The organism is Bacillus sp. V3B (assembly GCF_024494465.1).
GTDB lineage: Bacteria > Bacillota > Bacilli > Bacillales > Cytobacillaceae > Bacillus_BD.
Window position 1 is genome coordinate 57,672 of the sequence record NZ_JAETXM010000004.1, and the last position, 57,671, is coordinate 115,342.

The following is a 57,671-nucleotide window of genomic DNA, read 5'->3' on the forward strand; positions in this document are numbered from 1 at the left end:
TGAAGCAAAGCGACAACTTCAAAAAAGAAGAGAAGCAGAAAGACTGGAGAGATTTCGTGAAAGGACGAAATTAGAAGAACGACAACTGAAAAGAGAACAGAAGAAAGTAATTCGTGAAATTGAAAATGTTTTTGAAAGCCTTCGTCGTGAATATCGCTCCTTATTAAGAAGTCTTGATGCATTGAAATTAGCGCAACAAGGGATTGAAAGCTATATTCAAGAAAAAGATGTTGAATTGAATGTTAAGTTAAAAGACCTTGAGTCTAAGGGGAAATTACTGGATGAAAATGCGCAAAAGCAAGAAAGTTATAGGGTAAATGCAGAAACGATTTATGCAAAAGTCGGAAAAGAAAATGAATCCATTACGAACTTTTTATTGGAATGCTATTAAGCTGGGGGAATGATCATGGAGGAATTACGAGTCAGTTTAGACAAAATAAAATTATCATCTGATGAGCAAGGGATTGTAGAGAAACTAATCGCACAGTCAGAATTAGAACAGGTTGTCATTGGATTATTTGGTTCCTTTAGTGTCGGGAAATCCGAACTATTGAATAAAATGATTGGACGAGAAGGGTTACTGCCAACCCATACGAATGAAACGACCGCTATTGTTACTTCAATTACCTATGGGGATGAAGACAAGATTGAATTAATTTACAGTGACGGACGTGTGACGACTACTTCAAGAGAGAATTTGCATGCGTTGGTTGCTGGAGAAAATGTCGCTGAAATTGAAAAAATTGCGATTGCACTATTGGAACCGGAATGGTTAAAGCAAGTTGAATTCATTGATACACCAGGAAGAAATACAAAATTCACTGCCCATGTTGAGGCGTCAAAGCAAGCAATTATTGATGCGGATGTGGCTGTATATGTCTTGCCATGGCAAGGTTTAACTGCAGAGGATATTGTTTATCTAAAGGATTTAATGATTTATCAGCCAAACTTGTATTTTATTTTAAATAAGGTTGATCGAATTGAGGAGGGACAAGGACAAACGATTGAAGAGGTTCGCTTAAATGTGGAAAAAGAGTTAACTGACCAATTAGGAAAGGGATTTCCTGTTTATGCTATATCTGCGAAAACAGGCTTTAATTTATCTGTTTTTCAAGATGAATTTATTCCGCAAGTAACAGCCAATATTAAGCAATTCAAGCAGCAACGCTTCACACATGCAATCGAGGAATTAATCACAAGGCATGCACGTTCAATTGAACATGAAATCAACCTGTTAGAACTTGCGAACTCACAGGATAGACAAGCATTTCAGGATCAAAAGCGAAAAGTTGAAGTGGAACAAACGAAACTGAATGGTCATGTGAGTAAGGAATTAGCTATTTTAAATGAAATGCTCGCAGGTGTACAAACAGATACTAGTAGTTTTATAGAAGCGACGTTACGTCAAACAATGCAACAAATTAAGCCAAAGTTGCTTGCTAAATATGCACAGAGGCATGAGTCGGAAGCATTAAATACGATCGTTGAAAGTAACTTATTAACGGCTAGAAACAAAATCTATCAACGGTTTGAGGCGAAAATTGATGAAGCCATAATGGATAAAAAGCATTACAAACTATCAGAATTAGAGAGTTCGGGTGCGAACATCGAATTCCAAGAGCCTAGCTTCGAAGATTTACAGGAAAGATATCAAGAAAGGTTGCAGGAACTTGCGGAGCAATATGATAGTAAGAAGAATCGACTGGAACAGGTGTTAAACGATCCAAATGAAAATGTTCTGGATACAGAAATTGAGGAATTACAACAAGCAATGGTTCAATTAGAAGAACAGATGCGTGAAGAATATGTACCAGAGTATATTGTCGATGAAAACTTTGATCCGAATAAATCGACAAAGATCTTAAAGTTTATTGGTGTAGCAGGTGATATAGGGGTTAGTATTGCTCTAGCCGTTGCAACAGCGGGGATTTCAGCTGGGGCTCAAGTTGCTGGGAAAGCGGGAGCCGAAGTAGCAAAACAAACAGGGAAAGAGGCAACTAAACAACTGACTAAACAAGTGGGAAAAGAAGCAGGGAAGCAGGCTACTAAACAACTAACAAAACAGGTAGTAAAGGAAACAGGAGAAGCTATCGGTAAAGAGGTAATAGAACAGACTGTAAAAAAAGTAGGCAAGGAAACCTTAAAACAAGCAGGGAAAGAAACGTTAAAACAGGGTGGAAAGGAAACCTTAAAAAAAGTAGGATTAGAATCATTGAAGGTTATTGGAAATTTAGCTAGTCCGGTTGAAACAGCGGCAACGGCAATCGGCCAGGCTATTGATAGTACGAGAAAGATAGATACGGTATTAAATGTCGAGCATCGCCAGAAATTTTTCATGAAAAAACAGCAAATTAAAAGTCAATTCCAACTCAAGAAAAATGAGTTGAATCAACTGAAAGAACAACAAAAGTCAAATGTAACCATTGTAAGAAATATTGAAATAAAGATGGAACAAATTGAGCGCAATAAAGAAGAAGAATTTAAAAAGCTAGAACAAGCCATGAAACATGACCAAGAGCAATTAAACAAGGTCAAGTTTGAAGAAAGCATACATGAACAATTAGATGTACTGAGTAGTAGTGAACAAGATAAATACAAAATGTGGGTGAAACTAGAGTTAGATAAAGTATCTCTCATGTTGGAAAATACGATTCCATCTTATTATCATAATGAATTTTCAAAACTGATGCAGCAAATAGAATCCGTTGAAGCTGATTCAAAGTTAAATCAAGGTACAATTACGGAACGTCTAGCTGAACTGCAACAAGAGTTGAGCATCTGCCATAAGATGAAACAGAGGATTACATATGGTTAAGGAAATAATACCGGTCATTGAATGGATTTCAAACTGTATAGAGCTAGAGAGAAAGAGTAAGAATACGACTCTTTCTCTGTGGGAAGAGCTGTATGACTTTGGTCAGACAGGTGATCAAGCTAGGCGGAATCTACCAATACTACCAGAAGGTGCAGCATCGGTAGTGATGTATGTAACAGGGACTCTTGATGAAATTAGGCAAACAAGGGGTCCGTTTCAATATATGAAAGAACCAAATGATCTTGTTTTTTTGATATATGGGGAAGAGGAACAAAGACACGAAAATGGTTTTACCTGGAAACGACCGGACCCACTACTACATTATTTGACAATCTGTTATATCCCACAAAATATGGTTAGATTTTATCAGGATGAATTGGACCGATTTATTATTTTGACACGAGGTAAGCCTGAAATATGGATGCGTAGTTTATTAAAAAAGAATAAAGTGGCAGGGCTTGTTGGATGGGCGCACAAATTAGATCCAACTTGGCATGTCAGTTGGTCGGTATCCTATTTGGATTTTTCATATGGACTGTTCTTGAAAGATGATTTCGATGGTTCTAGACAGGTACAAAAGTCGGTCCATCGTTGTCCGAACATGCCCCATGGCTTGAAACTCGGTCTACAGCGTGCACTAAAAGAAGGAGATACCCAGAAAAAAGAACAATTATGGAGACAAACGATGGATCAAGCTGCCATGCAAATGCTAGACGAATATTGGTTATTAAATGGCGTCGCTATTAAGGAATTTATGCCGCAACTTGTGAGAAAAGTAAATGATTACTATCATCATATTCGGAGTATTCCTTCAGAAGAAGCGAACGTCAATCGTGTAGAAGATTTTTTTCAATGGTGGTTACAAAAAAGGGGTCATGCAAATGCTCACTAAACTTGAGGCAAATTGGATTTATTTAGAAAGACAATTAATGAACTATGTGAACATCCATCAACCTACCTTAAAATTAAATGTAGAAGCATGGCTTGAGTTGATTCGTCCTTTGCCAATTGTGGAAAAAACATTATATTTAGCGCAATTGTCTGAACCGCTTTTTTCCGAGTTAACCACTGCCAAGGAAAAAACAGACTGGCAGGATGTAAAAAAATTACTTATAAAAGAAAATCAAGTGAGAGATGTCCATGTATTAAATATTTTTGAAAAAACGATAGATGATTGGATTCACATCGTTAGGAAAGAGGCTGAATGAATTTGAACTCTATAGAAAGTGTTTTATTTGCAATCGCAATGATTTGCTTCGGCATTTTGTTTACCCCACTTTTTGAGAGCATGGTATGGGCCAATTATATTATGGTCGCCGGAGCAGGTATTCTTGTTGGGGCAGGTATTTATTGTAGAGAAAAACGAATGAGTATAGGACAAAATGAGATTGTCGCTACTTTAAAGGCAATGTCAAATCAACAGAAAGAGTTATTATCAGATGTTATTAATTCTAATAATATAAATCATACAAGTCTCAAAGGATTAGCAGATTCTGTTGTAAACGTTAATCGTTCTATAAATGGGGGCATGAAAGAGATTCAAGTTACACTGGATGGCATCATAAATGAGAGCATAAAAGAAATCCAAGTTACAGTCGATAGAAATCATAGTAAAATGTATGGTTTGCTTGACCAAAAATCAAGGGATGTTTTGGAAGAGATGAAATCATTGAAAGTCGTAATAGAAAAGCAACTGAATGATATCAATGGTACGATCACAAAGTCCAACGAGCAAGTATCACATGATATGGTTTCAATTATTAAACAGGGAAACAATGCGGCTATCGACTTTCATGACAGTCTATTACTAGAGTCTAGGAAGTTAACTGATTCCATAAACGACCTTGAAAGTAAGTCAGAACAGCTAATCAAACATGTAATAGACGAGATAGAAAATGGGCACGATACACAAGCCGATTTCTATGATAAATATACAGAATATGCACAAGGATTAAAACAACAGTATGAAGATTTTAATGAAAATATAATTAGTTACCAAATCAATGTAAAGCGTGCTTCAGAAGATATCAGGGAATACCGAGACAATACAGAACAAGATATCCTTGAACGAACAGAAACACTGAAGAACTTAGTTGCACAACTATCCGAAATGGTCGACCAGTTAGCCGACTCCAAACATTATGAAAGAGAAAAGGCCTTAGAAGTCCAACAGCAATTAGCAACACAATTTGATCGACTGAAAGTTAGGGGGTAACTCTTGCTGTTTTTTCATCAATAAAACGGTTGCCGTGAAGTGTACCCTAAGTAGATGTGTTTTTTCGAAGGATTTAGAACCTATTTTATTATAAAAAAGCAGGAGGATCAGTTAGATAAAGATGATCTGCCTTGCTTTTTTATATTTTATAAAATATAGTTTCTCTCCCTAACCAATGGGTATTACTTCTGTTTGTTGATAACCTTTTTTTCCAGAATCCCAATCCCATTGTCTATTTTATTTTATAGGTGTTTCTCTTGTGCTTCATGCAAATGACACTTTAAAGGAAGAAGAAATAAAAGCATTTACTCGTTTTTGTCGTTCACTGGAAATTCCAGAGGAGAAAGAAGATGAAATATTTACCAGTTCTCTTAATATTCGTTCGGATATATTAAAAGAAATTCTTGATCATTTAAAAACGAAACTTCAAAAACATTACTTAGCTGCTATCACTCAAAATAGAAAAGAAGAACAGCAAGAGATTATTTCATTTTTTGTCGATGAATTAAGGATAACAGAAGACGAGAGGGTTAGGTTAGAAGTACTTTCGAAAAAGGGATATAGAAGAAATTAAAGAAACAATGAAGCAACTAATAGCGAGAATGGTGGTATGTGGATAGTAGAACATCCATTTAAGGGAAGCATGGTAATGTATCCGCTTCCCATTCGGCGTCAATTTCAATAAACTTTATCAGTAACCATTCATGTGATCAAGATTTTATTTTTTGAAACTCTTAAATTCGTTGACCAATTGCTTTACTCCGTTATAAAGGATCGCACCGTCAATACCACCTAAGAGAAATTTGAACCCCATATTTAGATGTTGCTCCATTCCCTCTGCCCAAGTCATTATACCCGGTATCACATTGTGTTTCTCACAAGCATCTATCACCTTTTGATAGCTCTTTTGAACTTCTGGATGATCCAGTTGCCCTTGAAGCCCCATGGACGTGCTTAAATCATAAGGACCTACAAAAGCAATGTCAATATTAGGAACTGAGAGAATTTCCTCAATGTTTTCGACTGCGGTATAATGTTCGATTTGAACAATGACCAATACTTCATCGTTCGCCTTTTCATAATAATCCTCGAATTCTTCTGCGTCAGCTCCAAATAAGACTGCTCTACCAGCCCCAATACCACGAACGCCAACAGGTGGATATTTACAAGACTGAACTGCCTGATCGGCCTCCTCCTTTGTGTTAACCATTGGAATCATCACACCGGTAGCTCCAGTATCGAGTCCTCTTTTGATGATGGATACTTCATTTTCAGCAACCCTAATGAGGGGTTCTGCTTGTGTACCTCTAATAATAGACACCATTCTTCCGGCTGTTTCAATATCCATTGAACCATGTTCAGCGTCAATCATGATAAAATCTGTCCCTGTGTGAGCAAGAATTTCCGCGTTATCCAAACTATTGGTCATAATCCATGTTCCAAAGACCTCTTTTTTCTGATCCAATTTTTCTTTTACATTATTTTTTCTCATGGTAGTCACCCCTACTATAGAAAATATGTATCTAATAATAGTATAAAGCTTTATTGAGTTATTTCCAATTGTTCATCCAATCCTTGACGATTTTCACCATTTCAAAGTGAACTTCTTTTTCATTTGATATAATATAAATTGAGAAAAAGTAACTGTAACACTGTGCTTTTAATGTGAATAGGCATCCTAGCAAGGGGTGAATGATAGTAAATGATGGAATACTCATCGGGGTTTACAAGTGAAGGATGGTTTCAAACTGAAATAAGTATCGTTCTTTCATTAAAGGTGGAAGGATTAACTCGTCATGAAATACTTACAAAAATATTGGAAAATAATTTATTTCAATTGAGAAGTGAGGCAAGCATCAAAAAAAGATTCCAAAAAGTTTATCGCCGTTCAGAAACATTTAGTCCGGAACTAACAAAACTTTTTATTCATGGTTCTCGTTTAGACCAAAAAGCATTGCTCCTATACAGTTTTTTAAAATGTTATCGATTACCATATGAATTTTTGAATGAGGTCATTTTATATAAGTACCGTCATAATAAGTCGACTATTCAAAACATAGATATTGAGTTTTTCCTTGAACGCAAAGAAGGAGAATCAGTAAAAGTAGCCGGGTGGCGGTCTGAAACGAAAGAAAGATTACGCAGTTCCATTTTACTGTTTTTTAGAGAAAGCGGGTTACTTCAGGCAAAAGGTTCTGATGCATACGAAATAACCCCTTTACATATGAGCAGTAAATTAAAAGCGTATGCTTCAGAAAATGATCCATTGCTTCAATTATTAAGTGAATTAAGGTAGGTGAGACAGAATTGAGTCAAACATACGAACGCTTGAAACAAATGGAAAGAAGAATAAATGAGGAGGGATTTACAACGCCTACCGGAATAGGTAGTGAAATTCCCCATTACGTGTTTGATTATCCTGCAGAGGATGAGTTGATCGTTCGGACTTATTTAGAAGGAGTCTCGAAACGAACATCCATAGCTATTAAAGAAATTCATTTGTTTCAATTCTTATTAAGTCTCTTTGAAGAGGACTTAGAGGAACTAATTGAGATCAGTGAGGAAGAGGGCTACGAGGAGTTAGTCCATGCCTTGCAAACGGTACTAGAAGATCAAGACGTCGTTGTGGAAACCTTTGTAGATCAAGCAGGCGAAGCAGAGCTTGTATTTATTACAGGAGTAGGTAATGCTCATCCACTCTTACGTTCGAGTCAATTACTCAAAAAATTATCTAATCACGCTTTTCGAAAACCCATTGTTTTGTTTTATCCTGGTCATTTTACTGGCTTAGAACTTAGATTATTTGGCATTTTACATAATGAAGATCAGTACCAATTATCTAGAATTTCATAAAGGGGAAGTCTAAATGCATGTGAAAGAGATCTTTAAAAAAGATATATTTCGAAACATCAACGGCGTTGTCCAAGCCGGTCAGCTTGATCATGATACCATCAAAAATGAACTTGAAGAGTATGTGATGACAGAGGAGGTAACCGAGTATTTTCAGAAGTTCTATGAAAACTATACGGCCGTATACAAAAATCCAACAAAGGATGTCGGGGTATGGCTCTCTGGTTTTTTTGGTTCCGGTAAATCTCACTTCTTAAAAATCTTATCTTACTTACTTGATGGAAAAGAAATTGATGGCAGAAAGCCGTATGAGTATTTTATAGAAAAAACAAATAATCAACAATTACGATCGATGATGCAAGAAGTAGATGGCAAAGACTCAGATGCTCTTCTTTTTAATATTGATTCGATGAGTTCATCGGGTTCTGCTAATAAAGAGCGTGTTGTTGAAGTATTTCTTCGTGTCTTTAATCGCCACTTAGGTTATTCTGATACGTTATGGCTGGCTGATATGGAACGACAATTAGATGAAGAAAGAAAATACGAACCATTCAAAGAGACGATACAACACCTTTTTCATACAAACTGGGAAGAGTTCCGATTAAAGGCCGTTATACGTCGGAAGAAGATTGTTCAAGCACTTGTAGAAACAGGTTATGACGAAGAAACGGCAAATAGCTTTTTTGAAATTAGCAAAAACAATTTCAGTATGAATTCAGAACAGCTCTCTAAGTTAATCGCTGACTATTGTCGCAATCGTGGTCCAGAGTACCGTCTTATCTTTTTAGTCGATGAAGTAGGCCAATACATCGGAACAGATGTCAATTTAATGCTTAATTTACAGACAGTAGTGGAAGATGTAGGTGGCGCTACAAAAGGGCAAGCATGGATCATTGTTACATCACAAGAAAAAATAAAAGCAGTAGCAAATATTCATAGCACGAATGACTTCTCCAAAATTCAAGGTCGCTTCGCTACTCGCATCAATTTATCTAGTGCCAATACAGATGAAGTCATCAAGCGCCGTATCCTTGAGAAAACAGAACCAGCGGAAAAAACATTGAAAACGACATATGAGCCGATTGAACAACTCGTACGAAACCGCTTATCTTTTGACCAAAATACGACACAGCTTCGTTCTGGATATCGCACGGCAGAAGAGTTTGCCTCTCTTTATCCATTTATTCCGTACCAAGTAGACTTGCTGCAAAAGGTCTTTAATAAAATTAGGATTCATGGTGAAGGTGGTACAAGTTTAGCACACGGTGAACGATCCTTGCTAAAAGCGTTCCAAGAAGCGGCGAAGATGAATGCAGAAGAACAAGTCGGAAATCTAGTGACATTAGCAGAATTTTTCCCATCGATTCGAAACTTTTTAGAGACATCGATTACAAGAACCATTAGCCGCGCTGAAGATCGAGCACGTAATAATGAAGCGATTAAAACAGAAGATATTGCTGTATTAAAAGTTCTGTACCTCATTAAAGGGATTGATGAAATTAAAGCAACATCCAATAACATTGCAACGCTATTATTAGAAACGATACATGACGATCAAAATGATACCCCTATTAAAGAATCATTAAACCGTTTAGAACAAGCAATGTTCATTGAGAAACATGCAGATGGAACTTATTCTTTCTTGTCTGATGAAGAACAAGAGATTAACAAAGAAATTAGAAGTGTTGAAGTAAATCCAGCGAAGGTAAAAGAACAGCTAGGGGATCTATTTTTCACAAAAATGTATCCAAAAGCCAAATATGATTATAAAAAAGATACACCTCCATTTGATTATAACAAGCGTTTTGATAATTATAATAAAAGTAATATGACTCATCCATTAACAATGCAGATTTTTTCAGTCTTCATGTCTGATATGGAAGCAGCTCTAAAAGCAAATTCTGGACAGTTAGTCATTTGTCTTGATGAAGAACTTGTTGCTGAAGCGGAGGATGCGATTAAGTATTCCGAGCAAGTCCAGCGTTATGTCAATTTCAAGCGTAACAATAGTACAACGCAAGCACAGAACCGTATTTATGATGCAAAGCTCGCTGCTGTTGATGAATTTGAACAAAAAGCGGAAGAATTACTGAAAAAAGCTTGTGGCAAAGCTCGTTTCTTTATACAAGGTCAAGAACGTACATTTAAAGGATCTTTTGAGAATCAAATAAACAGTGCCTTTGATATGTTAATTTCAAACACCTATAAATATTTGGATTATATCGATACTCCAATCGCGTTTAAAAACCATAAAGAAGAATGGAAGCGTCTTGCTGAACAAGGAATAGATAATGACTTGTTACAAATGACGGGTAATCGCAAAGCTTTTGAAGAGCTAAAAGAATACCTTGAAGATGTTGTCCGAATGCATGAAAAACCATCAGTAAAAGCGGTTATTGAGAAATATCATACTGTTCCATATGGGTGGAGTGAATATGATGTCATTGGAATATTATTGGCACTTATGAATGATGGAAAGGTGAATCTTCATGTAGGAGAAGATCGATTTACGCCAACGCATCCGCAATTTTATGATCGATTATCAAAGGTATCTGAGCGGGATAAAATACGTGTTGTACCGGAAATTGAAGTAGATCCGAAAATACGCAAAGAGTTTATTTCTCTTATACGGGAGTTCTTTGGTCGTTCTGATGCAGGAGACACGTACCAAGAATTTGCAAATGTCATTGAGACGGAGCTGAAGGAACGTTTCCAGTTACCGCTTGATGAAATTCGTTCAAAACGTCGTAACGCACGTTCTCACCACTATCCATATCCAGGAGAAAGAGAAATTAATACACTTTCAATGGGACTGCAAAAGCTTCTACAAATTCGGGATGCAGAACAAATGGTGACAGAATTTATCAATATGCAAGATGACATTGATGAATGGTTAGAAGTTTTAGATAAACTGGCAGGGTTCTATAATAAAACACAGATTGTAGTATTTGATGAAACGGTTGAAATACTAGAAAAATACCAAAGAGATTTGGCTCTTATTCAAAATTCAGATGTACAGTTGATAAAAAAGCAAATGACAGACATTTTGACAGGTTTTGAACCGTACCGTGATATTCCTAGGCTACCACAATTAACGGAAAAACTAGAAGACAACATCAAAGAAGAAGTGAACGAGCAGAGACAAGCAATTCAAGTGCAAGTACAACAGCTTGATACGAAACTAAATGAACTGAAAGATTATTATCAAAACATGCCGTCCATTGTGGATTATATCGAGACAGAATACGAATCTATTAAACAGATTAAATCGCGAATTGAAACGGAAATGAGTATCGTAACCATACGTGCTCTATTACAACAATTAAATGAACATGCTACACGTATGGAAAAAAGAGCAAAAGAGTTGGAAGAAGAATTAAGAAAGCCACCCGTTATTATTGACCTAGATTCTGATGATCCACCTGTGGTAGTGAGAGAGAAGAAGAGTAAAGTGATTAAGGCAAATGATTTACATCGTTTATTCTTCAATGGTCGGGATAAAATTGAAACTCAACAAGATTTAGATGTTGCTCTAAATCAATTACGTTTTGCTTTACTAAAAGAACTAAAAGACCACACATTGAAAATCGACTAAACAAAAGCGGGTCTTTATTAGCCCGCTTCTTGTTTATACAGAAGGAGTAAGAGAATGAACAAAACAGAGTTAAAAATCTTCGCCGTTTCTGCTCGGAGAGATTTGCTCGAAAAAGTGGCCTTACGGGCGAAGATCTTTGGTATTGATGCGAAAAGCGATTTAACTATAGAAGAACAGTTTGGTCAGCTTGTCATTAACGGAAATACATATCCTCTACAAATGAAGAGCAGGTTTCAATCATTAGCAAATCAATTGAAAACAAAGGGCTATGAGCAACTGATAGAGGAAGTAGCTTATACATGGTTTAACCGTATTATTGCGATTCGTTATATGGAAGTAACTGACTATCTCCCAGAGCGGGTGAATGTTTTATCAAGTAGTACAGGAAAAGTAGAACCAGACATTCTATCAGAGTTTGAAATGACGGATTTAAATATTGATGTAGTTACTATTAAGGATCTAATTAAACAAGGTGAGACAGAAGAGGCATACCGAAAACTATTCATCGCTCAATGTAACGCATTAAACTCGATATTTCCTTTTATGTTTGAACAGATTCAAGACTATACAGAATGGTTACTCCCAGACTTCTTGTTAGATAGTGAGTCAGTTATTAATCAGTTAGTTTCAAATGAATCTTTAACGGAAAGCTTTACAGAAGTCGAAGTGATTGGCTGGCTATATCAATTTTATAATTCAGAGCCAAAAGATAAAGTATTTGCTAACTTAAAGAAAAGCAAAAAGATAGAGAAATACGATATTCCAGCAGCAACACAGCTTTTTACCCCTAAGTGGATTGTTCAGTATATGGTTGAAAATTCACTTGGCCAGCTTTGGTTGGAAGCAAATCCAGAATCATCTCTCAAACAATCCATGCATTATTACATAGAGCCTGCTGAACAAGATGAAGAAGTAAAACAGAAATTAGAAGAAATTCGATATCAAAATGTGAACTTAGAAGAAATTACGATTATGGATCCATGTGTTGGGTCTGGTCATATACTTGTTTATGCATTTGATTTATTGTATCAAATGTATGAAGAAGCAGGATATCCGAGTGGTGACATTCCACAATTGATTTTAGAGAAGAATTTATATGGGTTGGATATTGATGATCGTGCTGCACAATTAGCATCATTTGCTTTAATGATGAAAGCTAGGGAGAAGTCACGCCGGATTTTTCGTAAAAAAATCACACTAAATATTCTTTCTATAAAAGAATCTAACTCGTTTAATCGGAAAGGGATAATACAACTTCTTTGTGAGAGCGAAAAAGATAAACAAGAACTAAGTTCAATTTTTGAAGATTTTATAGATGCAAAAACCTTTGGCTCAATACTTCAACCTTCTAAAATAGATACCGATAAATATTTGAAACGTATTGATCATTTAGAGGAAACACAGTTAACTCTTGATACATATGAGAGTTATGAACAAATTAATGATTTTCGATATTTAATGAAACAGTTAGATGTTTTGACAACTCAATATGATGTTATAGTAACAAATCCTCCTTATATGGGTTTTGGAAATATGAATAGTGAGTTGAAAAATAGAGTAAACAAGATGTATTCTACATCTAAAAACGATTTATTTTCTGTTTTTATGGCTAGGGGTTTTTCTTTCCTTAAGGACTGTGGATTTAACACTTTGGTAACGATGCAATCTTGGATGTCCTTGTCTTCTTATGAGCGTTTTAGAAAGGAAATCCTATTAAAACATCATATTTCAAGTTTATTACATATGGAGAGCATGGTTATGGGTATTGCTTTCGGGACATCTGCAACAGTCTTTAGAAAGCTTACTAGTATGGATTATAAAGGTGCATACACTCGTATTAATTTAGAGGATTTGAGTGAAAAAAATATTCCTAGAGTTTTTCCAATTGAGGATCGCTTATTTAATAAAACATTAAAACAATTTTTGGATATACCTAACTTTCCAATTATTTATTCGTTGTCTGATAATGCATCAGCAATATTTAAAAAATATCCGACTCTCAATAATTATGGGTTACCAAGAGAGGGAATGGCAACAGCAAATAATGATTTATTTTTAAGACTATGGCATGAAGTGCCGATTGATAAAATAGGATTTAACTTCAAAAGCAGGGAAGAGAGTAACCAATCTAAGCTTAAATGGTTTCCTTATAATAAGGGAGGGGATTTTAAACGTTGGTATGGTAATAATTATTTTGTTGTGAATTGGGAGAATGATGGATTTGATATAAAAAACTTTAAAGATGAGAATGGTCGAGTCAGGTCTCATAACTATAACTTAGATTATATTTTTAAAGAAGGAATTACATGGACTGCTTTAAGTTCAGGTAATACCAGTTTTAGATACTCTAGTAAAGGATTTTTGTTTGACTCAAAAGGATCAACATTATTTCCGACTAATAGGGAGTGTATATGGTATATTTTGGGTTTTCTTAATTCAGCGGTTTCGAGATATTTTTTGAATTATATTTCACCGACAATGGACTTTAAACCGGGACACATCGGTTCAATACCTTTTGTTTATAAGAATAACCCTAATGTAGAAAGGATATCGAAAGAGATTGTAAATAGTTATACTGAGAACTGGGATTTTTCTGAAATATCATGGGATTTCCGACGTCACCCCATACTGACATATGGAAGTGATCATGTACTGTTATCAAAAGCATTTCAAAGCTGGGTGAGTTATAGCGATTTACAATTTGAAAACTTAAAAGTCCATGAAGAAGAACTAAACCGTATATTCATTTATATGTATGATTTACAAGAAGAACTTACTGAGGAAATACCTAACGAAGATATAACAATTCATAGAGCAAATCGCAGCTCTGACGCTAGGACGTTTATTTCATACTTTATCGGTTGTTTAATGGGACGTTATTCCCTAGATGCTGAGGGACTTACATTCGCTGGTGGAGAGTGGAATAATTCAAAGTATCAAGTGTTTATTCCAGGTCAGTATGGGTTAATTCAACTAACAGACGAGTATTATTTCGAGAATGACATCATTGCTCGCTTACGTGAGTTTTTATCCGTAACATTCGGTACGGAAGCAGTCGAGGAAAACGTACAATGGTTAGCAGAGTCTCTTAAATTAAAGCGTAACGAAACAGCGGAAGAACGTTTACGCCGCTATTTCTTAGACGAGTTCTTCAAAGATCATTGTCAATTGTATCAAAAGAGGCCGATTTATTGGCTCGTTGATTCTGGAAAACAAAAAGGATTACGTACACTTATTTACATGCACCGTTACCAACCAGATACAATGGCGATAATTCGTTTTGAACATCTACAGGAAATCCAAGCGAAGTATAACAATGAAATTGCGGCAGTAGATTTACGGGTCGTAAACTCTAATTTAAGTGCAACGGAAAAACGTGATTTGGAAAAGCGAAAAATAATTTATCAAAAACGGTTGGAAGAACTGCTTGAATTTGATAAAAAGCTAGCTGAATACGCCAATGCACAGATAGCCATTGACTTGGATGATGGAGTAAAGGTAAATTACGCTAAATTTCATAAAGTACTCGCCAAAATCAAGTAAAGGATAACAAGATATAGATGATCTTTTTAATTAATTGCGTTTTGGATGACTACGAGAGTGAAAAATAGTAGAAATGGATTAAACAAAAGCGAGTCTTTATTAGCTCGCTTCTTGTTTATATAGAAGGAGTAAAGGAAATGAACAAAACAGAGTTAAAAAACTTTGCCGTTTCCGCTCGTAGAGACTTGCTCGAAAAAGTGGCCTTGCGAGCGAAGACCTTTGGTATTGATGCGAAAAACGATTTAATAATAGAAGAACAGTTTGGCCAGCTTGTCATTAACGGAAATACATATCCAATGCAAATGAAAACAGGATTTCAATCATTAGCAAATCAATTGAAAACAAAAGGCTATGAACAACTGGTTGAGGAAGTAGCTTATACATGGTTTAACCGTATTATTGCGATTCGTTATATGGAAGTAAACGACTATCTGCCTGAGCGGGTAAATGTACTATCAAGTAGTACAGGGAAAGTAGAACCCGATATTTTATTGCAGTTTGAAACAATGGACTTAGATGTTGATGAGGTCGCTATTAAAGATCTTATTAGACAAGGTAACACTGAACAAGCTTTCCGTAAGTTGTTTAGCGCTCAATGTAATGTATTAAATCTAATACTACCTTTTATGTTTGAAGAGATTCGGGATTATACTGAACTATTGCTTCCAGATTTCTTGTTGGATGATGAATCAGTAATAAAGAAGTTAGTTATGAGTGAGGTACTTACAGAAAGTTTTTCAGAAGTGGAAGTAATCGGATGGTTATATCAGTTTTATAACTCTGAACCAAAAGATAAAGTATTTGCTAACTTAAAGAAAAGCAAAAAGATAGAGAAGTACGATATTCCAGCAGCAACACAGCTTTTTACCCCTAAGTGGATTGTTCAGTATATGGTTGAAAATTCACTTGGCCAGCTTTGGTTGGAAGCAAATCCAGAATCATCTCTCAAACAATCCATGCGTTATTACATAGAGCCTGCTGAACAAGATGAAGAAGTAAAACATAAATTAGAAGAAATTCGATATCAAAACGTGAACTTAGAAGAAATTACGATTATGGATCCATGTGTTGGGTCTGGTCATATACTTGTTTATGCATTTGATTTATTGTATCAAATGTATGAAGAAGCAGGATATCCGAGTGGTGACATTCCACAATTGATTTTAGAGAAGAATTTATATGGGTTGGACATTGATGATCGTGCTGCACAATTAGCATCATTTGCTTTAATGATGAAAGCGAGAGAGAAATCGCGGCGCATTTTTCGTAAAAAAGTCGAATTAAACGTTTACTCTATTCAAGAATCAAATCATTTGGATAAGGAAGGAATGGCACAATTACTTGGTGAAAATGATAAAGAAAAAGAAGAAATCTTCTCGCTAATTGAGACCTTTATTGATGCTAAGAACTTTGGTTCATTACTTCACCCTAACACGATTAACTATGATCATTATCTAAATCGTATTGAGCAACTAGGAGAGATTCAATTAAGTGTGGATACATACCTAGCCCATAGTCAGATGAACAAATTTAAACATTTACTAGAACAAGCCAAAATTTTGTCTTCTCATTATGATGTTATGGTTACGAATCCACCCTATATGAACTCAAAAGGGATGAACAAGAATCTCACTGAATATGCCCAAAAAAATTATTTCGACTATAGAAGTGACTTGTTCGCTATGTATATAAAGCGCTATTTCTTATCTACTAAGGTAGGTGGCTTTAATGCCTATATGACTCCAATGGTATGGTTATTTATAAAATCTTATACACAACTACGTGAATATATTATTTCAGAAAAAAGTATCCAGTCCCTAATTCAATTACATTATGATGCATTTACTGCAGCTTCAGTTCCCATTTGTACGTTTACTTTTAGAAATGTTGATGTGGATTTTAAAGGTGAGTATATTAAACTGACTGATTTTTACGGGGAGCATGTTCAGCCTCTAAAAGTACAAAAAGCATTATTAAATAAGGAAGTAGATTACAGATTCACCTGTAATCAGAATAAATTTAAGAGCATCCCCTCTTCGCCTATTGCCTATTGGACAAGTGACCATGTAAGAGAATTGTATCGGACAAATAAGAAGTTAGGAGATGTAGCTTACCCTAGAAAAGGAAATTCCACTTCTAATAATGCACGTTTTCTAAGGTTATGGTTTGAAGTAGAGAGGGGTCATATTAATTTCGGTGCAAAAAAAATAATAAAAGAACAAACATTAGTTAAGAGATGGTTTCCGTACAACAAAGGGGGGGACTACAGAAAGTGGTATGGAAATAATGAGTATATCATTGACTGGAAAAATGATGCCGAAGAAATCAGAAAAATTCCTACAGCTGTAATTGCTAACTATCAGTATTTCATGTCACCGGGGTTAACTTGGTCTACCGTTTCAAGTAGAAATTTTAGTTTGAGAAAATTCGAGTATGGATTTATATTTGATAACGGTGGTTGTTGCCTATTCTTTGAAGAAGACAATAGGGATGGTTATCGGAATTATATCCTTGGCTTGCTTAACTCGATTGTATTCAAACACCTTTTTGCTCAGATAAGTCCAACTTTAAATTTTCAATCAGGAGATGTAGCTCAATTTCCTATTATTTCTCCTTCTCAAGAAATTATTGATTCTGTAGGCAAATTGTCATCAGATTGTGTGGATATATCTAAAAATGATTGGGATTCCTTTGAGACGTCTTGGGACTTTAAGGAGCATCCGTTTATCACTAACCGTAATAGTAGCACATTATTATTAGATATATTTGATCACTGGACGAGTTATTTAGTTGACGTTCAATTTAAAAAAGTGAAAGCAAATGAAGAAGAAATAAACCAAATTCTGATTCATTTATATGGCTTGCAGAATGAGCTAACATCTGAAGTTAGGGATGTGGAAATTAAAATCCGTAGACCAGATCGTGTGCGTGATACTAAATCATTCTTATCTTACTTCATTGGCTGTACGACGGGGCGATATTCATTAGATATAGAAGGTCTAGCTTGTGCCGGCGGAGATGGAGATCATTTAAAGTACCAATCATTTATTCCTAATAAGTATGGTTTAATTCAACTAACAGACGAGCATTATTTCAAAGATGATATCATTGCTCGCTTACGTGAATTTTTATCCGTAACATTTGATGCGGAGACAGTTGAGGAAAACATACAATGGTTAGCAGAATCTCTTGAATTAAAACGTAACGAGACAGCAGAAGAACGGTTGCGTCGTTACTTCTTAGATGAGTTCTTTAAAGACCATTGCCAAGTATATCAAAAACGTCCGATTTATTGGCTCGTTGATTCAGGGAAACAAAAAGGCTTACGAACGCTTATTTACATGCACCGTTATCAACCAGACACAATGGCAACGATTCGTTTTGAACATTTACAAGAGATTCAAGCGAAGTATAACAATGAAATATCAGCGGTGGATTTACGAGTTGTAAATCCTAATTTAAGTGCAACGGAAAAACGTGATTTGGAAAAGCGAAAAACGATTTACCAAAAACGGTTGGAAGAACTGCTTGAGTTTGATAAGAAGTTGGCTGAATACGCGAATGCTCAGATCTCCATTGATTTGGATGATGGAGTAAAAGTAAATTATGCTAAATTTGATAAAGTACTCGCCAAAATTAAGTAAGGTAAACCAGTAAATTATTTATTGTTCACATACTAAATGGTTATGATGGTAATAACAGTTCCCACCACGCCTCTTTATAATGCGAACCACGGTGGGTCTTTTTATGTTTAGTCTACAAATAAGGGAAATTTTGATAATATAAAGGAATACATAATCGATTAAATTTGCAAGAGTAATAATAAGGACATTACCCAATGAGGTGAAACAATGGATGTAATCGAAATGCTGCGTGAGCGGATTCTTGAAGAAAAAAATAAAAAAGAACGTGCCATGGTATTTTGGTATGATTCTTCTGCGCAAGAAACAGAAGAGTCACTACAAGAATCATTGGCAAATGAACAAGTCATTGTGCGTGAGTTAACGGAGAATAATTTTTTTAAGTTAAAAATTGAAATAGAAATTGAACATCCTAAACAGTCGTATTTACTATACGCTCCATTTTCACGACCTTCAGATGAAGAAAACCTTTTATTAGATATTCTTTTATACAGTTCTGAATTTAAGGCTGATCAGATCGCCATATGGGCAGAACAATTAGAAGTAAAAGATGTTATTCTACGCTCAGTAGTCAATAGCTATGCCAATTTCTTCAACAGTAAGGAGCGAAGAGAAAAATTAAAGAAAGTAATCTCTCTATCACCAAAGGAAGAAGAACTTGAATATGGAATTCTTGCCGTACTAACAGGTGCACCGGTAGCGCGTGTATCTCTTATTACGAAGCACTTATTGCTTGCAGGTCTAGAAGAAAACCACAATGAGATCTATAAAAAGATCCATAAATCGTTCTCAATTGATCGCATGTGGGAGCTACTGGAGCAGTATTTTGGATTGCGTTTTTCAGAAGAACAGCAGACATTACGCTATCTAATGGAACAGCTCTTATATTCTCATTTTTCTAGGGATATAGCAGTTGAAATGAAACCTTTAGATGACAAGTACCCGACTGTTCGTGCTAATATTTGTGCCTTATTTATTGATGACTGGTTGCGTAGTAAGATGGATGAAGTTGAAGTACTAGAAGCATACATAAAAGAAATGGAAAGTAGTTTTGGTCTACGCCATTATTTGGAAGACAAGTCTGCAGAACAGTTTGATAAAGTGATGACATTCCCACTAATTGACGTACTCCTTATCGAAAAAGTGGCTAATGAATTGAAGCATCAAACAATAGATGTGGAAGCTTGGAAAGACCGGATTTCCTACCGGTTAGGGATTCACTGGGGACGTAAATCTAAAATAGCTGGACTCTATCAGACCTTATTTGAGGCAGTTCGCTTAACGAATTACAAGACATACTTAAACCAATACGATACACGTCAGGAATTATATGGGCAATATGCTAGAAAACTTCATGCAATTGATCAAGCCCATCGTCGTTTTATGCAATCCTATACAGGTCTTCAACAAAGGGAGTTTGTAGAACCTTTAGTAGAAATCCTTACCAATTGGTATGAGAACGTTTATTTACGAAAACTGGCTGATGAAACAAATTATCTCCTAGCTAATAAGCAAGATTCGAAAGTTCCTATGCAAAAGGGCTTCTTTAAGAAAAATATTCAACCGATCTTAGAGAAAGAGTCCACTAGAGTATTTGTTATTATTTCAGATGCCCTCCGCTATGAGGTGGGGCATGAACTGTGTGAGCGATTAAACGGACGGGTGAATGGGGAAGCAAGTGTATCCCCTATGTTAGCCAGTTTACCAACATATACACAGTTAGGGATGGCCTCTTTGCTTCCAAATCGCACATTGACGATAGAAGAAAACAAAACAGTCTTTGCGGACGGAGAACCCACTAATGGTACAGCAAATCGCACGAAGATATTACAAAAGACTCATCCTGATGCCATAGCATACCGTCTAAATGAGCTTTCTGACTGGTCACGTTCAGAGGCTGAAGATAAATTTAGAGGAAAACGTCTTGTTTATCTCTATCATGATGTGATCGATGAAACTGGAGACTCAAAGAAATCAGAACGTGAAACATATGTCGCTGCGGATAAAGCAATAAAAGACTTAGAATTAGCTGTTGATCGTCTGTCACGACTACAGGCAAAAAGAATTTTCATTACAGCTGATCATGGATTCTTATTCCAATATCCAAAAGTAGAGGCTGATGTGAAAATTGAAGCAGTACAAGGAACAGTTTTTGATAGTAATCGCCGGTTCGCAATTGGACAAGGACTTCATGTTCCAGAAGGTGCAGTCAAGTTAAATGAAGGTCAATCACCTTTAACAGACACAGAGATTGTCATAGCTAAAGGGTTAAATCGTTTTATTAGCGGGGGTGGATTGCAATTTGTCCACGGCGGAGCCATGCCACAGGAAGTTATAATCCCGCTCATTGATTATCGTCGTACAGAGCGTGCTGAATTAGTAGAAATTAGTGTGGCCATGTTAGATAAGATCATTACAAATTATCGTGTTCCCGTTACTTTCTATCAAGAAGAGAGTATTTCGAGTCATTATTTACCACGCAAAATCAAAGCCGCTTTTTATATAGAAAATGAACGTGTTTCGAACGAAGTGATCTTTACGTTCAACTTAACTGGTGAAAATCATCAACGGACCGAGCAACTCGTCTTTACCCTTGCTGAGACCTATTATCCAATGGGACAAGTATGTACGTTAAAAATTGAAACCGTATCAGACAAGGAAAATGAATTTTATAAAGAAGAAACCTTTATGATTCGTATGTATGAAGCACTGTACTAATGGGTTAAAACCTGCCTTGTAAACGAGCTTGGCAGGTTTTTCAGGATAGAGGAGGCATTAGAGATTAAAGACTGGTGAAATCATTAAAGGTCCATTTTGGCCTGAAATTGTTGAAATAAAAAACTGTGAGCTCATCGACGATGGTCTTTATGTAGTGGAGTCTATCGGCAGGCAAACGAATAAGTATTATGATCGTTATTTAGAGCAGTATCAATTAGAGCAGTTAGAGAAAATTCAACAAGAAGATGAACATTTTGATCCTGAGCGTTTGCAGCATTATTTGCAGTATCATGTGTTAAAGACAGAAGAACGTTATTCACAATCAAGAGCTAGAGGAAACAAAAAGATTATCCCGTTGCCACATCAAATTGAAGCGGTGTATAGCCGTATGCTTCAATCTCCACAAGTTCGCTATTTGTTGGCAGATGATCCTGGAGCGGGTAAAACCATTATGTCAGGGATGCTGATTCGTGAACTATTGGCTAGAAAAAGTGCAGAGCGAATTCTTATTCTTGTTCCACCGCTTGTACTTAAACAATGGCAAGAAGAATTAAAAGAAAAGTTTGGCGAGGATTTTACGATTGTCACTCGGACTCTTTTAAATAGTTCCGATGAAGTAAACCCATTTGAAGCCTACGACAAGGTGATTGCTTCTGTTTATTGGGCATCGAGAGAAGAAATCAAGTCTTTAATCTTGAAATCTCAATTTGATTTTGTCATTGTGGATGAGGCTCATAAGATGGCTGCCTACACGCATGGAGTAAAAAAGAAAAAGATTCAACGGACGAAGATGTATCAATTGGGGGAAGCTCTATTACGGCATACGGAGCATTGTTTATTTGGATTACTGTACTGTGTTGCCAAAACTATAAATTAGTTATTTGCCAGTCAATTTTTTCGCTTCCAATTTTTCGTAAGAAAGCATTTGTTTGAGAAAAGGGCTTGCTACCAAAGAACCCTTTATTAGCGGAAAAAGGGCTTGGATGGGGTGACTTAATAATCAGGTGCTTAGATGAGGTAACTAGTTGTTGCTTTTGTTGGGCAAAACGTCCCCAAAGGATAAATACAACAGGCGTCTCCCTTTGATTTAATGTCTCTATGACTTTGTCAGTAAATATTTCCCAACCGAGAGCTTTATGTGAGTTTGGGGTACCAGCCTGGACAGTTAATACCGCATTAAGCAGTAATACCCCTTGCTTAGTCCATTCCACCAAGTAACCATGATTCGGAATATCACATCCCAAGTCAGCCTGCAGTTCCTTGTAAATGTTTTTTAAAGACGGAGGAATTCGTACCTCTGGTTTAACAGAAAAACTTAATCCATGAGCTTGTCCAGGACCATGATAGGGATCTTGTCCAATAATGACTACTTTTGTGTCTTTAAAAGCAGTAAAGTTCAGTGCGTTATAAATATCATGTTGATCCGGATAAATAACTTTTGTTTGGTACTCGTCCCGCAAAACTTTGCTTAATTGTTGATAATATGGTTTCTCGAATTCCCCTTTAAGTAGAGAAGCCCAGTCATTTTTTAAAATAGTCATTGTTATGTACACTCGCTTCCATTTTTGCTATACAATTTCTAGTATACAAGTGAATTAAATAAGTATCAATAAAGAGGAAAAGAGGAGCCCATTAAAACGAAAAAGGCCTCCATTACAAGATCATTAGCCCATAAATTAATGTGGAATTTTAGTTATATCCCATATTATTCCCAAATCTAGGGATATTATTTACTAAAGTAAATATGACTCTGTTCCTTATATCCATCTTCATACTTTAATTTTTCTCTCTAGAAACATAAAGGACTGGTTAGGAGAAAGAACTAATTACAAAATTTACTATCGGGAGAATAGAGAGAATTCTTACTAGAGGGTCATAATAAGGATGATCACATTGAAAGGTGGGGATTTGCATGGACTTAGAATGGTTTGACAGGGTCTGTGGTGAGTTACAGGATAGTCTTGATTCCATTTGTAGTAAATATGACGAGAACGGTGGAATGTCAATAGAACGTGGGGCAAAGCATCCGAGAATAGACTTTTTTACAGAAGGTGAAGGTGTGGAAAGAGAGTATTTTTGCACACTTTTTTTTGATCCGCATAATGAAGAATTCTATATCGAGTCTTTTGAGCCAGATCTTGGCTATACTAGTAAGGTCGTGCTAGCTGATATAGAGGATATTATTGACGCTGTTCACGAAAGTTTCCATCTTTATATGGATGACAATCTTTTCGAAGAAGAAATACTTGAGGATGGAGCAGATTTTCATGATTTGGATGGGGTTGAAGACGAATCTTTATTAGAGGAAATCGATGTAGAATGGGAAACTCCTGAGGTGACTGCTTATTACCAAGAAGATGAAGTGGAAGTAACTTATCAGTTCGGGCTTGTCCAGGAGACGGGGGATGGGGTATTAAAACGAATCAACCGTATATGGACAGATGATGATGATTTGTTAAAAGATGAAACACACTTTATTTTTAGTAAGGAAGAAGCAAGCACAATTATAGCCATGATAGCGAGTCACATGGACTCTCTAAGTACTATGGATTATGTGCAATAAATCATAAAAGAAGTGCCAGGCGCCATCCAGATAATTGGATGGTGCCTGGCACCTTTTATGATTTAGTCTAATAAATCTGTCACAGCACCTTTGGACGCTGAGGATACGAGTCGGGCATATTTATTCAATACACCACGCGAATGACGAATTGGAGGTTGTTTCCATGTTTTTCTCCGTTCTTCTAATTCGTCATTCGTGACGTCAAATGTAAGTTCTTGCGTGTCACTGTCAATGGTGATGATATCACCGTCTTGAAGTAGAGCAATAGGTCCGCCGACTTGAGCTTCTGGTGCAATATGGCCAACGACAAAACCGTGTGTTCCTCCAGAAAATCTCCCATCTGTAAGGAGTGCTACTTTTTCATTTAATCCTTTTCCAATGACAATAGCGGTAATCGCAAGCATTTCAGACATACCTGGTCCACCTTTAGGTCCTGAATAACGAATCACAATGACATCTCCATCTTGAATACGGTCCTGTAACAGAGCTTCTGTTGCATCTTCTTCAGAATCAAACACCCTTGCTGGACCCGTAAATTTGGAAAGTTTTAATCCGCTCATTTTGGCTACAGAGCCCTCAGGAGCAAGATTTCCTCGTAACACAACAAGTGGACCTGTTTTACGTATTGGATCTGACAACGGTAGGATAACATCTTGATCGTCTTGTATATCAGGAAATTCCGCAAGATTTTCAGCTACTGTTTTTCCTGTGACGGTGAGACAGTCTCCATGTAGCAGACCGGCATTAAGTAGTATTTTCATAACAGCCGGTATACCGCCAACTTCATGAAGATTTTGCATCACATATTTTCCACTCGGTTTTAAGTTGGCGATATGTGGAACTTTAACACGGATTCTTTCAAAGTCCTCTAATTCGAGAGGGACGTCTACAGAATGAGCCATCGCAAGTAAGTGAAGAATAGCATTCGTTGATCCTCCAAGAGCCATGACAAGGGTAATGGCATTTTCAAACGCTTTTTTCGTCATAATATCTCTAGGATAAATACCTTTTTTCAATAATTCCATCACTGCTTCACCAGCTTTATGGCAATCAACAAGCTTTAATTTCGTAATGGCAGGATTCGATGAACTACTAGGAAGGCTCATGCCGAGTGCTTCAATTGCAGAAGCCATTGTGTTGGCAGTGTACATTCCTCCACATGATCCAGGACCAGGGCATGCATGACATTCTACCATTTTTAATTGTTCTTCATCGATTCCATGTTTATTATATTCTCCAACTGCTTCAAACGCAGAAACGATATCAATATCTTTTCCGTCTAAGTTTCCAGGTGCGATAGTTCCACCGTATACAAAGACAGAAGGAACGTTCAAACGACCAATGGCGATCATGCAGCCTGGCATATTTTTATCACATCCACCAATCGCTACCAATCCGTCTAAACGTTCGGCTCCAACAACCGTTTCGATCGAATCAGCAATAACCTCGCGGCTTGGCAGAGAATACTGCATGCCAACATGACCCATTGAAATTCCGTCAGAAACCGTAATCGTATTAAAAATAAGTGGGGCACCACCTTCATCTTTCGCACCCTTTTTTGCCTCAATCGCTAACTTGTCAATATGTATATTACAAGGGGTAACCTCACTCCATGTACTTGCAATACCGATCATTGGCTTTTGGAAGTCTTCATCCGAGAAACCAACAGCTCTTAACATGGCTCTGTTTGGTGTGCGATTTTCCCCTTCGCTAATAACGTGGCTACGAATTCTCAAATCTTTGTCTGATTGTGTCAAATGTGTATTCTCCTTTCGTTTGTGAATATTGTAGATGAAGCCAAGTAGATCCCATCATTCTTTTAATGAATGGTGTTGCCGAGAAGGGCGCAGAACTATAGATTGTTAACAAATTTTAAAAAAACACTATTTTTTAGAATAACCATCTAGAATAAATTCATTCAACTGAGAGTGACTAATAAACTGGTTTCTCTTTAAAATTAGGCTTTGTTAAACAATATTATTGATGCTTTAAATGCCTTTGGTATACGCATTCATTACGTTATTTCATGGAATCAAACACATGGACGCATACACCAAAGGTAAATTTTCAACCTTCATCATTAACATAGCCTAAAATTAAAAAGAGGCTGACTCAAAATTAAGTAACAGTCTCTTGAACATTGATGATGTCTATTATTTTTTATGAAAGAAATCAGCCTTTTATTCTATTTTAATAAAACTACTGTTTTGTTTGGAAGTAAAATATCTTTTTTATATTTAATTTGTAATTTATTGGAATTACACGTAACAAAAAGTTAATGACTCCAATAGGCTCTTCTGTTATTGAAAAAGGGGATACTTTATTTGTACTGTGCGATAAAGAACATAGGAAAGAAGCGAAATTAACTTTATTAGGAAATACTGAGAGACCAGTAAAGGCTACGTAAATGGAGAGACTACTCCAAAAATTACGTTGGAAATTTCCGATTCGCACGTTCAGACGAAAAAATATAAAAATACGAAAGCTAGAATTGTTCAATAGGAGCAACAGCTTCTTTTGTTAATGGGGAACTTAGTTAGGAAAGTAAAGGAAAACAAAATGATAGCACCATAAGATACGAGAGACACTGTATATCGGCACCAGTGTCTCTCGTATCTTTATAAGGTTCTCCCTAGATCTTGTTCAAACATAGCGAAATGATTTATGTATTTCTTAAGTTTATGTATTGTATCTATATAAATCCAACTTGTTAAATCGACGTAAGAAACGGTTGGTTAACCTGCTTGAACAAGCCTTTATGTACGTAGTAATAACAGCAAAGTGAGAGGAGGTTGGCCGACCATTTTTATACTATGTCGAAAAATTAAGCTGGATTTATATATAAAGGTGTTCCTTCTTACTGGACAACTTTCTCAAGGGTATCATGCTGGCTTTATGGTACTTGACAAAGATATCTTGGAAGTTGATCTTGAGAAAATTGATAAAATCTATGTTGAAGAAACCTATATGAACGGTAACTTAGTTTACCGAAAATAATAAATTAAGGTGCCGGACACCATCCAGATAATTGGATGGTGCCTAGCATCTTAGTGCATTCTATTTTTATCTAACTAAATTATATTACTTCAAGTACAATTTAGTTGGATACGCACCATTAAAGCAGGCTATACAGTGACTGCTCGTTTCTGCAAGATCAATATCAACCGCTTCCAATAATCCTTCGGTGCTTAAAAAAGCTAATGAATCCGCATCAATAACTTTTCCCATGGCTCTTTCATGTTCATGCATATTAGCAAAAAGTTCCTCTTTTGTTGGCATATCGATTCCATAAAAACAGGGGTTTTTTACCATGGGTGAACTGATTCTTACATGGACCTCCTTGGCACCTGCTTGTCGAATTAATTGGACAATTCTCTTGCTTGTTGTTCCACGAACAATCGAATCATCAATCAATACGACTCTTTTTCCTTCTAGAATTTCTTGTACAGCGCTTAATTTTAGACGAACGGCCAAATCCCGTAATTCTTGAGTAGGTTCAATGAATGAACGACTAGCATATGGGTTTTTGATGATCCCCATTTCATAAGGAATTCCTGACTGTTGTGAAAAACCAATAGCGGCAGGTACGCTTGATTCGGGAACGGCAACAACAACATCAGCTTCTGTTGGATGTTCCCTTGCCAAAATTTGGCCTAATTCCTTTCGAATGGATAAAACACTTCTTCCTTTGATCACACTATCAGCACGAGCAAAATAAACAAGTTCAAAAGAACAAAGGGAAACGTCCCCTTTATCAGCAAACCGACCACTTTGAATGCCATTTTCGTCAACCAAAAGCCATTCACCGGGTTCAACATCTCTCCAGAACGTTGCATCAACTGCATTTAAAGCACATGTTTCTGATGCAACGACAATAGATTCTCCTATTTTACCAAGACTTAGTGGACGTAACCCATTACGGTCTAAGGCAATGAGCATTTGTTTTTCAGTCATAATAACTAAAGCAAATGAACCGTCGATACGTTTAAGAACATCAGGTGCCGCTTCTGCAAAATATTTTTTATGGGAGCGAGCAATTAGATGGGCAATAACTTCTGTATCAGTCGTCGTTTGAAATATACTTCCTTGCTGCTGCAAGACATTGCGTTCTATCCTTGCATTTACGAGGTTACCATTATGGGCAACAGCTAAATTTCCCTCACTGTATTGAAAAATGAGGGGTTGTGCGTTTTGCAATAAACTTGCACCAGAAGTAGAATAGCGTACATGTCCAATCGCCATATTACCTTTTAATTCGTTAAGGGTATCACGTGAAAATACTTGAGTGACTAATCCCATTCCCCTATGATACCTGAATGTTTTCCCGTCACTTGCGACAATTCCTGCACTCTCTTGACCACGATGCTGAAGTGCATGGAGTCCATAGTAAGTTAAATTAGCTGCATTTGGATGGTTAAAGATACCAAATACTCCGCATTTCTCCTTCATATCTAAATCCATTGTTATTTTCCTCCTGCTCATATATCTCATTTTATTAGCTTTTGCGGAAGAACGATTTCTATCCTTTGAGTTTGGTTGCAATGTCGAATTTCAATATAGTACAAATAGTTAGTTCAATGATTGATACTAAGTAGTATTTCATATGTAACAGTCTGTTTACCTTTAAAAAATTACCAATATAAAAAATGTGTTTTTTTGTATCTTGTTTGATATAAAATTCAATTTCTGCGTAGCCTAGTATTTGTTAATAAATATTTTTTAGGATTATGAACATGAAGATAACTACAGATTGGTAAAGGAGATTTTAAATTGACAGATTTTGTAACAGATAATTCAGTAACAGCAAGTCCAAAAGTAGAGCCTCAGGTAGTCATGAATTCAGAGAGTACAGTAACAGCAAGTTCAAAAGTAAAGCCTCAAGTAGTTATAAATCCAGAATTCCAAGTCCAAACCGAACAACACAATACCAATGTTAATGATCTTAACCATGTTGCTAAAGCACAAAAACAGATATCATCGCAAGAAACGGTCGGTGTACTGCCACAAGAATAGCTTTCCTTGTAGGGCATTAGTTTCATTTCAGTATATTATTTGAATACGAGGTCGTAATTCAGTAAGGAACAATTCGAAAATAAATATGCAATATAAGAATAGATTCTTTAACAATGGGGCGCATTTCTCGAAATTAGAATGCGCTCTATCTTTGTGTATAGAGCCAAATTATTGGAACTTCTATCAGATGCAAAAACTGCTATAACTAGCTAGTAATTTAAAATTATCTTAAAAATCCAATTTGTCATTGACATTAGACATGAAGGTTAGTAAAATAAAAATATATTAATTGATAACAATTATCACTATCAACTAAAGACTATAGAAGAGGTGTATACAAATTATGAATTTATCAAAATTAGTTAAGTTTAAGCCTTTATTGGCTAGTGCAGTGCTGACGATTGGACTAGCTGGTTGTGGTACAAATCAAAGTGACACAGAAGGAGAGCAAGAAGCTTCAAAGCCTGAAACAACTGAAAATCAAGAAGTAAATATCTATACGGCAAGACATTATGAAGTAGATGATGAGATTTATAACAACTTTACAGAAGAAACAGGCATTAAAGTGAATGTTGTAAAAGGGAAAGCGGAAGAACTTATTGAGAGATTAAAGCGTGAGGGAGAAAGTACAAAAGCCGATTTATTTGTTACAGTAGATGGGGGAGTCCTTGCTAACGCAAAGCAAAATGATATCCTACAACCAGTTACTTCAGATGTTATTAATGAAAACGTACCCGAAAACCTTCGTGATGTTGATAATAACTGGATTGGATTGGCAACAAGAGCGCGTATCATCGCCTATTCGAAAGATAGAGTAAATCCTGAGGAATTATCTACATATGAGGATTTAACAAGCGAGAAATGGGAAGGGAAATTGTTAGTCCGTTCTTCAACAAGTTTATATAACCAATCACTACTTGCCTCTTTTATCGAATTAAATGGTGAAGAAAAAGCAGAACAATGGGCACAAGGGATCGTAAACAACTTTGCTCGCCAGCCAGATGGCGGTGACCGTGATCAAGCGAAAGCAATTGCTGCAGGTACTGGTGATGTTGCTATTATGAACAGCTATTACGTTGGCCTGCTTGCAAATGCTGAAGACCCTGAAGAAGTAAAAGTTGCTGATAGTATTGGAGTCTTTTTCCCGAACCAAGAAACAAATGGTACTCATGTGAATATCAGTGGAATTGGTTTGACAAAGCATAGTAAGAATCAAGAAAATGCGATTAAGCTTATTGAGTATATAACAAGTGTTGAAGCCCAAGAATTATTATCAGCTACTAATTATGAGTTCCCAGTAAACCCGAATGCAGCTAAGTCAGAATTGCTAGAGAGCTGGGGCGACTTTAAAATGCAAGAACTTAATTTTGATACTTTAGGGGAGCATAATAAAAAAGCAATCGAAATTTTTAATAAAATAGGCTGGAAGTAATATGAAAGCAGAACTGATTAAACGTAACATAAAAAAAGAGTTTAACGGTTGGTGGATAATTAGTTTAGTTGGGGCAGTAGTGATTCTACTGCCTATCCTTTTTATTTTCTCTTCTATATTTCAAGAACCGAATGAAAACTGGTTTCATATTCGTCAGTACTTATTGAAGAATTATGTTGCAAATACTGTCATACTTGTGGCTGTAACGGGGATTCTTACGGCTTTTTTAGGTGTAACATTGGCATGGCTAGTTGCAGCCTATGATTTTCCGCTAAAAAGATTTTTCCGTTGGGGGTTAATTTTGCCTCTTGCGATTCCACCTTATATTGCAGCATATACCTATAAAACGATGCTAGGCTATACCGGAGTGATTCAAACCACGTTTCGAAATCATTTTGATTATCAAATCGAACCTGAGCTATTATCGGTTTCATCCTTACGTGGAGCCATTTTTATTTTTACGATATTTCTTTTTCCATATGTGTACATTATCACAAGAGCATTTTTAGAAAATCAAAGTACTTCTTATATTGAAAATGCAAGACTATTGGGAAGAAAGCCGTTAGCTGTATTCACTAAAGTAGTTCTTCCTCTTTCCAGACCTGCTATTGTTGGAGGTACCATATTGGTCATTTATGAAGTGCTGAGTGACTATGGACTTACCAGCTATTTAGGCATTCATACGATTTCAACGGCTATTTTTCAAACATGGTTCGGGATGTACGATGTGAATTCTGCTATGAGGCTTGCTGCTTGGTTGATGGTGATTATTGTTGGAATGTTTTTTTTAGAAAGACTGCTTAGACAGCGGCGGCGTTACCATGTAAGTAATAAATCGAGGCCATTAGTACCTGTGAAGCTGAAAGGAATTGCTGGAATAGCTGCGTTTATGTATTGTGGAGTCGTGTTTCTAATAGGATTTCTCATTCCGGTCATTCAGTTGATTGCTTGGGCAAGGATGACGTTTCATAAAGTTTGGGATTCTTCCTTTTTTACATTGTTTTATCAAACCGTCTATGTTGCAGCTTTATCTACATTGATCATCCTTATTCTTTCTATTATTGTTGCAAATGTTTGCCGATCTCATTCTTCCTTTTCATTCATATTATCAAAAAGTGTAACGACAGGTTATTCGATTCCGGGTCCAATTATTGCCATTGGTGTACTAGCGATGTTTATCTCACTTGATAAATGGCTCGCACCGATCTACGCTAATATGGGGCTTGGTGAAGCGCCGCTCATCTTAAGTCTATCTTTAGTCATGTTAATCGTTGGTTATTCCATTCGTTTTATGGCTACCGGATTTAATGCTATTGAAGTGGGCTTTGAAAAAGTGGGCACGAAATATATGGAAGCCTCAAGACTGCTTGGACTTGGTGTAACAAAAACCTTCTTTAAAGTGGATCTTCCTTTAATTAAAGGAGCTCTATTTAGTGGATTTATTTTAACATTTGTTGAAATTTGCAAGGAATTGCCATTGGCCTTGTTGTTGAGACCTTTTAATTTTGAAACGCTAGCAACAAAGACTTATCAATATGCAAACGATGAGCAAATATACGAGGCATCTATTTCCTCGCTTTTAATCATTTTAATTAGTATGTTATCTGTAATCATTTTTCAAATGATAGGTAAGAAGGTGAAATAATGAGCATTGTTGAAATTGAAGGTCTTACTTTTTCATTTTCTCGGAAGGAGAAACCAGTTATTAATGATTTTTCATTTTCGATGGAAAAGGGACAAATTGTGGGTATTCTAGGTCAAAGTGGAAGTGGAAAAAGTACGTTACTCCGCTTAATATCAGGATTAGAAATGCCGATGAAAGGAACCATTGTAATTGCTGGTACGGCTGTTGTAAGTGAAGGTGTATTTATTCATCCAGAGGAAAGAGGAGTGGGGATGGTTTTTCAAGACTATGCTTTATTTCCCCATATGACGGTGAAGGATAATATTCTTTTTGGATTATCCCGCATGCCTCGAAAGGATCGGAAGCAACGTGTAGATGAGATGTTGGAACTTGTCCAAATGGAGAGTTTTGAGAAACGGTATCCACATGAATTAAGTGGGGGACAGCAGCAAAGGGTTGCTCTGGCTAGAGCGCTTGCCCCAAAGCCGAATTTGTTGTTAATGGATGAACCATTTAGTAACTTAGATGCAGATTTAAAAGAGTCGATTCGGGAGGAACTTGGGATCATTTTGAAAAAAGCCAACATGACTTGTATTATGGTTACACATGATCGAAATGATGTTGAAGCGATATGTGATCATAGTATCGTACTCGGTCAATCGAATGTTACGAACGATCTCCACAGAAAAAAGTTCCAGAATATAAAATAGGTTGTAGGATTAAATGAGCATAACGTTGTCTAAACGGCAAGGTTATGCTTTTTTGTATGTTATAAATGAATTAGTTACAAACTAAGTAAAAAAGGGGGCGACAATATGAATCAAACAAAACTTGACCTTAACGTTCTTTCTGTTTTAGAAGATAAAATTCAATTAATTAAAACAAATAAAGGGGCAATTTATTTAGTGGGACCTATACGTCTTCCCATTAATTTGTATGGAGAAACGGTTGTCTTCAAATGGTATTGTTGGTTGAATTGTGATGAAGTTACAGAGGACTATGAGAGGATTATTGACAAGCTATCTTCTTCCAATTTAGCCGAATATCAACAATCCAGTGTATTAGTATATGGAAACTTTGAATATGCTGAGGATGCCATCATGAGAATGCATTCTATCTGCCATACAGGAGATATTTTTGGAAGTAAAAGATGTGATTGTGGTTTTCAGCTGAAACAATCCATGAAAATGATCACCGAACACGGTAATGGGGCATTATTTTATTTAGCTAATCATGAAGGTAGAGGCATTGGACTATTTAGTAAAGCGATGGCGTATGTCCTTCAGGAGAATGGTTATGACACAGTGGAAGCGAATATAAGTCTTGGTTTTGTAGATGATGCCAGAAACTATGGGGATGCTATTTTAGTCTTAAAAGCGTTACGCTCTAAACCGATAACACTAATGACAAATAACCCTAAGAAATTGGAAGCATTAAAAAGAGCTGGTTTAGAGATATCAGGAAGAGAACCTTTATGGGGGGATCTTTCTCAATTTAACGAAAAATATTTACAAACAAAGATTAAAAAGTCTGGTCACCTAGAAGATGAAGGGACTTACTCGAAAGACCAATGAATTGGAGACCGAGTAATTCAAAAGAGGGATAGTAATATGAATTTGGTTTCAATAAGAAATTTAGTTAAAACGAAAAGCTGCGGACTTATATCATATGAAGAAATATGAGAGAATTATGGCGGTGATTCGCTGGGAAAGAAGTTTAACTCTATAGGCAAAATTTGACTAGTAAACTAGTGGAATAAAAAAGAGTGTGGGAGGTAACCTACGCTTATTTTCGTCTCTAGTAAAAGCTCTCTTAATATAGAGAGTTACAGTTATAAAACAAATAAAAGTACCGGGCATCTTTATTTGTTTTATATGATTAGTCTTTTGATAATAGGTGAAAATAAAATATTGGATAAACGGTTTTGACAGCTAAAAAAGATTTAAGGTGATCATTTGAATGTTATTTCTCAATCTTTATTACTGCTTTATTTCATAAATATATTTAGTCATAATTTTTTCGAATTTTTATTCTATTATGAAGGTGGAATAGTTGATATAAACATGAGGAGCTATTATAGATGATACTTCAAGGTATAATTAAAGAAGCAGTAGTAAGGATTACGTCAAAAGGTAATCTTGATCATATAAATATTACTGGTATAACAGATAACTCTAAAGATGTTAAAGAGGGATATCTTTTTGTGGCCGTTAGTGGATATAGCTTTGATGGCCACGACTATATAACAGAGGCTATCCGTTTAGGAGCATCCGCGGTCATCGGTGAGCAAGACATAATGGATCTAGAAATTCCTTATATACAAGTCAAGAACAGCCGCAAAGTGTTAGGTATAGTAGCGAAGAAGTTTTATGGTAACCCAAGTAGTAAAAAAATTATGATAGGTATTACTGGAACAAACGGAAAAACGACAATAAGCTTTATGTTAAAACATATTTTAGAAAAGAATGGGATTTCATGCTCTGTTATTGGAACGCTTTCCTATATTATAAATGGTAAAACGATTGAATCCCAAAATACAACCCCAGGTACCATTAAACTAAACTCCTTATTGGCTGAGAGCAGGGATGAGGTGGTTATTATGGAGGTGTCTTCACATGGATTAGCCCAATACCGATTAGAGGGAATTGAATTTGATTATTGCGTATTCACGAATCTTTATCATGATCACCTTGATTTTCATGGAACAATGGAAGAATATTTTCAGGTGAAATCATTGCTTTTTGAAAAATTAAAGCCGAATGGTTTAGCGGTTATAAATGTAGATAATGATTGGGGAGAAAATCTGTATAAAAACCTGCACCACAAGAAAGTCAATACCTATTTAGTGGGTAAATCGAATGACTGTGATTTGTCCATTATTGATTATCATACAGCAACCAATCCTTTTATCTTATTGAAAGAAAAGGAAGAAACGGTGAAAATTCATCTACCTTTGCCCGGACAGCATAATTTATATAATGCAGCTTTTGCCTATGCTATTGCTAGAAAATTGCCTATAAAACGCGAAGAACTTATTTTGGGATTGAATCAATTTCCTGGTGTTCCAGGGAGATTTGAAACATACAGGAGTGAAGAAGGGATAACGATCGTCATTGATTATGCTCATACGGCTGATGCTATTTTTCATACCCTGCAAACTGCGAAAGAATGTGGAGCAAAAAGAATTTTTCATATTTTTGGATTCCGAGGAGGCCGTGATAAAACGAAAAGAGAAGAAATGGTCAAGGTATCTACAGAATTTAGCGATGAATTAATTCTAACTCTGGATGACTTGAATACAGAAAAGTATGACCAGATGGTAACTGAACTGAATAGACTACATAGCGAATACCCCTCTGGAAAAGGGTCAGTGATACCAGATAGGACTTTAGCTATTCAGACTGCTATTCAAAAGGGAACGAAAGATGATTGGCTTATCATTACAGGAAAAGGCCCTGAGCGTTATAAGCAATCTTTTGATTTACCAACGATGTCTGATAAAGAAACGATTCTATATTTACAAGAGAATAAAAATGAATGATGTAATGAGTGCTAATAAAGGTAGTAAAGGTGCCTGGCACCTTTACTTTTGGTTCAACTATAAAGTACCGATCAAACCGCCATCTATATTCACTGATGTACCCGTAACATAAGAAGCTGCATCTGAAACGAGAAATGCAATGACTTTAGCTGCCTCATCCGTATTTCCAATACGTCCTAGAGGGATTTGACGATTCTTACTTGAGAATTCTTCCCATGAAAGCTCTGGGTCTCCAACTTTCCACATCTTTTCTATTTGTTCACTTCGAATCCAACCAATACACACAGTGTTTACGCGAATATTGTCTGGACCAAGATCTTTACTCATTGCTTTTGTGAGAGCCATACCTGCAGCTCTACTTACTGAAGTAGGTAAAGAAGATGCAGGGGGGGTTTTTCCAATTGCCGCGGTTACGTTTAAGATGGCACCACCGCCTACTTCACGCATATATGGAATAGCATAGCGAGAACAATGAATGGCACCAAATAATTTTAAATCAAGGTCTTGTTGCCAAAGTTCCGTTTCTACTTTTTCAAATGGTTGGGCTTGAGAAGTCCCAGCGTTATTGACTAAAATATCTAAACGGCCATATTTCTCGACGGTTGCAGTAACAACCTTTTGACAATCATCTTCCTTTGTGACATCTGCTTCTATATAGAATACCTTTACTTCTGTGTTTTCAAATATGTAAGTAGCTGCCTCTTTTAATCTCTTTTTATTTCTTGCACAAATAGTTACCTCTGCTCCCTCTTTCACTAAATAAAGAGCCGTTTCCAATCCAATTCCTTTACTGGATCCTGTGATTAGTGCAACTTTTCCTTTTAACTGTAAGTCCATATTGAACTCCTTTCTTAATGATTTTATGAAGTAATATTACGGATACTTGAAAAGAGGATATCATTCTTTATTAGGATACAGCATACAGGTGTGAAGGTAAATGCAGTGATATTGAGGTTACCGATAATATCTATCATGATAATGGTTTAAAGGTATATTAACTGTTACAATAAAATTAAGTTGAAAAAATTGAAGTTTATAACAAAATAGGATTTTTATGGTAAAATGGAAATGATTATTTATGTGATGGGAAGACGTTATGCTTAGGAAAATATTTAATTTTAACAGCTATCCGAAAGAATTCCCCTTCCTCAAGCCTGTGAAGGGCGCAGTCCAAGGGTAGGGAGGAGATGAATTTTGGTTGGCTTTAGCCAAATGGAACAACTGGACTGTCCTAGTCAGTCCTTTTTCTTTTATGTTAGCTTAGCTAAAGGTTTGATTTAGTTGAGCAACATAGATTTTTGGCAGACAAAGGAATTGGTTTTTAATAATGAATTGATCAAAATACATAGTAATTCCTTCTGAATAAAAAGTAATAAAACTGTAACCAAACTGTAAGGGAATTACAGATATATTATAATATTATTAAAACGGTCAAAAACTACTTACAACCTCCCGAAATTTATAGAAGAATAGAAGTCAGATTAGGGTAGTCTATAAAAATTGTTGGGAGGTTAAATATGAAAACGAGAGATGCTTATTATGACAATGCAAAATTTTTCCTTATTTTTTTCGTTGTATTTGGTCATTTCATACAATCATTTATTCACGAAGAGAAATGGATTTATACGTTATACACTACGATTTATACGTTCCATATGCCAGCGTTTATTTTAATATCAGGATTTTTTGCGAAAGGGTTTCATAAAAAAGGATATCTAAAAAAAATCGCGAAAAAATTGATCATTCCTTATTTAATTTTTCAAGGAATATACTCACTCTATTACTTTTTTATCAATGAACAAAGAGCAATTGAATTAGATCCTTTAAATCCACAGTGGTCATTATGGTTTTTAATTAGTTTATTTTGCTGGAATGTGATGCTCCTTCTATTTACAAAGTGGAAAGCAAGCTTTGCCCTTTTTTTATCGGTAGCTTTAGGAGTATTCGTTGGTTATTTTGATGAGATCAACAACTATTTAAGCTTGTCAAGAACCTTTGTCTTCTTTCCATTTTTTCTACTTGGATATTATTTAAAGAAGGAACATTTTGAACGACTTCTTGATTTTAAGTTCAGGTATATCTCGTTATTCATTTTCATTTTACTATTTGTCGCATTTTATCTGCTGCCTGATTTTGACTATAAATGGCTGTTTGGTTCCAAGCCATATAATGCCCTTGATCACTCATACCTAAATGGAGGAATCGTTCGTTTAGCCGTTTATGGTTTAACTTTAATGGCGATACTCAGCTTCTTAGCGTGGGTTCCTAGACAAAGGTATTTCTTTACAAAATGGGGCACGAGTTCAATCTATGTCTATCTCTTACATGGTTTCTTTATCAAATATTTTAGAAACAGTGAATTAGTAGGAGTTATAAATGATTCTGAACAAATAGTTGTATTAGTCACCTTGTCCATTTTGTTAATTGCTTTCTTATCAAGCAAAATGATTAGAAAAATTACTCAGCCTTTGATTGAATTGAAACCTTCATTTTTTAAAAAATATACAATGGACTTAAGTCACGAACGGCAATGAGGTAGAATAATCTTAACAAATACTTTGCTGCTTGTCGGGAAAGAAATTTTTATTATAAATGCTACATGAAGGCAAGAGTCACTGGGAAAACTCCTAATAAGTACTTATTAGGAGTTTTCTTATGAAAAAGTATTTCTTTTTATTTTGTATTGTTTTGATCCTATTTGGGAATCATGCTTGGCCCCCTTCTTCCTCTGCGAGTACAAAGGTGATTAACCTGGTAGCTCTTGGTGATTCAATCACACATGGCTCAGGTGATCCTTCTAAGAAGGGGTATATAGAAAGAATGAAAGTTAAATTGGAAGAAAAAAAGAGCATGCCTGTTCAAGTGAGCAACTTTGGAATACCGAAATATACGACCGAAAATATTTTGGCACAGTTGAAAGATGGAAAAATAAAGAAGCAAATCAAAAAAGCTAATTATATTCTTCTTTACATCGGTACGAATGATTTTAGAAAGAGTGCAGGATACAAATTCAATCAACTGGATGTAAAAAAAATAAATCAAGGAAAATTAACATTCTCAGCAAATCTTCATCAAATTTTAGATAACATGAGAAATGAGAATTCTACTGCACCCATCATCGTTTTAGGGTTATATCATCCCTATGTGGAATATCAGAATCATCAGGAAATTCTTAAGGTGATTGAACACTGGAACAACGAGATTGTTGATGTTATTGGTGATTTTGATCAGACATTCTTTGTTCCTACTCTCGACTTATTTCAAAATAAACCGAAAAAAATATACTTTAGTGATTCCCTGCATCCTAATCCTGCTGGTTATCAACTAATTGCCGAGAGACTGTTAAAAAAAGCAATCCTATTGGAAGGACATTCGGATCATTAACTAGAAAAATTCACCTTCTTTATTTTGTTAGAGTGATGTAATTTAATGATGCTCTTAAGAACGTATTTTTACAGTAAAGTCGTCAATATAAGGTTCGCTCTCAGCTTTGTTAGTAACTGCATATGTATTAAACTATACATTGTATGCCCTGCATTCTGCATACAATGTATAGTTTAATGTTATAAAAAGTTGATCTTCTTTCATATTTTATTTATTTTATTTCGTTCCATTTTCATTTTTTTTTCATAAGCATAGTAATGAGGAGTGAATGTTATGAAAAAGGCACAGGAACAGTTTGAGATAGAAACTCTGAAGCATATTAGAAATAGACTTGATTATATTCACTCTATTTCTAAAAGTTACAATAATGATAACCCTGAATTAATGGACACGATTGAAAGTTTAGCTGCAGTGGCAAACATGTTTGCAAAGATTAAATTAGAAGAGTTAAACGGTAATGTAGAAACATCAAGCCCTCAAGGATTCATTGTGAGTAAACTAGGAAACTCATACTCAAGAATGAAAGACTATGAAAAACAAAAAGACATAGAATTTCCGACTTGGAAGCTCTGATATTTATTTTGTGATTTTCAATAGAGGTCTTAATGTATCAAAATAACATTAAGACCTCTATATAAAAGGAAGGCTTATTAGACAGCCCTTTATATGTTTTACTGTCTGTAATGGTTTAAAACTCTTCATATATAGCAGGGTCTTGATTGTTAATTCTACCATCAGGGAAAGTTAATCCTGAAATCATGCCCATTTCTGTTTCGTCTAGAGAAAAATCAAAGATGGATATATTTTCAAGTTGTCGTGTAGGGGATGAAGATTTAGGAATAGAGATGGCTCCAAGTTGGTAATGCCAACGTAAAATAATTTGTGAAATTGACTTGTTATGATGGTCAGCAAGCGTTTGAAGCGTATCAATTTTTAAGTCTTTTATTCCTCGAGTTAATGGACTCCAAGACTCTGTCACAATATTATTCTCTTCATGCCATTTTCTTTGCGGTTCTTGATTGAAAAATGGATGTAATTCGATTTGGTTTACGCTTGGTTTTACGCTAGTTTCCTTTTCTAAACGTTCAATATGTTCAGGTAAGAAATTACAAACACCAATAGAACGAATAAGACCCCATTTTTTAGCATCAATTAAAGCTTGCCAAGCTTCTACATATGTATTCTGTTTAGGGTTAGGCCAATGAATAAGATATAAATCATAATAATCGAGGTTTGCACGGTATAAAGATTCCTGAATGGTCGTAACAGCTTTGTCATAGTTTTGATAGCGACCTGGTAATTTGGATGTAATTCTTAATTCTTCTCTTGAAACAGAACTGCGTTTAACGGCTTCACCTACAGTTCCTTCGTTTTCATAATTATAAGCAGAATCAATAAGTCGATAGCCTACATCCATTGCACTTTGTATCGCGGTGGCACCTTCATTACCCTTAAGTGTATATGTACCCAAACCTATAACCGGTAGAGTAACTCCATCATTAAGTGTAATCTCTGGAATGGATTTCCCCATAACAAATCACTCCTTTCAATAATATTTTAAGATTATCATAATTATGAATAAATTTCATTGTTTTGAATTGTGGGTGTGAGAGATAAAGAAAGAGTTGATGACAGCTCTTTCTTTAGCCAGCCAACGTAAGTAGTTTTATTCAAGAAACAAGAAACTATTTTTAAAGTTAAACGTAGTAATACTATACAGATTTAAAAATAATGTATTTTGGATCAACCTTTTTTATAAGCCAATACCACGATCTTATTTTCTAATAGATGGGTTGAATTATATAGTGCGAAACGAAATTCATTTTTAATGGTTAACAAAATATTCACATTTTGTTGAAAAGTCGTGACTTATATCATTAAACTATTTTATCTATTAATTTAAAATTAAGATTGATTGAAAGGGGAAAACGCTTAAGAACATTATATTAAATGAGGAGTTCTAGTTCATATTGTACAAAAAATAAAAATGAGCAAAGAAATTATATTGAATGAATAATTGAAATTAGGAGGAAGAACAAATGAATTTATTATCAAAAACAAGAAAGATCAATGCTTTGTTACAAAAAGCCGCAGGGAAGTCTGTGAATTTTAAGGAAATGGCTGAGACACTAAGTGACATTATTGAAGCAAATATTTTTATTGTTAGTCGTAGAGGTAAGTTACTTGGCGTTACTGTTAACCATCAAATGGAAAATGAACGAATGACACAAATGCTTGAGGACCGTCAATTTCCTGAAGAATATACAAATAATTTATTCCATATTAGAGAAACATCTTCAAACCTTGAAGTAAACAGTGAACATTCTGTATTCCCATTAGAAAATAAAGATTTATTCAAAAATGGATTAACAACCATTGTTCCAATTATCGGTGGAGGAGAACGTTTAGGAACATTAATTATAGCAAGACTCCAAAAGCCGTTTCATGATGATGACCTCATCCTTGCAGAATATGGTGCTACAGTAGTTGGTATGGAGATACTTCGTGGAAAATCTGAAGAGATTGAAGTGGAAGCAAGAAGTAAGGCTATCGTACAAATGGCGATTAGTTCATTATCTTACAGTGAACTAGAAGCCATTGAACATATCTTTAAAGAACTTGATGGGAAAGAGGGTTTATTAGTTGCTTCAAAAGTTGCCGATCGAGTTGGAATTACTCGTTCAGTCATTGTGAATGCCCTTCGTAAACTTGAGAGTGCTGGTGTAATTGAATCACGCTCCTTAGGCATGAAAGGAACCCATCTCAAAGTATTAAATGATAAATTTCTAATTGAACTTGAAAAGTTAAAGTCTAACAAAAGCTATCTTGCTTAAGAAATGAACTAGAAGTTTGATATCTATATTGTCCGAAATATCAAACTTTCTATTAAGCGCTTGTGCTTTACTATCATTATTAGAAATCATTTTACCTTTTACGATAGAGAAGTGGAAGAACATCCTCTATTCCAATGAGGGGATGAATTCCATTTCTTTTTAGTTTCAAGAGGATTTCAGATAATCTAATAATAGAGTATATGTTCGTTTTTTATAAATGGATATCGAAAATGGTTGAATGTATGGTTATTCTTTGAAGCATATTAAATAGTAATTGATTATTCAAAGGGTGATCACATGAACGAAAAGAAATTTCTTAATTTTTTATTTACAAGTGGTGTCATTGCATTTCCTTTTTATAACACCAATGACCTTGTTTGAAACATGGTTAGAAAAAAATACAAGTTTAATCAAGTGGAAAAATGGATGGAACTGGTACCATACATATGTGTCTGCATTTCTAAAATATTTAAAAGTTCGGTTTTTAATGGGGCTAATAAGATATTTATCTCATTTACAAAAGACTTATTTAAGTAAAACTCAGAAAGTTAAAATTCCGGTTGACTAATTAAAGACTAAACTATAGTAAGATTAGTAACGTCAAGGATAAATGGAAGGTTCCATTATATTCATCACATTGAGATTACCAATGTGATACATGAAATCCCACCCCTCAGACTTATTTTTTTAGGGGTGGGATTTTATTGTTTATACTACTAAATTTAGAAGTAACCTTATTAAGAATATTTCCTCTAAAAGTGTTTCTACAAAAAGGGCGACACCTTTCTTATGGTATAATTTCACTAACATCGAATTAATTAAACCTGATTATTAAAAAAACTAATAATATTCAAACTTTATTTATTTATACAATAAAAAAAATCCTTTACAATGGAAACAAAGGTGGTCCTGTTAAATTCAATCTTAAAGGATAATCGGTTATGGACAAGAATACACTACTTTCATTTATATAGACAGTAAGCACCACCTTTATTGGGGTCTTTACTTTTGACTTTCAGTCATAAAAAACTTGCATTGAAAGTTCTAGTTATATGTATACAATGGTAGTGAAATGCGGGAGTTGACATTTTAGGAATGAATCATAGATTCATTGATTTTCATAAAAAACGTTATGAGTGGGCTTTTAATGCGAAGACAGAATTTATTAATTGTTTCGTTCGATTAGATGTACATGAACGTTCCTTTAATCACTTAACAAAATTGTACAACGAAGCTGAAGAAACAAGGAAACGAGAGCTTGAAGAATATGAAAAAAACATTGAAAAGCTCGAGAAATTAATAGAAAGCAAAAGACTTCAAATCAATCAGGAATTGAACGTATTTAACATAAAGGACAAGCAAATTTCAAGGGAAATAGAGAACTATAGAGGTTTAACCGTGTACTTAGAAAAAATAATGAAAGATACTAAAGCAATTGAGGTTGAACCGATTGTGAAAGATATGATTATATACAATGCAAGCCATAAAAAAGCGAGCATCTTAAATGGTTATGCTTCAAATTTACAGTCTATTGTCAAAATGAATTTGGAGGAGCAGCTTACGGATATAAAAGAGAAAGTGCATAATTTAAACATAACGTCAGTCAATGATTTGAGACTCCCTGAGTTAGATTCGATTCCGAGAATTTATCAAAAAATTGATTCTTTTTGGTTAACAAATAGCTATGACAAAGCATTTTACAATTTGTGCGATCAAGCAATTGATTGGGTAGTTAAGCTGTATAAAGCCTATATGAAGGTTTTGACTCTGATTTTAAATGAAGTAGTGGAGCAAAGTGAGCAATTATTGAAAAAAGCAGAGGATTTGAAACGAATAAAAGATGAAAAAGTAGAAAAGTTACATAAAGAAATTATTGTAGATAAGAAAAAGCGAGATCTGCTTCATACACGCTATAATGAAGTGCACGAAATGTGGAAACAAGATTGTGAACATGCTAAGCAACTACAAGGTTATTTTATCAAGCACTGGCTACAGTATAAGGAAGAACTTCAGCATTATTTCCTATCTGGTAATGCCGAAGAACGTTGGTTTGTATCACAATATTTACAGCTTCTACAGCAAGACGGTGAAAAAATTATCCAATCTTTGAATATATGAGGGAATAATAGATGAGTAAAACAGAGTTACCTACAAAAAATGATTATGAAAATGCAATAAATGAATTAAAAAAGCTAAATGAAGAGCTTTTTTATGATGATTTTAAAACAAAAATGAAAAATTTAGAGAATCATTTAGAGCATTTAGCATTTAGTACCTCGAATGATTTCAAGAATGAAGCGGAGAATATAATAAGTCGAGCGAGTGCATTATTTCGTCAAATAGAGACTCAACAGGAAGAAATGAGTGCGTTATTAGAGAACTATCAAAGTGCCTCGATTCAAAAAAATGAAGAATTTCTTGAATACGAAAGAACACAGCTCTTATTTGTCTATGAAGAACTGCAGCAAAGCATTCATTTATTTACTGAGCAAACAGTAAAATTACAACAAGACATTGAAAATAATAATAAGTATTTAGTAGAACAGGCTGTTGAGGCCGTTTCATCTGTTTCAGATCATATAACAGAATTTGTGCAAAAACTCTCCCTATCGGACGAAAAAAACAAAGAGTTTTTAGAACAAAATAGAGCATATGTGACACTTGCAAAAACACAGATGACTGAAACAGAACAAAAAATAACGGCCAATGCAGCAAAACTTCAGCAAATAGATGAACGCTGGGAACAGCTTCTAAAATCGTACGAAGCAAAGCTTCAAATACATGAACAAGGCTTAAAAAACATTTTAGTCGTTCGCGAAGAGGCTCTGATTAATAAAGTAATCCATCAACATGATAACTGGATCATAAAACAATTTGACAATGATGAGGCGCATAAAGCAGAAATTTTAGAATGGCATGAGAAAGTGGCTACTTTATTAAAGGTGCAGAGCAAGCAAAACCAAGAAATGCTAGAGTCTATTTCAACAAATCTGTCTAGCAAAAACGATTTAAAAAGTGTTGAGAAGAAAAATGCTTTTAAAACAAATATTTTATTAGCAGTTGTTGTAATAGAAGCGATTCTAATTGGTGTGCAATTTTTTATCTAAATATTTTTTGGAAAGCGAAGATAAACAGCGACATCATTTTGTTAGTGTGAGTTATATTGCTGAAAATAGTGAAATAGTAGAAGGTAAGAAGTGGAGCAAAGAATTTAAATCGATTTGTTCCTTTTTAAAGAACCTAGATTGGCGGATTCGGGTTTAATAATAAAATGAAAATAATAATAAGTTGATTTGAGGTAATCTGATGAGTGAAATGGAGTGATCTTATAATTGGGAACGGACACAGACGACATTCAAAAAGTTAATCGCACACCTATTGTTGTCGTATTACTCGTAGGTGGATTTATATCTATTCTAAACCAAACTTTATTTGCAACCGTAACACCTCATGTAATGAATGATTTTAACATTACTGAAAATACAGCACAGTGGTTAACTACGATTTTCATGTTAGTTAATGGTGTTATGATTCCAATCACAGCATTTTTAATTGAAACGTTCACAACAAGAAGGCTTGTTATGACGGCAATGTCTGTATTTGCTATTGGAACAATCATTTGTATGGTAGCTCCAACTTTTGGCTTGTTGATGGTTGGTAGGGTTATTCAAGCAAGTGGGGCTGGAGTGATGATGCCATTAATGATGACGGTATTTTTAACGATTTTTCCAATTGAGAAGCGAGGGGCAGCGATGGGTGTAGTCGGGTTGGTCATTTCTTTTGCGCCAGCGATTGGTCCAACATTATCAGGATATGTTGTCGAAAACTATCCTTGGAGAACGATGTTTCTAGTGATTTTACCGATCATTTTTATTGATATTATATTAGCTTATTTTGCGATGAAGAATGTGACGAAACGGACCTTTCCGAAGGTTGATATCTTATCGATTATTCTTTCTACGTTAGGTTTTGGTGGTTTGCTATATGGGTTTAGTAACGCAGGAAATGTAGGTTGGGGTAAGGCGGAAGTTGTCTTATCATTAATACTCGGTGCTATATCGCTGACCATTTTTATTACAAGGCAGTTCAAATTGAAACAACCGATTTTGGAGTTTAGAGTTTTTAAATCAAAGGCTTTCACAGTTACAACCGTGATCTCTACGATTGTATTCATAGGTTTAATTGGATCCGAAACCATTTTACCAATTTATATGCAAAATTATGTTGGGTTCTCAGCACTTGAATCTGGAATGATGATCATGCCTGGTGCCTTATTAATGGGATTCATGTCACCGATCACAGGGAGAATTTTTGATAAGGTTGGAGCTAGATGGTTGGCCATTACAGGGCTTACAATAATGACAGTCACAACTTTCTTATTCACTAATCTTTCGACTACAACCTCATTAATGTATCTAACCGTTGTATTTACGATTCGCATGTTTGGCATGTCAATGGTTATGATGCCTGTTACTACAGCAGGATTAAATCAATTACCAATGAAATTAATTGCTCATGGGACTGCGATGACTAACACAATGAGGCAAGTAGGAGCATCGATTGGAACAGCTCTTCTCGTTACGGTAATGACTAACGCAGCATTAAACTCAGGCCCAAATGCTGTACCTAGTGATTTAATCCATGGAGTGAATGTGGCGTTTTATGTAGCAACAGGAATATCTGTTACTGGATTAATCTTATCTTTTTTTATTAAAGGTACTACTCCTGCAGAGGAAAGAGCAGCAAAAAGAGCAGAAGACCCATCTTAAAATGAATCAGTATTAAGGTGGGTCTTCTGCTGAATAAACAGCAAAGGTGTCAGACATCGCCTTATGGGATAGCTGCTTTAAGTTCCAGTCTTATGGCGAATCTCTAGGTCATGGATATGGCTAAGTTCTTCTACTAGATCATAAATCGATATTAATTCATATAAGATAGTTGTTTCAGTAGATATATGATGGTGATGTTCTGGCAGCAATTCTTCTATTGTTTTCAGAGATCTTTGTTCTGAAAACCATTCTGTCATTTCTTTTAAAATTGCTTGATCCTCTTCCTGAATGTGGAATTTTTCATCGCAAAAAATTCTTCTCAGAGACTGAATTGCGGATTTTACCATTTCAGTTTTCTGTTGGTCTGTTTCCAAGTGGTGGGAAGGAAGAAAAATGAAATTTCCGATATGATAAGCAATATGTTGTAAAATGGTTAATTTTTTATATACATAGAGGTATTCGCGGATATCTTCACGGTTTGATCGATGGAATCTCCATTCCTCTTTTTGATAATGACAAAGTTTCCTCATCTTTTCTATATCATTGATTAGTTTTTCAAAAGCTTGTTGAAGCTCTTTTTCATTGAAGGGATCATCGAACAGTCCATTTCCTCTTTTATATAAAATATCTCCAGCATTCATAAATAGAGTGTGGATCCCACTTGTGATTGTTTGTGAATATTTAGGTGGGATGACTAAAAGGTTTACAAGGGATGACACAATTAGTCCTGTACTAGTTGTTCCTAGTCGAATAAAGAAAGAAGATACATATTGATCATGTACGGTAGTAATCATGGCTATACCTGTTAGTGTAGCAACTAACATTCCATCGTATAATTTTAGTTTCGTGCAAGCAATAATTGTACAAACTGTCACAAGTGTATAGGATAGAGGACTATCGCCAAATATAAAAGTAAACAAAATAGAAAAAGCTGCACCAATTGCTGAGGCGGGGAAACGAATAAAGGCTTTCTTGATAGAATCGGCTGCAGTTGGTTCAATGGTTACAATGGCTGTGATTACGGCAAACATAGCAGGCCAATTTAATAGATGGCAGATAGATGCTGTAACAAAAACAGCAATCCCAGTTTTAATAATTCTACCTCCAACAAATTTATATCTCTTTGGAATCTTCATAAAACAAATCCTTCTTCTAAAGGGACAAGGAATTTCTTGTTCCTGTTCTAAATATGGTTTTCAAAATTACAAGGGGATAAATACTATAATGGTGACAGTGTCCCCCTAACCTAAAATTATTATAACGTAACTTTATGTAAAAAGGTATAATCAAAATGGACATGGAATAAAGACGTAATGGGGACAAAATGGAAAGAAATAATGAATATCTTGACACACAGTGTCTAGTCCATGGCTCCTCTATAAAAGATTTTGCTGAATTCTTTCTTTTTTCTTCGAACTTTTTTTGCCTCATATACAGTTTCTGATTATCAAATGGAAGTCTGCTGTAAGGAAGACAGTCATGTTGATTTAGACTTTGCTATGGTAAGTTAATGGATAAGTTTGGAATTGAATGGCAGTTTAATTGTGACAATGGAGAAGATAAAAATGATCATTTTAAAGATGTATATAAATTTTCACGTGTACGAAAAAATCAAATTCGCCCCGCCGAATTTGCGCCCGGATTTTTATCGAGCTCGCTCGATCAATTACCTTTAAAAAATCCAAGGCATCCGCCGGAGGCTTAACTTCATTCAGTCGGGGTTTGAACCCCCACTGAATCAGAGAGCTTTTTGCATTCATCCCCCACTTACAGAAGTGGAGGACTTCTGCTGAATGAAGTTAAATATCAAGCCAATAATATGGATTTTTTTGAATATCAGGGAAATTTTAGAGGGATGTCCCCAAAGTCGATTCTTATCGATTTTTTGGGACATCCCCTTTGCATATTTAACTTTCTGTTATTTTATGTTGAGCATTGGAATTTTTTTCTGGTGTTTGTTTTCCATTTATAGGTTTTACTTCATTTTTTTTGTTTAATTCTTGGGCTTTTTCTTCTAGCTGTGTCTTTTCCTTTGTAAGCAGCTTTACTTGGCGTTGTAACATAAAGTTTCGAAATAAGCCAATAGAGCCTACGATGAAACCACCTAACAAGGCTGAACTAAGAATAATTAAGACTAGTGGTAGTTCTGTCGTGCCAAAGACATAATCAACAAGAACGGGTTCAACATTTACAACAGCAAATATGGCTACAATAAGTGCAAAAAGCAAAGCTAAAATGAGATTCCATTGAAATTTCATCAAATTTCCCTCCATTTCTCTATTAAATCAGTTTCATTTCTTTTGTAAATCATCATAATCAAATTATGTTCATTTCGCAATAGCGGTACCGTTCATTACTGTGGACGATCAAATTTAAATATGAAAAGGCCAATATATAGGGTGCCAGGCACCATCCAGATAATTAGAAGTTTTTTGATGCCCTCTCTTTGTGAAAATGAAAGAATAAAGTCATGACTATACTAATTTGGAGGTGTGAATAATGAATTTCCTAAAAGATTTAGTTTTGTTTAGCAAGGATATCGAGAAATCGAAAGAGTAGTATTTGAGTATTTACGGGGTTTTGATGGAATGAACTGGTTTAAAATTGGAGAAGTAGAAATAATGCTTCATCCGTTATAGCTTTAAAGGACGATTATCATTGCTATAATCGTCCTTGCTGAAGTTAGAATTATTTAAGGGCCTTGCTGACTTTTAGTTTCTTTCCTTTGATGGTTGTATTCTCCATGGCTTGTAAGACGAGCGAGCCCTTTCCGTTAAGAATATCCACATATGACAAATTATCTTTGATGGTGATAATTCCAATATCATCTGCTGTAACTCCAGGGATTTTTGCAATCGTTCCAACAAAATCTACCGCTCGCATCTTTTTATTTTTTCCACCGGTGAAATGGAGTTTCATAATATCTTGGTTGATTCGGGCCGTTTTATTATTTTTAACAGTTCGGCGGCCACCCACTTTTTCTTCGAAAGCGGCTTTTCCTGCAGCGACTTCCTCTTGTAGAGGAGCTTCCATTTTAGAGATCTCAAAGCCAATGTACCTTTCAATGGCTCTTACGAATTTTCCTTCATAAGATGTAGCAAACGTAATCGCTTTTCCTTGATTGCCGGCACGACCGGTTCTTCCTGTTCGGTGGACATAGCTCTCTTTTTCCATTGGAACGTCATAATTGATAACAAGTGTCACATTATCAATATCAATTCCTCTCGCCGCTACATCAGTCGCCACAAGATAACGGAAATTCCCCATTTTGAAACCATCCATAACGGTAAATCGATCTTCTTGTTCTAATCCTCCATGGAGTCTTTCACAAGAATAATGGGATGCTTCCAATTTGGCAAACACGGTATTTACGTGTTCTTTTGTTCTGCAAAAAATAAGACAACTATCTGGGTTTTCAACGACCGTCACATCTTTAAGGAGTGAAATTTTTTCTTCTTCTTCTTTCACTTCGATTAAACGATGTTCAATGGTATCCGACGTGACTCCAGTAGTCGTAATCTCAATATGAGTCGGGTTTTTCATGTATTTATGGCAAAGATTTTCAACATCTTTCGGCAATGTAGCCGAAAATACCATCGTGACTCTGTCTACATGGAGTTCATTGATAATGGCTTCTACTTCATCGATAAAACCCATATTCAACATTTCATCTGCTTCATCGATTATAAGATACTTTATTTGATCTAAAATTAAGGTACCTTTTTCGATATGGTCCATGACACGTCCAGGTGTACCGACAACTACATGCGTTTTTTGTTTTAATTCTTCTTTTTGTCTCGCAAAAGGTTCTTTTCCATAAACGGCCATCGCTTTAATCCGTTTAAACCTTCCAATATTCGTTATATCTTCTCGAACTTGAGCAGCAAGCTCTCTAGTTGGTGTCAGAATTAATGCTTGTGGCTTTTTTTCCTCCCATTCAAGCATCTCGCAAATAGGGATACCAAAGGAAGCCGTCTTGCCACTGCCGGTTTGAGATTTTACGACAAGATCTTGCTTGTCCATTGCTAACGGAAGTACGTTACGCTGAACTTCTGTAGGAGTTTCGTATTTTAATACTGTAAGGGCTCTTTTTATTTCATCGCTTAAATGATAATCCTCAAAACTTTTTTCATTCATGTACTAACCTCATTTTCTGTATGATTCAACTTATGTATAGGATTCTCTCGAAGGAATATCATATGCATAATCTGACCATGGTTCATTATACTTGAAATGCCAGAAGAATCGGCTTTTATTTTAACTTCATTCAGCAGAAGTCCTCCACTTCTGTAAGTGGGGGATGAATGCAAAAAGCTCTCTGATTCAGTGGGGGTTCAAACCCCGGCTGAATGAAGTTAAGCCTCCGGCGGATGCCTCGGATTTTTTAAAGGTCATTTATCGAGCGAGCTCGATAAAAATCCGGGCGCAAATTCGGCGGGGCGAATTTGATATTAATATACATAAATAAAGGGTATTGAACAACTGTTGTTTATTTCATATCTAAGTCTGAATAGCGGATTCATATTACTTGAATTTTAGGGGGATTTTACACATTTTGTATGTGAGGATGACTTGTATATGACATTTGTCATACCTTGTACATGACACCTGCTACTAACAAGTTCGATTCCCTTGCTTTATAATTTGAATTAACAACACAAACGAGGAAGGGAATTCAAATAAAATGACCTTACAAAATACGAAAAATTTGAAAAAGCAAGTGGCCCTATTTGAAAAATCAACAACAAAAGAAAGTATATGGCAGATCATCAACACAGTCGTGCCATTTATGGCATTATGGTACCTTGCCTATATAAGCCTGTCTGTTTCTTATTGGTTAGCATTAGTTCCTATTGTCATAGCTGCAGGATTTTTAACAAGAATTTTCATTATCTTTCATGATTGCACCCATCATTCCTTTTTTAAAAACCGCCGTGCCAATCGAATCGTTGGGACCGCCATGGGTGTTTTAACTGTATTTCCTTTTGATCAATGGGGACATGAGCATTCCATTCATCACGCGACAAGTGGAAACTTAGATAAACGCGGCACAGGAGATATTTGGACGCTTACAGTAGATGAATATTTAGCAGCCCCACGTAGCCTTCGTTTTGCCTATCGTTTTTACCGCAATCCACTGGTTATGTTCGTATTAGGACCGATTTATGTTTTCCTTTTGAAAAATAGATTCAACCGTAAAGGTGCCAAAAAGAAGGAACGTATGAACACGTATTTGACGAATGTTCTGATTGCTTGTTTGATTGGATTGCTCTCTTGGGCAATCGGATGGCAGTCATTTCTTCTCGTACATGGATCAATTTTCTTACTAGCAGGTTCAGTAGGTATTTGGTTGTTTTATGTACAGCATACTTTTGAAGATTCTTATTTTGAAGAAGATAAAGATTGGGAATATGTGAAAGCAGCTGTGGAAGGAAGTTCCTTCTATAAGCTTCCAAAAATTATGCAATTCTTAACTGGAAATATTGGGTTTCACCATGTTCACCATTTAAGCCCAAGGGTTCCGAACTATAAACTAGAAGAGGCACACAAAAATACGCCCCCATTACAAAACGTACCAACGATTTCTCTTGCTACAAGTTTGAAGTCGCTCCGTTTTCGTCTATGGGATGAGAAGAGTAAGAGTTTCGTGAGTTTTAAAGATGTCAAAGCTTTAGCTGAAAATAGAATTTCTGTTCAAGTAAAACCTGAATTGTAACTTTACCGTCTATGGCTGACTCCCCTTTATTTACGGGGAGTCTCTGTTTATAATAGCTTTCATATAAGGAGAGAACTTAAATGATTCGAATTGTCATTGCGGAGGATCAGGAAATGCTGTTAGGGGTAATAGGCTCCCTGCTCAATTTGGAAGATGATATGGAAGTGGTCGGTCAGGCAAGGAATGGAGAAGAGGCACTTACTCTTGTGCATCAATTACAGCCTGATGTTTGTATCATGGATATAGAGATGCCCGAAATGAACGGACTTGAGGCAGCAGATGCTTTAATGCCAGCAGGATACAAGGTAATCATTTTAACAACTTTTGCAAGGACTGGTTATTTTGAACGTGCAAGAAAAGCAGGTGTAAGAGGTTATCTATTGAAAGACAGCCCTAGTGAGGAGTTAGCTTGTTCCATTCGCAGTATTATCGATGGGAAGCAAATGTATTCCCCTGAACTAATGGACAATGATTCCAGCGATAACGAACAGGAAATAGTAGAGTGGTTGACTGATGGTCAAATGACAAATGAAATCTCTAATCAGCCTAGTAACACAATGGGAACTGTCAGAAATTATTTTTCAACCATCATGGATAAAATGAAGTTACCTGCTGGGTAGAGATTAGTTTAAGTTCACCAAAAACTAAACCATGTCTCAAGAACCTACTTGAAGAGACATCTATGTTATAATGAAATAAAAATTCTTTTTGAACTCTTTTTCTATAGCGAGAAGGAGTTTTTATTTTGTTTATTTTAACTTCATTCAGCAGAAGTCCTCCACTTCTGTAAGTGGGGGATGAATGCAAAAAGCTCTCTGATTCAGTGGGGGTTCAAACCCCGGCTGAATGAAGTTAAGCCTCCGGCGGATGCCTCGGATTTTTTAAAGGTCATTGATCGAGCGAGCTCGATAAAAATCCGGGCGCAAATTCGGAGGGGCGAATTTGATCCCCAAATAATGCAAGGCTCGCGTTTTGAAGTATTTGGATATATTTTTCAACAGCTGTTTTTACAATGTGGCTGTGTTAAACAATCGTGTGGATGCTCCAATGGTCTTTGGTATACGTCTTCATTAAGTGATTTGTATTGAACTGTAGCTTAAAAAAGTGCAGCCTATTCACTTTTCGAGAATATGAAAATGGGTAGGAAATCAGGATTTGATTCAATGAAGATTCGTGTATACAGTGATAGAATTACAGAAGTATCACAGAAAAACGTATGAAACTTAATGAAAAAGATTGGAATCATAAACAGTAATGTAAGAAAGGTATGTTAAAATGGCTCAATTATTCTTTAAATACGGTGCTATGAATAGTGGAAAATCAATTGAAATACTTAAAGTTGCTCATAATTATGAAGAACAACATAAACATGTTTTAATTTTCACATCAGCTCTTGATGATCGATATCAGACAGGTTATGTTTCATCTAGAATGGGATTAAAGCGAGAAGCGATTGCGATTGATTCTACTACTGATATTTTCAAAATTGTAAGTGAATCTACCGTACCTTTAAATTGTATACTGGTAGATGAGGTTCAATTCGTTTCTAAATCACATGTTCTCCAAATGGCAAGAATAGTGGATGATTTAAATATTCCAGTAATGGGATTTGGATTAAAAAATGACTTTCAAAACAACTTATTTGATGGAAGTAAATATATGTTGCTTTATGCTGATAAGATAGAAGAAATGAAAACAATTTGTTGGTTCTGTGAAAAAAAAGCGATTATGGCTTTGAGAGTGAATGAAGACAAAAAGCCGGTTAGGGAAGGGAAGCAAATCCAAATAGGAGGAAATGACAGTTACTATCCCGTATGTCGTAAACATCACAAAAATCCTCCACTATAATTTCAATAAAAGGAGAGAGGACATCAGTTAATTAATGGTCGAGTTTAGATAAGGCCAGAAATAAGCTGTTGACTCTCCCTACTGTTAAACAACAAAGAAAGCACTTACAAGATATAACACAATCGAAATGGCTCCACCGATGGCAGAGATTTTTAATTTATAGCGAGCATAATCGACAAGGTCCAAGTCTAGAATGGCTGCAGTTGTAATCGTTGTATCACCTAATGGTGAGGTTAATGCACCAAATGCTCCACTTGCAAATACTGCTCCTACCGTTAGCGGGATGGATGCTCCCGTGGAAACAGCTAATGCAATTCCGAGTGGCATAAACAATCCCCATGTTCCCCACGATGATCCAATAAAATAACCAACAATGGAACCGATAAGAAATATTGTGGCTGGCGTCATAAAAGCTGGTAAAAAGGCTCCTAATGTGGAACTAATAAATGTTGAAAAACCAAGGTCCTCGGCTGATAATGTTAGTGACCAGATAAGGATTAGGAGACTGATGGCTTGCATCATTTGATTTCCACCATCATAAAAATGGTACAAGATTTCATTTAAGGGTTGTCGGCGCACGATGTAAAAAATAAACGTGAAGATGAGTGTGATGAAAACGGCCAAGAGCATAACGAATGTAGCATCTGCCATCGAAAAGGCTTCAAATATCGTTTGTGCTCCTAAGGCTGTACCGTCTTGCCATAAAAGAAATAATGATAATCCTAGAAGCAAAAAGACAGGAATAATCAAATTCCATGGTTGTGCTTTTACCATGGATAATTCTCTTTTGATTCCAATTCGATGAAATTCATGTTCTTCCTCTTCAAGTGACTTCTGATCAGCTTTTTTGTTAAGAGTATTTGTTTTTTTAGAAGAAGGCCAAAATGTCTGTAGAATTCCGATAATTAGCATCACAATCGCATAAAAGTTGAACACAATGCTTAATAAGAATACTTGATAGGGGGACATCCCTAAGTTAAGTCCTGCAATCCCACCTTCGACTAGTGATACCATGAAACCTACAAATGCTGTAGCTACAGGTAAAAGGACAATGACTGACTCTGTCGAAATGTCCATCATCAAACCGACCTTTTGCGTTGGTAAGTTCATTTTTTTAATCAGTGATTTAACGATGGGACCGATCATCATGATCCGAAACATCGGCATCATAAACGTAAAAGGTAAAGTAAGCCAGATTACCCCAAGTAACCCACGCTCTGTCCTAATTTTCGTGCCAATCCACTCTGAAAATCCTTTAATCCCACCCGCTATATTCATCATCCCGACTAAACCACCAAATACATAGAGAAAACTGACGATTTTGATATTCGTTTCGTCGGACAATGTTGTGACAATATAAGAAATCGATTGCTGTGTCCCATCTAGTAAATCCGATGTAACAATAATAGAACCAACAAGAAGTCCAACTATAAGCCCAGGTAAGATATCTTTTAACCATATGGACATTAGGATCACGATAAGAAATGGTAACAGTGAAAGCCATGTATGTTCCAAAATCCCTTCCCCCCTATAACTGATTTAATTTTATTGCTTTTGAGATCTAAAAAGCTATTTTTATAAAATGACTTACTTAGAGTATTGCCAAAACCATGTGGGCATTATTACATTTGATCTAAGGACAGGGGATCGGTTTCGTTCTCCAAATAAATAACTAATCTCCAAATGTCCCAATACGATTAAGAACTATTTCCATTTCCCCTTATTTTATATTTCTTATACAATAATAGTAATAGACTACAATTGAGGATGATGACAGTGGACATTACTATGAAGAAAGTAGTAGAGGCAAGTTATTTAACGACAGACTCTGCAGCACATTATCGAACGATATTACGATATTTTTATCATCAGCACGAGCGAATGAGAGATTTCATTACACCTGAAGAAATTTTAGAATATATGCGTTCCCTTCCAGCCTTTTCGGATTATCAAGAAGATCAGTTGCATCAACAACTTGCTCAACTTGTGAAATGGAATAACTTGATTGCAAGGCAAGATATGACAAATGCCAAAACAGTGGAAGAATATAAGAAGAAGCGTTTTCGCTATCAATCTACTCCTTATACGATCGAGATTGAAAGAATGCTTTTGGTGTTAGAAAAAAAAGTAGGAGACACATTCCAAGGTTCATTAGAAAGATCTCAGTTCGAACGATTATTACATGCTTTGACCACTTTACAACAAGAAATGGAGGCAAACTTACCGAGGAGTGCAGAAGAATACATGCGAATGTGGGAAGATGTCTTTCGTTATTTTCAAACGATCCGAACAAATACGGCTGATTATATCGCTTACATAAATAGTGAGCAAACAGACAAAAGAATGCAAACGGAAGCATTTCTTGTGTACAAAAATCAATTTACAACATATTTAAGAGACTTTATTGTCTCGCTTCAAAAAACATCCCTGCAGATTGGGGAACGATTGCATGAGTTAACACCTTATAAATTAGAAAACTTTTTTGAAAAGTTAATCGAACACCGCAAGTCGATTCCTAGATTAGAAGATGTCACAACATCGGTTGATGAATGGAAAACGGAGTATAAAGAATATTGGGATTCCTTGAGACAATGGTTTTTAGGTTCTAGTACACAAAAAAGTGAATTAGAAGTACTCCAATGGCAGACGAACGAAATGATACGGAGAATGTCCAGATATGTGCAACGGATTGGGGAGAGACAACAACATTTTCGAAGCAGGAAAAATGATTATCTGCATTTAGCTAATTGGTTCGTCCATTGTTCATCATTAGATGAGGCTCATCAACTGTCTTCGGTCGTCTTTGGGGCAATGACCATTCAGCATCTCCAAATGGAGGAAGGAACAACGGATAATTTACATTCTGACACATGGGAGGAAGACCCAGTCAAACTAACATTAAAGCCTAGGACCAATCGCTATCGTACCAAAACAAAACCAGGTTCTATGACGTCGAATGAAGAAAAGAAAAAGGAGCAAAGAGAGCAATATTTAGAAGAACGCAGACAAGAACGGGCCCTTATTGATCACTATATAACAGAAGGTGTGATCGTGCTGTCCTCGTTAACAAAAGTAGAACCTTTTATCCGTAAGGTACTGCTTGGTTGGATTGGAAAATCAATGGTGAGTATAGACCGAAAAGTAAAAACAGATTATGGATTAATTGTTAAGGTAACCATTGATAAGGAGAAAACGATTTTGCTAGAGTCGGATGACGGAACATTAAAGATGCCGGATGTGCGGTTTGAATTTGAAGAGCAAGGAAGGAGAAAAGAATGAAGTCGGAGCAAATACTTGAGTTTGATGAAAGGGCGATCCAAGGAATGGATCTTTTATTTCATCATTATTGGATTTTGAGGGCAGAGCATCCAAAATGGTATCAGCTTATTCGAGAGCGTGAGAAGGTGATTCGTCGCTATATCAACGAAAAATTCGGATTGCGGCTCACTGTGCATCAACATTTTATTAAGTTAGAAAAAATACCTGTTGAGCCAGAGCGGTGGATGGGGATTCAACACTTCAAGGAGCCAATGGATTATGCGATTTTTTGCTGTGCTTTATCCTTTTTAG

General features: G+C 35.7%; 43 protein-coding genes (2 of these 43 cut by a window edge). 33 read left to right on the top strand and 10 right to left on the bottom strand.

Annotated features, from left to right (window positions below; genetic code table 11):
• The 6 genes from JMM81_RS07365 to JMM81_RS07390 form a co-directional block, all read left to right on the top strand.
• Positions 1-391 carry the final stretch of a dynamin family protein gene (locus JMM81_RS07365; RefSeq protein WP_256240913.1) on the top strand. Its footprint begins 1,862 nt before the window's first position, so the window shows 391 of its 2,253 coding nt (coding positions 1,863-2,253); the start codon falls outside the window, past its left edge; the stop codon is at positions 389-391.
• A 15-nt stretch (positions 392-406) separates the two neighbouring features.
• Positions 407-2,815, top strand: coding sequence for a dynamin family protein (locus tag JMM81_RS07370; protein WP_256240914.1), 2,409 nt, complete (start codon positions 407-409; stop codon positions 2,813-2,815).
• On the top strand, positions 2,808-3,707 hold the full coding sequence (locus JMM81_RS07375) for a hypothetical protein (protein ID WP_256240915.1): 900 nt from the start codon (positions 2,808-2,810) through the stop codon (positions 3,705-3,707). Before JMM81_RS07370 ends, JMM81_RS07375 begins: the two co-directional genes overlap by 8 nt.
• A complete protein-coding gene (locus JMM81_RS07380) occupies positions 3,697-4,023 on the top strand; it encodes a hypothetical protein (RefSeq protein ID WP_256240916.1) in 327 nt (108 codons plus the stop codon). Before JMM81_RS07375 ends, JMM81_RS07380 begins: the two co-directional genes overlap by 11 nt.
• Positions 4,020-5,030, top strand: a complete 1,011-nt coding sequence (locus tag JMM81_RS07385) for a hypothetical protein (protein WP_256240917.1) — start codon at positions 4,020-4,022, stop codon at positions 5,028-5,030. Before JMM81_RS07380 ends, JMM81_RS07385 begins: the two co-directional genes overlap by 4 nt.
• A 259-nt stretch (positions 5,031-5,289) precedes the next feature.
• Positions 5,290-5,604 carry a hypothetical protein gene (locus tag JMM81_RS07390; protein WP_256240918.1) on the top strand — a complete coding sequence of 105 codons (315 nt, stop codon included), beginning with the start codon at positions 5,290-5,292 and terminating at the stop codon, positions 5,602-5,604.
• Positions 5,605-5,748: 144 nt separating this feature from the next.
• On the opposite strand, the gene JMM81_RS07395 is transcribed toward JMM81_RS07390, so the two are convergent.
• Positions 5,749-6,522, bottom strand: a complete 774-nt coding sequence (locus JMM81_RS07395; RefSeq protein WP_256240919.1) for an HpcH/HpaI aldolase family protein — start codon at positions 6,520-6,522, stop codon at positions 5,749-5,751.
• 210 nt (positions 6,523-6,732) lie between these two features.
• Between JMM81_RS07395 and JMM81_RS07400 the strand changes: the two genes are divergently transcribed.
• The 7 genes from JMM81_RS07400 to JMM81_RS07430 all read left to right on the top strand — a co-directional run bounded on the left by JMM81_RS07400 (position 6,733) and on the right by JMM81_RS07430 (position 22,254).
• Positions 6,733-7,326 carry a DUF1819 family protein gene (locus JMM81_RS07400; RefSeq protein WP_256240920.1) on the top strand — a complete coding sequence of 198 codons (594 nt, stop codon included), beginning with the start codon at positions 6,733-6,735 and terminating at the stop codon, positions 7,324-7,326.
• Between the two features lie 11 nt (positions 7,327-7,337).
• The gene (locus tag JMM81_RS07405) at positions 7,338-7,883 is read left to right on the top strand and encodes a BREX protein BrxB domain-containing protein (protein ID WP_256240921.1); all 546 of its coding nucleotides are present in this window, start codon (positions 7,338-7,340) and stop codon (positions 7,881-7,883) included.
• Positions 7,884-7,896: 13 nt separating this feature from the next.
• A complete protein-coding gene (brxC, locus tag JMM81_RS07410) occupies positions 7,897-11,475 on the top strand; it encodes a BREX system P-loop protein BrxC (protein ID WP_256240922.1) in 3,579 nt (1,192 codons plus the stop codon).
• A 54-nt stretch (positions 11,476-11,529) separates the two neighbouring features.
• Positions 11,530-15,018: a BREX-1 system adenine-specific DNA-methyltransferase PglX gene (pglX, locus tag JMM81_RS07415; protein WP_256240923.1), complete on the top strand. Its 3,489-nt coding sequence runs from the start codon at positions 11,530-11,532 to the stop codon at positions 15,016-15,018.
• A gap of 137 nt (positions 15,019-15,155) precedes the next feature.
• Positions 15,156-18,662 (top strand): BREX-1 system adenine-specific DNA-methyltransferase PglX, encoded by a 3,507-nt coding sequence (gene pglX / locus JMM81_RS07420; RefSeq protein WP_256240924.1) that lies wholly within the window; start codon positions 15,156-15,158, stop codon positions 18,660-18,662.
• A gap of 207 nt (positions 18,663-18,869) precedes the next feature.
• Entirely contained in the window at positions 18,870-21,377 is a 2,508-nt protein-coding gene (pglZ, locus tag JMM81_RS07425; RefSeq protein ID WP_256240925.1) for a BREX-1 system phosphatase PglZ type A, read from the top strand.
• 154 nt (positions 21,378-21,531) lie between these two features.
• Positions 21,532-22,254, top strand: coding sequence for a DEAD/DEAH box helicase (locus JMM81_RS07430; RefSeq protein ID WP_309143479.1), 723 nt, complete (start codon positions 21,532-21,534; stop codon positions 22,252-22,254).
• Here the strand turns inward: JMM81_RS07430 and JMM81_RS07435 are convergent.
• The gene (locus JMM81_RS07435) at positions 22,244-22,918 is read right to left on the bottom strand and encodes a uracil-DNA glycosylase (protein WP_256240926.1); all 675 of its coding nucleotides are present in this window, start codon (positions 22,916-22,918) and stop codon (positions 22,244-22,246) included. The two genes, JMM81_RS07430 and JMM81_RS07435, sit on opposite strands and share 11 nt — an antisense overlap.
• A 371-nt stretch (positions 22,919-23,289) precedes the next feature.
• On the opposite strand from JMM81_RS07435, the gene JMM81_RS07440 reads away from it, so the two are divergent.
• Positions 23,290-23,940 (top strand): hypothetical protein, encoded by a 651-nt coding sequence (locus JMM81_RS07440; protein ID WP_256240927.1) that lies wholly within the window; start codon positions 23,290-23,292, stop codon positions 23,938-23,940.
• Between the two features lie 62 nt (positions 23,941-24,002).
• Here the strand turns inward: JMM81_RS07440 and ilvD are convergent, their stop codons facing one another.
• Positions 24,003-25,697: a dihydroxy-acid dehydratase gene (gene ilvD, locus JMM81_RS07445; protein ID WP_256240928.1), complete on the bottom strand. Its 1,695-nt coding sequence runs from the start codon at positions 25,695-25,697 to the stop codon at positions 24,003-24,005.
• 1,324 nt (positions 25,698-27,021) lie between these two features.
• Complete coding sequence (gene purF / locus JMM81_RS07450) at positions 27,022-28,401, bottom strand: amidophosphoribosyltransferase (RefSeq protein ID WP_256240929.1); 1,380 nt, start codon at positions 28,399-28,401, stop codon at positions 27,022-27,024.
• Between the two features lie 309 nt (positions 28,402-28,710).
• Here purF and JMM81_RS07455 point away from each other — a divergent pair, with 309 nt between their 5' ends.
• The 6 genes from JMM81_RS07455 (at position 28,711) to JMM81_RS07480 (ending at position 35,550) form a co-directional block, all read left to right on the top strand.
• A complete protein-coding gene (locus tag JMM81_RS07455; protein ID WP_256240930.1) occupies positions 28,711-28,953 on the top strand; it encodes a hypothetical protein in 243 nt (80 codons plus the stop codon).
• 343 nt (positions 28,954-29,296) lie between these two features.
• Complete coding sequence (locus tag JMM81_RS07460) at positions 29,297-30,385, top strand: Fe(3+) ABC transporter substrate-binding protein (protein WP_256240931.1); 1,089 nt, start codon at positions 29,297-29,299, stop codon at positions 30,383-30,385.
• A gap of 1 nt (position 30,386) precedes the next feature.
• Positions 30,387-32,030, top strand: a complete 1,644-nt coding sequence (locus JMM81_RS07465; protein WP_256240932.1) for an ABC transporter permease — start codon at positions 30,387-30,389, stop codon at positions 32,028-32,030.
• Positions 32,030-32,719: an ABC transporter ATP-binding protein gene (locus JMM81_RS07470; protein WP_256240933.1), complete on the top strand. Its 690-nt coding sequence runs from the start codon at positions 32,030-32,032 to the stop codon at positions 32,717-32,719. The genes JMM81_RS07465 and JMM81_RS07470 overlap by 1 nt, the downstream gene beginning before the upstream one ends.
• 105 nt (positions 32,720-32,824) lie before the next feature.
• Positions 32,825-33,583, top strand: a complete 759-nt coding sequence (locus JMM81_RS07475) for a GTP cyclohydrolase II (RefSeq protein WP_256240934.1) — start codon at positions 32,825-32,827, stop codon at positions 33,581-33,583.
• Positions 33,584-34,089: 506 nt separating this feature from the next.
• Positions 34,090-35,550 carry a UDP-N-acetylmuramoyl-L-alanyl-D-glutamate--2,6-diaminopimelate ligase gene (locus tag JMM81_RS07480; protein WP_256240935.1) on the top strand — a complete coding sequence of 487 codons (1,461 nt, stop codon included), beginning with the start codon at positions 34,090-34,092 and terminating at the stop codon, positions 35,548-35,550.
• Between the two features lie 57 nt (positions 35,551-35,607).
• Here the strand turns inward: JMM81_RS07480 and JMM81_RS07485 are convergent, their stop codons facing one another.
• Positions 35,608-36,387: an SDR family NAD(P)-dependent oxidoreductase gene (locus JMM81_RS07485; RefSeq protein WP_256240936.1), complete on the bottom strand. Its 780-nt coding sequence runs from the start codon at positions 36,385-36,387 to the stop codon at positions 35,608-35,610.
• 680 nt (positions 36,388-37,067) lie between these two features.
• Here JMM81_RS07485 and JMM81_RS07490 point away from each other — a divergent pair.
• From JMM81_RS07490 to JMM81_RS07500, 3 genes are all read left to right on the top strand, one after another.
• Positions 37,068-38,084, top strand: coding sequence for an acyltransferase family protein (locus JMM81_RS07490; protein WP_256240937.1), 1,017 nt, complete (start codon positions 37,068-37,070; stop codon positions 38,082-38,084).
• Positions 38,085-38,205: 121 nt separating this feature from the next.
• Positions 38,206-38,934 (top strand): GDSL-type esterase/lipase family protein, encoded by a 729-nt coding sequence (locus JMM81_RS07495; RefSeq protein WP_256240938.1) that lies wholly within the window; start codon positions 38,206-38,208, stop codon positions 38,932-38,934.
• Positions 38,935-39,207: 273 nt separating this feature from the next.
• Positions 39,208-39,507: a hypothetical protein gene (locus JMM81_RS07500; protein WP_256240939.1), complete on the top strand. Its 300-nt coding sequence runs from the start codon at positions 39,208-39,210 to the stop codon at positions 39,505-39,507.
• A 115-nt stretch (positions 39,508-39,622) separates the two neighbouring features.
• On the opposite strand, the gene JMM81_RS07505 is transcribed toward JMM81_RS07500, so the two are convergent.
• Positions 39,623-40,465: an aldo/keto reductase gene (locus tag JMM81_RS07505; protein ID WP_256240940.1), complete on the bottom strand. Its 843-nt coding sequence runs from the start codon at positions 40,463-40,465 to the stop codon at positions 39,623-39,625.
• A gap of 508 nt (positions 40,466-40,973) precedes the next feature.
• Between JMM81_RS07505 and codY the strand changes: the two genes are divergently transcribed.
• From codY to JMM81_RS07525, 5 genes are all read left to right on the top strand, one after another.
• A complete protein-coding gene (gene codY / locus JMM81_RS07510) occupies positions 40,974-41,768 on the top strand; it encodes a GTP-sensing pleiotropic transcriptional regulator CodY (protein WP_256240941.1) in 795 nt (264 codons plus the stop codon).
• Between the two features lie 337 nt (positions 41,769-42,105).
• The gene (locus JMM81_RS22820; protein ID WP_309143480.1) at positions 42,106-42,336 is read left to right on the top strand and encodes a CBO0543 family protein; all 231 of its coding nucleotides are present in this window, start codon (positions 42,106-42,108) and stop codon (positions 42,334-42,336) included.
• A 527-nt stretch (positions 42,337-42,863) separates the two neighbouring features.
• Positions 42,864-43,886, top strand: a complete 1,023-nt coding sequence (locus JMM81_RS07515) for a hypothetical protein (RefSeq protein WP_256240942.1) — start codon at positions 42,864-42,866, stop codon at positions 43,884-43,886.
• An 11-nt stretch (positions 43,887-43,897) separates the two neighbouring features.
• On the top strand, positions 43,898-44,875 hold the full coding sequence (locus tag JMM81_RS07520) for a coiled-coil domain-containing protein (protein ID WP_256240943.1): 978 nt from the start codon (positions 43,898-43,900) through the stop codon (positions 44,873-44,875).
• Between the two features lie 225 nt (positions 44,876-45,100).
• On the top strand, positions 45,101-46,537 hold the full coding sequence (locus tag JMM81_RS07525) for an MDR family MFS transporter (protein WP_256240944.1): 1,437 nt from the start codon (positions 45,101-45,103) through the stop codon (positions 46,535-46,537).
• A gap of 77 nt (positions 46,538-46,614) precedes the next feature.
• Here the strand turns inward: JMM81_RS07525 and JMM81_RS07530 are convergent, their stop codons facing one another.
• From JMM81_RS07530 to JMM81_RS07540, 3 genes are all read right to left on the bottom strand, one after another.
• Positions 46,615-47,673, bottom strand: a complete 1,059-nt coding sequence (locus JMM81_RS07530) for an aromatic acid exporter family protein (protein WP_256240945.1) — start codon at positions 47,671-47,673, stop codon at positions 46,615-46,617.
• Positions 47,674-48,444: 771 nt separating this feature from the next.
• Positions 48,445-48,795 carry a LapA family protein gene (locus tag JMM81_RS07535; RefSeq protein ID WP_256240946.1) on the bottom strand — a complete coding sequence of 117 codons (351 nt, stop codon included), beginning with the start codon at positions 48,793-48,795 and terminating at the stop codon, positions 48,445-48,447.
• Positions 48,796-49,225: 430 nt separating this feature from the next.
• Positions 49,226-50,674: a DEAD/DEAH box helicase gene (locus JMM81_RS07540; RefSeq protein ID WP_256240947.1), complete on the bottom strand. Its 1,449-nt coding sequence runs from the start codon at positions 50,672-50,674 to the stop codon at positions 49,226-49,228.
• 547 nt (positions 50,675-51,221) lie between these two features.
• On the opposite strand from JMM81_RS07540, the gene desA reads away from it, so the two are divergent.
• From desA to JMM81_RS07555, 3 genes are all read left to right on the top strand, one after another.
• Positions 51,222-52,253 carry a Delta(5) desaturase DesA gene (gene desA / locus JMM81_RS07545; RefSeq protein WP_256240948.1) on the top strand — a complete coding sequence of 344 codons (1,032 nt, stop codon included), beginning with the start codon at positions 51,222-51,224 and terminating at the stop codon, positions 52,251-52,253.
• Between the two features lie 80 nt (positions 52,254-52,333).
• Positions 52,334-52,873 carry a response regulator transcription factor gene (locus JMM81_RS07550; protein WP_256240949.1) on the top strand — a complete coding sequence of 180 codons (540 nt, stop codon included), beginning with the start codon at positions 52,334-52,336 and terminating at the stop codon, positions 52,871-52,873.
• A 655-nt stretch (positions 52,874-53,528) separates the two neighbouring features.
• Complete coding sequence (locus tag JMM81_RS07555; protein ID WP_256240950.1) at positions 53,529-54,101, top strand: thymidine kinase; 573 nt, start codon at positions 53,529-53,531, stop codon at positions 54,099-54,101.
• Between the two features lie 84 nt (positions 54,102-54,185).
• Here the strand turns inward: JMM81_RS07555 and JMM81_RS07560 are convergent, their stop codons facing one another.
• On the bottom strand, positions 54,186-55,616 hold the full coding sequence (locus JMM81_RS07560) for a Na+/H+ antiporter NhaC family protein (protein ID WP_256240951.1): 1,431 nt from the start codon (positions 55,614-55,616) through the stop codon (positions 54,186-54,188).
• Between the two features lie 261 nt (positions 55,617-55,877).
• Here JMM81_RS07560 and JMM81_RS07565 point away from each other — a divergent pair, with 261 nt between their 5' ends.
• Positions 55,878-57,380 carry a TIGR02677 family protein gene (locus JMM81_RS07565; protein ID WP_256240952.1) on the top strand — a complete coding sequence of 501 codons (1,503 nt, stop codon included), beginning with the start codon at positions 55,878-55,880 and terminating at the stop codon, positions 57,378-57,380.
• Positions 57,377-57,671 carry the 5' end (the start) of a TIGR02678 family protein gene (locus tag JMM81_RS07570; RefSeq protein WP_256240953.1) on the top strand. Its footprint extends 869 nt past the window's final position, so only the first 295 of its 1,164 coding nucleotides appear in the window; its start codon is at positions 57,377-57,379; the stop codon falls past the right edge of the window. The genes JMM81_RS07565 and JMM81_RS07570 overlap by 4 nt, the downstream gene beginning before the upstream one ends.

What these genes read in the sequence shown, in the direction of transcription:
- JMM81_RS07380 (WP_256240916.1), top strand. Translation starts at nt 3,697, where the DNA reads ATGCTCACTAAACTTGAGGCAAATTGGATTTATTTAGAAAGACAATTA.
- JMM81_RS07385 (WP_256240917.1), top strand. Translation starts at nt 4,020, where the DNA reads ATGAATTTGAACTCTATAGAAAGTGTTTTATTTGCAATCGCAATGATT.
- pglX (WP_256240924.1), top strand. Translation starts at nt 15,156, where the DNA reads ATGAACAAAACAGAGTTAAAAAACTTTGCCGTTTCCGCTCGTAGAGAC.
- JMM81_RS07465 (WP_256240932.1), top strand. Translation starts at nt 30,387, where the DNA reads ATGAAAGCAGAACTGATTAAACGTAACATAAAAAAAGAGTTTAACGGT.
- JMM81_RS07495 (WP_256240938.1), top strand. Translation starts at nt 38,206, where the DNA reads ATGAAAAAGTATTTCTTTTTATTTTGTATTGTTTTGATCCTATTTGGG.
- JMM81_RS07480 (WP_256240935.1), top strand. Translation starts at nt 34,090, where the DNA reads ATGATACTTCAAGGTATAATTAAAGAAGCAGTAGTAAGGATTACGTCA.
- JMM81_RS07530 (WP_256240945.1), bottom strand. Translation starts at nt 47,673, where the DNA reads ATGAAGATTCCAAAGAGATATAAATTTGTTGGAGGTAGAATTATTAAA.
- JMM81_RS07485 (WP_256240936.1), bottom strand. Translation starts at nt 36,387, where the DNA reads ATGGACTTACAGTTAAAAGGAAAAGTTGCACTAATCACAGGATCCAGT.
- desA (WP_256240948.1), top strand. Translation starts at nt 51,222, where the DNA reads ATGACCTTACAAAATACGAAAAATTTGAAAAAGCAAGTGGCCCTATTT.
- JMM81_RS07375 (WP_256240915.1), top strand. Translation starts at nt 2,808, where the DNA reads ATGGTTAAGGAAATAATACCGGTCATTGAATGGATTTCAAACTGTATA.
- JMM81_RS07475 (WP_256240934.1), top strand. Translation starts at nt 32,825, where the DNA reads ATGAATCAAACAAAACTTGACCTTAACGTTCTTTCTGTTTTAGAAGAT.
- purF (WP_256240929.1), bottom strand. Translation starts at nt 28,401, where the DNA reads ATGGATTTAGATATGAAGGAGAAATGCGGAGTATTTGGTATCTTTAAC.
- JMM81_RS07400 (WP_256240920.1), top strand. Translation starts at nt 6,733, where the DNA reads ATGATGGAATACTCATCGGGGTTTACAAGTGAAGGATGGTTTCAAACT.
- JMM81_RS07435 (WP_256240926.1), bottom strand. Translation starts at nt 22,918, where the DNA reads ATGACTATTTTAAAAAATGACTGGGCTTCTCTACTTAAAGGGGAATTC.
- JMM81_RS07515 (WP_256240942.1), top strand. Translation starts at nt 42,864, where the DNA reads ATGAATCATAGATTCATTGATTTTCATAAAAAACGTTATGAGTGGGCT.
- JMM81_RS07500 (WP_256240939.1), top strand. Translation starts at nt 39,208, where the DNA reads ATGAAAAAGGCACAGGAACAGTTTGAGATAGAAACTCTGAAGCATATT.
- JMM81_RS07370 (WP_256240914.1), top strand. Translation starts at nt 407, where the DNA reads ATGGAGGAATTACGAGTCAGTTTAGACAAAATAAAATTATCATCTGAT.
- JMM81_RS07520 (WP_256240943.1), top strand. Translation starts at nt 43,898, where the DNA reads ATGAGTAAAACAGAGTTACCTACAAAAAATGATTATGAAAATGCAATA.
- pglZ (WP_256240925.1), top strand. Translation starts at nt 18,870, where the DNA reads ATGGATGTAATCGAAATGCTGCGTGAGCGGATTCTTGAAGAAAAAAAT.
- brxC (WP_256240922.1), top strand. Translation starts at nt 7,897, where the DNA reads ATGCATGTGAAAGAGATCTTTAAAAAAGATATATTTCGAAACATCAAC.
- JMM81_RS07535 (WP_256240946.1), bottom strand. Translation starts at nt 48,795, where the DNA reads ATGAAATTTCAATGGAATCTCATTTTAGCTTTGCTTTTTGCACTTATT.
- JMM81_RS07540 (WP_256240947.1), bottom strand. Translation starts at nt 50,674, where the DNA reads ATGAATGAAAAAAGTTTTGAGGATTATCATTTAAGCGATGAAATAAAA.
- JMM81_RS07550 (WP_256240949.1), top strand. Translation starts at nt 52,334, where the DNA reads ATGATTCGAATTGTCATTGCGGAGGATCAGGAAATGCTGTTAGGGGTA.
- JMM81_RS07395 (WP_256240919.1), bottom strand. Translation starts at nt 6,522, where the DNA reads ATGAGAAAAAATAATGTAAAAGAAAAATTGGATCAGAAAAAAGAGGTC.
- JMM81_RS07470 (WP_256240933.1), top strand. Translation starts at nt 32,030, where the DNA reads ATGAGCATTGTTGAAATTGAAGGTCTTACTTTTTCATTTTCTCGGAAG.
- JMM81_RS07490 (WP_256240937.1), top strand. Translation starts at nt 37,068, where the DNA reads ATGAAAACGAGAGATGCTTATTATGACAATGCAAAATTTTTCCTTATT.
- JMM81_RS07505 (WP_256240940.1), bottom strand. Translation starts at nt 40,465, where the DNA reads ATGGGGAAATCCATTCCAGAGATTACACTTAATGATGGAGTTACTCTA.
- codY (WP_256240941.1), top strand. Translation starts at nt 40,974, where the DNA reads ATGAATTTATTATCAAAAACAAGAAAGATCAATGCTTTGTTACAAAAA.
- JMM81_RS07555 (WP_256240950.1), top strand. Translation starts at nt 53,529, where the DNA reads ATGGCTCAATTATTCTTTAAATACGGTGCTATGAATAGTGGAAAATCA.
- JMM81_RS07440 (WP_256240927.1), top strand. Translation starts at nt 23,290, where the DNA reads ATGGACTTAGAATGGTTTGACAGGGTCTGTGGTGAGTTACAGGATAGT.
- pglX (WP_256240923.1), top strand. Translation starts at nt 11,530, where the DNA reads ATGAACAAAACAGAGTTAAAAATCTTCGCCGTTTCTGCTCGGAGAGAT.
- JMM81_RS07460 (WP_256240931.1), top strand. Translation starts at nt 29,297, where the DNA reads ATGAATTTATCAAAATTAGTTAAGTTTAAGCCTTTATTGGCTAGTGCA.